The organism is Leeuwenhoekiella sp. CH_XMU1409-2 (genome assembly GCF_037029365.1).
In the GTDB taxonomy this organism is placed as follows: domain Bacteria; phylum Bacteroidota; class Bacteroidia; order Flavobacteriales; family Flavobacteriaceae; genus Leeuwenhoekiella; species Leeuwenhoekiella blandensis.
In genome coordinates, this window is record NZ_JAYMEI010000006.1 from 1 (window position 1) to 57,671 (window position 57,671).

The following is a 57,671-nucleotide window of genomic DNA, read 5'->3' on the forward strand; positions in this document are numbered from 1 at the left end:
TAAAAAGAAAAACCGCTTAAAAGCGGCTTATTTATGTTCATAATATTGCGTTTTACAGTCTTGTGCAACGGTCACCAGTGTTTTAGTGCGTTTTTTTCTTCAATTATAAACCTATATTTTTCCTGTATTTCTTCGTCTGTTAAATTGTTTTCTAATTTTTCTTTATCAACTATTTCGGCGAAAATAGAATTTAAGTAAGAAGCCACACTCACATAATCCTGATATGTAGAATTAGACGAAAACTCCAAAAGAAGAACAAACTTTTCATTAAATTCTGCATATGTTTTCAAATCAGATATCTTATTAGAATTTAAATCTGTCAGTTGAAATTCATTTACACTTACATTTAGATTCAACACTTTATTTTCTAAAAAGTAAGGCTCTAATTCCGAATAATAATTTGGTGCTCCTTTTCCTTTTAATCGGTCCACTATATATTCCGAGTCATTTTGAATATATGGTGGTAATATAATTCTTAAATCTTTTTCCCCTTTCAAGTCAAGCACAAATGATTGCTTAAATGCCTTACGAAATTCCTTTGTTATTTTTTGGAAAGTTTGATATGGCAAATCTTGGTCAAGTGACAAAACAATTTTTGGATAATCATGATGGCGTCTTTTAAATCGAAGGGAATCAATTCTGCTGTGCAAAGTTGAATCTAATTCTGTGGTTAATGTATCATCATCAATAATTCTAAATTCTGATTCGGTAACTTGGTCAACATAGATTAGATAGTCAGATAAGTTTTCTTTTATCGAATAATTTGTATAATCAGATTGAGGAAGATTGATTTGATTTCTATTTTTTGAACAAGAAATAGAAACTAAAATTAGCAATATGAATCTTAAAAGTCTCATTTTTTTCCAAATACACTACAACTGTTTTTAATCGCGTTGTTTTTGTCTGAAATCAGGAAAACCACGCTCATCCCATTTTAGGATACGCGCACGAGTATGTCTGTTGAAGTCGTATAAGGAGTTCCCACGGATCTTCTCGTAAACACGGGCGTGATAGATCATCACATCGGTTTCACCATCTTCTGCTTTGGTAAACGAGTTATGCCCGGGACCAAAACGCCTGGCTTCAGCATTCGTTGCAAAGACAGGAGTTTCTGATTTGTTCCAGGAAGCTTCGTCCATCAGGTCGGCGTTCTCATCTGCCCACAATAAACCTACCGCATAGTTTTTATCGGTAGCACTTGCAGAATAGGTAACAAAGATCTTTCCGTCATGTTTGATCACTGCGGCACCTTCATTTACTTTATAGCCTATACGCTCCCAGTCAAATTCAGGATCGCTGATCACGATCTCCGGACCGGTCAAGGTTGTAGGATTTTCCATTTCAGACATCACCAATGAAGTATTCTCGCCTTCACGCACATTCTGTGCCCAAATGAGATACCTTTTCCCACGGTGTTCAAAAGTGGTGGCATCAAGTGAGAAAGAGTCGCGCTCGGTAGCGATCTGCCCCTCTTCTACCCATTCGCCTTGTGTAGGATCTGCAGCATCGGTAGAAAGCACAAACATTCTAATATTCCATACATTCTCTGCTTCTCCGGCAGCAAAATACACATACCATTTGCCGTCGATCTTATGAAGCTCAGGAGCCCAGATATGATGTCCCATTTTACCAGTTTCGTGTTTCGTCCAGATCACTTGTGGTTCGGCAGTGCCTAGACCGTTAATGCTATCGGACTTTCTGATCTCAATACGGTCATATTCGGGAGCGGTGGCAATAAAATAGTAAGTCCCGTCATCATCTTTATACACCCAGGGATCGGCCCGCTGACCAACAATAGGGTTGTTATAAGGCATTTCTGCACAGGCTTCTGCCTCGGTTTGTGAAGCCTCGCTTGCAACAGACTCCTGAGTTTGTTTACAGGAAACCGCGACAAGCGCAAGTACTCCTAAACTTAGCGTATAAATAGATCTCATAGATTGAAAAATTAAAAGTGTCTAATTCACATTTAACTTACAAGTATACGAAATCCTTTTCTTAAAAAGTAGACAGGCTTTTTGAGTCTTATTCCGATTGAAGCATGTGCACATCGGCAACAGTCCTAAAACCGCTATGATCTGTTGCAGAATCAGGCGCCTGCCCCATTCGTGCAGAAATACGATAACTGGCACAATACGAGTCGTCACATAAAAACGAACCTCCCTTGATCACTTTCTCGGCTTGATAGGGATTTTCAGGATTATAACTCGCTGCAGGCCCTTGCGGATTTACAGTTGTATTCCCTGCTATCTCCTGATAATAGCGCGTAGAAAACCAGTCTTGAGTGAGTTCCCATACATTACCAGACATGTCATAGATCCCAATGGAGTTGGGATCAAAAGAAGCTACAGGAGCCACATAGGCAAAGCCATCTTCGTTGGTGTTTTTGGTAGGAAAAGTTCCTTGCCAAGTATTGGCTTTTGTAGGTAGCGCACGATCATCATCTCCCCAGGTGTAAACCCCTCCGGGCATTTGTCCGTGCGCGGCAGCTTCCCATTCGGTTTCGGTAGGCAGGCGACGCTTGGCCCATTTGCAATAGGCTAAGGCATCTTCATAACTGATGTGTACAACAGGGTAATCGTCTTTCCCTTCAATACTACTTCCCGGTCCTTGCGGATGTTTCCAGTTGGCCCCTATTTTCCACTCCCACCACTGCGTGTAATCATTAAGGTCGCGTACACCTTGTACACTGCGGTCAAAGATCAGTGATCCGGGTTGCAATACACTATCGGCGGGCTTTGGTGTTCCGGGAGGTACGTTCTTTTTCAGTTCTTCCCAGTCTACCGGGCGCTCCGCAAGCGTTACATAACCGGTAGCCTCAACAAAGGCTTTAAACTGCGCATTGGTCACTTCGGTGATATCTATAAAAAAACCATCTACCGCTACCGGATGTGCCGGTTTTTCCCTTGGCAATGCAAAGGAGTCTCCGGGTCGTGCACCTTGTGTAAATTCGATGCCTGAAACCCATACCATTCCTTCCGGGGTCGCAATACTATCGGGCTGCGCTACCAAAAGTTGATGCGCTTCTTGTTGAACTTCTTTTGAGGTAGTCGACGTTTTTATCTTATCGCTTGCCCGCTCTTTACAGGAAAGTACGAGAACTGTTGTGGCCAGCACAATACAAGCGCTTGTTTTGAGGTCTTTCATAGCCATCAAAAATACAAGTTTTTGAAGATTCTGATTCCTCATTTGCATCGGTAAAGGTTTCATTATTGTTTTAAAACAAAGGTATTTTGTCCTTTTTGGCGATCTATGGAAAATAATGTACTGATGAGTCCTAAGTGAGAGAAGCCCTGCGGAAAGTTCCCCAATTGGGCGCCAGACGGACTCAATTCTTCTGCAAACAAGTTGAGATGGTTACTGTAACTCATCAACTTCTGAAAATACCGCTCTGCTTTTTCAACTTCGCCACCCCGGGATAAACATTCGATATACCAGAACGAACCGATGGTAAATGATCCTTCAACAGCTTCGTCTTTATTCGGAATGCTGTCGTGCAGGTTTCGATACACCAGTACATCGTCTACAATGAGTTGGTCTTCGATAACCTTCATCGTTTTGACCCAACGCTTGTCATACGGACTGATGAACTTCATCAGCGGCATCATCAGTAAAGAAGAGTCTACGGTTTTGGCACCTTTAAAGTGTACATAACTTTGCAGTTCCTCATCCCAGAAATTATCATAAATATCCTGAAAGATCAGGTTTCTATTCTTGATCCATTGGCTTACATCTGTTGGTAAGGATCGCTTACGAACGAGTCGTATCGCCCTGTCTAAAGCTACCCAACACATCAATCTTGAAAACAGATAGTGTCGCTTGACTTCACGTACCTCCCAGATCCCGTGATCGGGGTTTTCCCAGTTCTTACATACAAAATCGATCAGTTTCTCTACATTTCTCCAGAAAGAATACATCACGTTCTGTCCGTATTTATCAAAGAGGTAGATGGTATCCATCAATTCGCCAAACACATCCAGTTGCAACTGCCCCGTTGCGGCATTTCCTATACGTACCGGTTGTGATCGTTTATAGCCTTCAAGATCCAGCTCCTCTTCTTCCAGATCGCGACTGCCGTCGATACGGTACATAATCTGCAACTCCACATCTCCATTGATATCGGAATCGATAAGATCATAGATCCACTTCATAAAATGCGAGGCCTCTTCTATAAAACCTAAGCGCATAAAAGCATACATGGTAAAAGCGGCATCCCGTACCCAGGCGTACCGGTAATCCCAATTCTTATCTCCGCCTATCTTCTCGGGCAAAGCGTAGGTGGGCGCAGCTACTGTAGAACCATATTTGGCACTGGTCATCAGTTTTAAGGTGATCGCAGAGCATTTCATATGCTCGGCAAAATCACCGGTGTACTTGCAGGTTTTGATCCATTGATGCCAGAAGTGAATGGTATCCTGCAGTTTGGTATTTAGTTCTTCAAACTGCTCGGCAATAGGAGCTTCAGGCTGTTCCTCTTTTGCCGCTTCAATGATAAAAAAGGCATCTTGTCCTTCTTCCAGACTAAACTGCTCCACCAGCGTTTCCTCTTCAACAATAGCCATGCTACTGCGCACTTTGAGCCCTTCAGGATGCGCTTCATTCTTAAAGATCACCGTGTGCGCGTCTACATATTCGATTTGCGTGTCTACCTTCCCATAATCGATCAAAACTTTCAGGACCAGATCAAAGGAAAGGCTTCCACGTATCAAGCTGATCTTACGCACCAGCTGATTGCGCTCCGGTTTTCCGTCGGACTTCATCGGCATAAAATCGGTAAACTCTACGTTGTAAGCCTCTGATAAAAACCGTGTGGTGAGCACAGCCGTATCTAAAATATATTCCTGAAAACATTTGTCATAAGGCGCTTGCGGACGCGTATGAAAACTTCCTCCTTTATTTTGGTCAAGAAGCGCTGCAAAAACCGAATGGGAATCATACTCCGGGAAACTCATAAAATCAATACTGCCCTCCCGCTGGATCAACGCACAGGTTTGACAATTTCCTATTACACCATAACTTTCTATACCGGGATAACCGCTTGCCTCTTTCATTGAATTTTTAATACGTTTTAATTAGTTGGATGTGTTCTCAATCTGAAAAATTACTGATAAACACAGGGCTTTTTATTAAAATAAAGGTAAAACTTGAGTCTTAGATTCCTTCGAAGCTTTTTTGCCTGTAAAACAGTTCTTTTTAAACCAACTTTAATACAACTTTAGCAGGCTGCATCGGGGTTTAGCGTTTCCTAAAAGCACAAAAAAGGCTACATTTGATATTCACTCCTTTTTTATGACGCACGAATTCCGCACCCTGATCACAACGGCTTTTACCTATAACCAACAGCAACAGGCTTGTGTTATGGCGAGTGTCGTCGCTCTTGACGGCTCCTCCTACCGCAAACCGGGCGTACGTATGTTGATCGCAGCAAACGGAACGATGACCGGAGCGGTAAGCGGCGGCTGCGTAGAAAAGGAAGTGCTTTTTCAGGCGCAGGAGGTCTTCGAAACAGGAAACCCCAAAATGATGACCTACGACGGCAGATACCGTCTGGGCTGTGAAGGTATTCTCTACATCCTGATCGAACCCTTGGTGGTTACCGAAGCGCTGTACAACCAACTCACCACTGCTTTTGAGCAACGTACTCCAATACAAATTTGCGCGTATTACAGCCGCGATATTGAAGCAACCCATCACTATTTGGGTTCACAGGTGCAGCTTGCAGCGGGAGCTCCCCTCCTTTTGAACGGGGAAGAAACGCAAACCACTCCTGCCGAAAATACTTTGGAATTTAAGCAACAGCTACCTCCTATTTTTCAGTTATTCCTTTTTGGTGCGGAACATGATGCTGTGCAATTAGGTATTCAGGCTTCACAACTGGGTTGGGACGTGACAGTGATCGCATCTCCAAAAGACCCCAAGACCGAAGCCAATTTCCCCGGAGTAAAGAGCGTACTGCATCTGTTACCGGAAGAAGCTCACCAACTCGTCATCGACGAAGAATCGGCGGTGGTATTGATGAATCACAATTATGCGACCGACCTTAACTTTCTGGTGAACATCTATGATAAACAGCCACAGTATATTGGGATTTTGGGCAGTTCTAAACGCAGGGAAAAGTTGTTTAACGAACTCATAGACTACAAGCCCGATCTGGATGCTGAAGTGCTTGACCGCATTTACGGACCGGCAGGTATTGATATCGGAGCCATCACGCCGCAGGAAATTGCACTGTCTGTACTTGCGGAACTACTAGCGGTTACCCGCAAACGCGACGTCCCTTCCTTGCGCGATAAGTTGGGAAGTATTCACAAAGAAGCCTGATCTAAGACCTGCACGCGTAAACTAACATAAGTCAAACCTCAGCGTATAATAGCCTTGGGCGCAAGCTTTAAAACTGCTTTAGTGTAAGCCTGTTATACTTGCACTGAAGATTTTTTGGTCATAAGCCAAACCTTAGCAATTTATCGCCTTGGGCGCAGCCCACAAAAAACGTCCTGTAGTTGTATCAACCACAGGACGCTGAATTTATAATGCAGAAGCTGTTACGCCGCGCTTTCTTATTTTAGAATCATTTTCTCAGGGGTGAGCGGCAACTCACGCATACGCTTACCGGTTGCGTTAAAGACTGCATTGGCAATAGAAGCCGCAACACTGGTGATACCCAGTTCGCCAATTCCCTTGATGCCCATTTTGTTGGCGATCTTATCCTCTTCAGGAAGGTAGATCACATCAATATTGGCCATATCCAGATTAACAGGAACGTGGTAGTCTGCAAACGACCGCGTAATAAAGTTTCCGTAGTTGGGTTCTACTTCAGTGCGTTCTGCAATCGCCATCCCGGCTCCCATCGCACACCCCCCAATGATCTGACCAAAAGCGGTCTTTGGGTTCAGGATCTTTCCGCAGCTGGCCACATTAAGCATACGCTTGATGCGAAATACACCCGTATCTTTATCTACCCAAACCTCGGTAAAGTTGGCACCAAACGAAAACACGCTGTGCGCCTTATATTCTTCATCAGGCTCAGCCGTTCCTTCCGCTTCCAGCGTATTCAAGTTACTCGCTTGCATCAGCGCTGCCGTCGAAGTCGCATCTGTAGCACCTGCTACAGCTTTTAGATCCTTCATCGCTTGTTCGCAGGCTGCACGAGCTCCGTTAGCAAAAGAAGCTGCACCCCAGGATCCTCCGGAACCGGGTGTAACCGGATATTCAGAATCACCTAGTTCTACATCTACCTGCGCTACAGGAATGTCTAAATATTCTGAAACCGTCTGTGCCAGAATGGTATAACTTCCTGTACCAATATCGGTCGCATCCATTTGCAAGGTGGCATACACCTCGTTGCTTTTCAATTCTAAAATCACTTTAGCCGAAGTCTTCATAAACGGAGCGCGACGCGATGCACCGCTTACCCCGTAGCCTACCAGCCAATTGCCTTCAGATTTCGTTCCGGGAGTTTTAGGACGATGCTCCCAACCAAATTCTTTAGCGCCCAGCCGCAAACATTCATTCAGCAAACGGGAAGAAAAGGGTTTGTCGTTACTTGGGTCTACCTGCGTATCGTTCTTGATTCTAAATTCTACAGGATCCATATTCAGTTTATACGCCATCTCATCCATCGCCGATTCTAAAGCAAAACTACCGGTAGCTTCCCCGGGAGCACGCATCGCAAAAGGCGTTTGTAGATTCATCGGCATCAAGCGGTGGGTTACGCTGTTGTTGGGTGTTTTGTAAAGCATTTTGGTCACCGTACCACAAGATTCCTGATACTGCTCATAAGTTGAGGTATGCGATAAAGTATCGTGAGATAAAGCAGTAAGGGTACCATCTTTTTTAGCCCCTATTTGAATGCGCTGCTCATTACGCTGACGTAAATTGGTATTGGTAAACATCTGCGTACGCGTTACAGTGAACTGTACGGGACGCCCTACAGCTTTAGAAGCCATCAAGGCCAGAATCACATGCTGTTTTGCAGCCAACTTAGAACCAAAGCCGCCCCCTACATAAGGCGACATCACGCGTACGTTCTTTTTATCGATCTTAAAGGTATCTGCGATCGTCTTTGCCGCGTTGTCTATCATTTGCTGACTCGCATAGGCTTGTACGTTACCGTTGTTCCACGAACCGATAAGCGCGTGCAATTCCATAGGATGATGGTGCTCAATGGGTGTTACGTAGGTCTCATCAAGGGTAACGTCTGCTTCTTCAAGTCCGCTAGCCACATCTCCCCGGGAATAATCTGACTGCTCCGTGGGTTTATAGGCTTTAGGTTTTGATGCTTCAAAATCAATATCCGGTGTGGCTTCTTCGTAGGTATACTTTACAAGTCGGGCTGCATATTGCGCCTGCTCAAAAGTTTCAGCAACCACCATTCCTACATACTCTCCGTAGTAATGCACTTCGTTACTCTGCAATACCGGTTGAATACTGGTGGTAGATAAGGGATGTAAGTCTTTCTCGTACTGCGCGAGCTTTTCAGCATTCTTAAAAGTGATCACGGCGAGCACCCCTTTTTGGGCTTCCGCTTCCGAAGTATCTAACGCAGTAATGCGTCCTCTAGCGATCGTACTGTTGATGCCTTGCGCATAGACCAGATCCTTGACGTTGAACTCGGAGGCATATTTTGCCATTCCGGTCACTTTAAGTTTTCCTTCCACACGGTTGATCGGGTTTCCGGTTCCTTTTGATGTATATGAATTCATAATGTTGTGTATTGATTAGGCCTTTTTAGCATAGGCTTGTTCCAAAGCACGCACGATGGCTTTGCTTCCCATAGGTACTTTGTATTCATTGTGGGCGAGCGTTTGAGCATCTTCTAATGCCAGACGTGCTGCTTCCTCAAAGTGCGCAGCAGTTGGTTTTTTCCCGATGAGATACGCTTCTGCATTGGTAAGCTTCCACGGTTTGTGAGCTACACCTCCCATCGCCAGACCGGCATCGGTGATGATTCCTCCTCGTATTTTCAGCCCTGCTGCTACAGAGATCAAGGCAAAGGCGTAACTACTACGCTCCCGAATTTTCAAATAATGGTAATGCTCGGTAAACTGCGGTTTAGGCAGATCGATCGCAGTGATCAACTCCCCCGGCTCCAGGGTATTGTCTTTTTCAGGAGACGAACCCGGCAGGCGGTGAAAATCGGTAAAATCTATAGTGCGTTCGCTTCCGTCAGGGGCTTGTACCGTTAAGGTAGCCTCGAGTGCAGCCAGCGCCACACACATATCAGAAGGATGGGTCGCCACACAGCTTTTACTCCATCCAAAAATGGCGTGCTTGGCATTAGCGCCTTCCAGCGCGCCACAACCGCTTCCCGGTTCGCGTTTGTTACACGGCATCGAAGTTTCAAAGAAATACGGGCAACGGGTGCGCTGCAACAGGTTACCACCGTTGGTCGCCATATTGCGAATTTGTGCCGTGGCTGCAGAAAGCATCGCCATAGACAGTAAGGGATAGTTTTTACGGATCTCCGGAGCATTGGCTGTAGCCGAATTGCTCTTTGCCGCGCCCAGTGTATATCCACCGGCGGCATTGGCGGTGATGCGATCATTGTCCAGATCGGCCACCTCAATAAGGTGTTCGGGGCGTTCTACATCTTCCTTCATCAGATCAACGAGGTTGGTTCCCCCGCCCAGGTATTTGGCTTCTTCCCGTTCTTGTATCGCCGTCAGGGCTTCTTGGCGTGTTTTGGCTGCTATATAATTAAATGGTCTCATAGTTGGTTTATTGGTTATCGCCTGCTGCTTTAAGTTCGTCTACACTCGCGAAGCGCCATTTCGGTTGCTCCTCAACCCCACTTTGCACTTCTTTCACAGCCTGTACAATGTTGTTATAAGCCCCACAACGGCAGATATTACCAGACATACGCTCTCTGATCTCTTCTTCGCAAAGGTCTAGGTTCGTGGTCACTTTTGTAAAATCTCTGGTAACATAACTGGCCTCTCCTTGTTTAGCCTCATCTAATAAAGCTACAGACGAACACAATTGTCCCGGGGTGCAATACCCGCATTGAAAACCATCGTGTTTTAAAAAGGCTTCCTGCATCGGGTGCAAGCCTGCGCCATCGGCTAGGCCTTCAACGGTGGTGATCTTTTTGTCTTTACAGGTAGCGGCAAGGGTAAGGCAAGAAAGTTTACGTTTCCCATCAATCATCACCGTACACGCACCACATTGCCCGTGATCGCATCCTTTTTTGGTTCCCGTGAGTTGCAGGTGTTCGCGCAAGGCATCAAGCAACGAGGTACGCGAATCTAGTGTTAAAGGTTTAACATTTCCGTTGACGTGAAGCTTGACTTCCACTTCGTTTAAAAGGGCCTCCAGATCGTCTTTTAAGGTGTCTGGAGTCGTTTGTGCTAAGAGTCCGGAAGAGAAATACGGCGATGCCATAACACTCATACTGGCGGCTGAGATCTGTCCCAGGAACTTACGCCGCGAGTCGCCAAAAATCCCCAGACAGTCCAGCACTTTCGCTTCATCCTCAGTGAGTTGCTGTTCCTGAAGCGGTTGCTGATGCTTACTTGTTTTCATGATGTAGTATTGAAGTTTTTTGTTTGTGTTTACCGCTACGCCTGCCCTTTTGTGTGTTGAAATCCGGCAAACCGAAATACAGCATAACACCTGTGGCCTCAAGTTACCCAATCGCAAACCACGAGAAGCCCCGTGAATCCTAAATCTCTCTTAAGAACTTCCCTATGAATTCATAAACTTTTTTCAGAGACGAATCAACAGTTGGCAGTGGCAGTTTTCAGTTTTCGGTTTACAGTTTGCTGTTTGCTGTTTGCTGTTTGCTGTTTGTGGTTTACGGTTTTCAGTGTTGAATACCCATACCCGAAGGGCTATACGAAAAAGCAGTTTTTGAGCGCATTTGTCATTTCGAGCGCAGTCGAGAAATCGCATCTGGTACGCACTTCATCAAAAGCCCTCATCCCCAGCCCTTCTCCTCCCGAAACTTCGGGAGAGAAGGGAGTTAGCTTGTTGTGTGATCTCTCCTAACGTCGAGATGACTGAGCATTTTCATACCCGACGGATTACACGAATCCAAAATTCCCTTGGTTCAGAATAGCTGCGGGAAGCTTTGGATTAAGTCGGTAATAGTAGTTTTCAGTCTTCAGTTTATGGTTTGCGGTTTTCTGTTTGCAGTATTGAATACGCATATCCTGAGGGTTACACGAAAAAGCAGTTTTTGAGCGCATTTGTCATTTCGAGCGCAGTCGAGAAATCGCATCTGGTGCGCACTTCATCAAAAGCCCTCATCTCCAGCCCTTCTCCTCCCGAAGCTTCGGGAGAGAAGGGAGTTAGCTTGTTGTGTGATCTCTCCTAACGTCGAGATGACTGAGCATTTTCATACCCGAAGGGTTACACAAATTCAAAATCCCTTGGTTCAGAATAGCTGCAGGAAGCTCTGGATTAAGTCGGTAGTAGCAGTTTGCGGTTTGCGGTTTGCGGTTTGTGGTTTTCTGTTTGCAGTATTGAATACGCATACCCTAAGGGTTACACGAAAAAGCAGTTTTTGAGCGCATTTGTCATTTCGAGCGCAGTCGAGAAATCGCATCTGGTGCGCACTTCATCAAAAGCCCTCATCCCCAGCCCTTCTCCTCCCGAAACTTCGGAAGAGAAGGGAGCTAGCTTGTTGTGTGATCTCTCCTAACGTCGAGATGACTGAGCATTTTCATACCCGAAGGGTTACACGAATTCAAAATTCCCTTGTTTCAGAATAGCTGCGAGAAGCTCTGGATAAAGTCGGCAGTAGCAGTTTTCAGTCTTCAGTTTACCGTTTTCTGTAATAAATATCCATACCCGAAGGGTTACATGAAAAAGCAGTTTTTGAGCGCATTTGTCATTTCGAGCGCAGTCGAGAAATCGCATCTGGTGCGCCCTTCATCAAAAGCCCTCATCCCCAGCCCTTCTCCTCCCGAAACTTCGGGAGAGAAGGGAGTTAGCTTGTTGTGTGATCTCTCCTAACGTCGAGATGACTGAGCATTTTCATACCCGACGGGTTACACGAATCCAAAATTCCCTTGGTTCAGAATAGCTGCATGACGCTTTGGATTAAGTCGGCAGTAGCAGTTTGCAGTCTTCAGTTTACCATTTTCTGTAATTAATATCCATACCCGAAGGGTTTAGTTCCCTTTTGGTCAGTATAGCAAGGGCATCCCGTTAAGAATTTCTGAAGCCTTGGAAGAAATTTAGGGATGCGCTTGCGGTTTTTGCGATAGCAAAAAATACCTATCCAAAAGGCGTCGTTTCTTTTGGTTCGTTTTCTTTAGACGAGGCAAATCGACGTTAGGAGATTCACGAGCTCCCGTGAAATAAGGATCACGCGAGTAAAGAAAATGAACAAAACATGATTAAAACCTAATACTACTCCATTCTACACTAGGAGATCAACGCAATCTTATAAAACCTCCCCTTTCAAACTTTAACCCGAAACCCCTTACAAAAATCCAAATAATCCTGCATAGAATTGCACGGTGTTGCACACTCCTGCACAAGTTCGCACAGCATTACACATAAATTCGAAATTTCCGGGGGTTTGGTAGGGGTCTCGTTCGGGTCTCCTTCGGGTATGCTTCGCATCGACAAACGGCAGGTTTAGAGTCTTAAAGCAACCTGTTCTTAAAAAATGGGAATTTACCGAAGCAAATACGACCCACACTGCACCCAGACCCGAAGAATGTGCTTATTATAGTATTTACGGAATTCCGTAAGTGAGGTTGGAGATTTATGCGGATATTGTTGAAACTAATAATAGTTCCTTTATCACAAAACTTATATAGGGATAATGGGTATATTTATCTTATTATTAGGAGTTAGGCATAATTAATAAATGGAAGATTCAATTTTTAGATTAACCGAAGAACATGAAAAAGAACTTTTTGAGAAAGGTCATATCGTTTTTGACTCTTCTGCTCTATTGAGTTTTTATGGATATACCGACAGGATTTCTGAAGAATATTTTAATAAAATATTTAAAGCTCTAAAGGGTCGTTTATGGTTACCTGCTCAAGTTTTATATGAATTTGAAAAAAACAGAGAAAAAGTAATCACTAAACCTAAAGGTGAATATCTCAGTTTAATAAAAAGTGTCAAAAAAGATGGAGGATACTTGAATACGATACAAAGTCATCTTGCTTTAATTAGAAAAAACTCAAATTCAATTCAAGGACAGATTAAAACACTATGCGAAAGGACATTAAAAGACGATAAACATCCTCATATAGAACAAAAAAGTATAGGCAAATTCAAAGAAGTACTAAAAGCATTTGAAGCGAACCTTGAAATTCTAAATGAAGGATATGAAAACCTATTAAATACCACACAGAATCAAATAGATGAAAAGATTAAGGAATTAGATGAAAAATCTAAATCTGATAACTTTAGAGAACGACTTGATAAACATTTTACTTATGGAGCATCTTATTCTTATGATAAGATGCTTGAAATAATCAAAGAAGGGAGATTTCGATATGAAAACGAAATCCCACCAGGTTATAAAGATGAAAAGGACAAAATAGGTTTCCAGATGTATGGTGATTTATTACTTTGGTTTCAAATAATCGACTATGCTCAAAACGAGCAAAAACCCATAATTTTTGTCACAAATGATGTTAAAGAGGATTGGTGGCAACAAGATGGTAATGGTCAAAATAGCAATATTCCTCGTCACGAACTTTTATATGAATTTAAGGATAAGAGCGGACAAAAAATTTGGTTCTACACTATTGACAGATTAATTTACAAATCAAACCAGTTCCTAAACACAGAAGTTTCTGAAGAGGTTATTGAGGAAATTAAAAATGTAAATATTAGTAGTATTGACCAAGAATGGCTTGACTTACTTCAAGATGCATTAGATAATGATGAAGATGTAAGGGCAAACCATAGATATAAATATAAAGGAAGATCTTTAGGAACATGGCTTGTTGGAATCGCACAAAGAAATAAGGAAGATAAAAAGCTTGAAATAAGAGCAGAAATCGAAGACCTTGGTTTTGATTACAACTTAAGAGGCAGAACACCTGAAGCGTCAACTAAACGTTTTATAAGACAATTGACAGCTGACAATGAGCCATTAAAAATGAATTATCAGAATTGGTTTAATCAAATCATTGCTCCAAAAAAAGACGATTTGACTGAAGAAACAATCGAACAATTAAATCAAGTTTGGGAACTGAAATTTGAAGAAATCAGATATTGGGAAATTCCTTCCAAAATCAAAGACCGTGTTGATGAATGGAAAGAATTTCGTTACAATTCACAACTAAATCCTAGAAACAAATGGTCTACTAACGACCAACAAATGGGTGATTTATACACATGGGTACTTAAACGAAAAAAAGATCCTGAATTAATGGAGCTTGTTTTTGATAAATTTAGTCAGGACGAACTAGATGAATTAAGGCGAGAAGGATTCCCTATAAAAATAATCAATACCTAAATATGGTAACCGTTGCACAAGTCCATAATTTCTAAGAAATCGATCGATTTAAACCGCTTTTAGGCAGTTTTCTACGTTTACAGCCTTGATACACGGGAAAAAGTTTACATTGGTTAGCACCGCTTATTTCTTTTTAAACTTTAAAACAACCACCATATGCTCGGAATACTACTACTTTACTGGATCGGAAAATACTATTATAAACTCGCAGAAGCGCACGACAAAAGCAAATGGGGATATGCGATTCTGGGAATCGTTACGTATTATGCGAGTGCAGTAGTTTCAGGTTTCTTGATGGGTATCTTTATAGAGCTGATCTGGCCGGGTGCTGTGGACACTATCAATGAGTTTTTATTTGGTTTGATGCTGCTTCCTTTTGGTATTGCCGGCACGTATTTATTGTATTACTATTTTAAACGAAACTGGGAAAGCAAAGCTCCCCAATTGGGTGAAGAATTGGGTGCCGGGGAATAAGGAGAAACTTCTAATAGCCTTATAATTTGGTAATTTTACTCAGACTATGACTAACGAAATACTAAGAACAAACCTTTTAAAAAGAAGGGAAACTTGCTTATCTACTATTCGTGCGATATCTGAACTTGATGCCTATCTAAAAGCTGTCTATGAAACTCTTAATAGGTTTGACTTCAATACCTATAAGCAAAAAATTGAAAGAGAAATTCTTGAAAATTTAAAACAATGGTGGACTAATCCGGAGAAAGGAATAAAGAAAGATGAAGAGCTATATGCCATACTTTTTGAATACGATTATTTCTTTCAAAAGAATGTAGAAGCAGTTGCTTACGGAATCGGAGCATATGAAAATTATCAAATACAAACAGATAAATTTGATATGGGGTATGATTATGACTTTACTACAGCATTTTATTCCAGCCCCGGAATAAGCTTAAACTTTTTTGATAGCCTTGAAGCATTAGATCACGACAGCCTACCTGAAAAGTTTAAGGATACTACTATAGATTTTGACGAACTAAAAATAGGAGAACCTATTGAGGTTGATGGATTGAATGATATTGAGGACCTGTTAGGTTATCAAGAAATAATTGATTTACACAAACTTCAAGGAATGTTAGCTATACAAGAGGTGCTTGTGAAGCTTGATGTTGAAAAAGAGTTTGAACCTCTAAACTACAAGGATAATTTTATGTTTTTAATTGCTGAACACGATTCTGGAGAAGTTTATCCGTTATTAATTAAAAAGAAGTAATATTTATAGGTACCGCTAAGTTGTGACTGGTTATACGCTCTATACACAGAAAGTAGATCACCATACCATCTCCTTTGGCTTCTGCAAAAATTCTTTCTTCTAAATACTTGATGAATTAAGCCGATACTTTACAACAAATGAATAACTTTAAGCAAATAAACAGCTTACCACAAAGTATACAGGAGATGGGGTCATCGTTTAGACTACACCTCAACCTTAATCGGGAGTATAGATCAAAACGCTTTGGTATGAATTACAGACGTATAAAACGCGGGTATCAAGTTTTAGCAGCTATCAAGTGAACCAAAAACACCTGATAATCAGTATTGATAGATAGGGTTCTTATATTTAGATTTATAAAGAAGTAAAATAGAGCAAGATGAAAAAACTAATTACGATAACCCTTACACTTTTAACTTTAGCAACTCAAGCACAAGATTGTACACTAAATGAAAAAGTGCAAACGGCCCGTAAGCATATGAATGAAGGCGATGAAGGGTTAACCTGTGCCAATGCTGCTAAATTTTACACCAAGCTTTGTCAATATAAAACGGAAGCACTCAACGAGGCACAAAGCTTTAGATTAAAAAAAGAATTGATAGCTATTAAAAAAGCTTATAATGCTTACGGAGTATTCTGTAAAGATATCGGCAGAATCAATGACGTGATTCCAGATAGGCCTGGATTAAACTCGAGAGGCGATGAAAAAACTTCTACAGATAATATTATCTTGGAAGCTCTATCAAGCAGCCTAGAGGGTAACAATAGTACAGGAGAAAGCAGTGGTGAGAACTGTAACACGGCTGCCGGTAATAAATTTGGCAATCATTCTTTTTCAAATTCAGGAGCAGAAAATGCGGCCAACCAATATGAAGCCTACCGTTGTCATTGTATAAATGGTACTGCTCAACGGCAATTTGACGGGGCAACGTTTTCAGTGAACCAATTAAAAAATCTAAGAGAAAATTATTATAGCATAAAAAGTTCGGGCGACCCAAGCTTAAGTCCGTTACCAACAAAATGTGCCGACAGTCCAATCGGAGAAAGAAGTACTACTACGATAGCAGCATCAAACTTTAATAAAACCCCTAAAAACCTAAAAGAAAGTTTTATTAAAGCGTTTAATCCACAGGGCTATGGCTATTACCAATATGGAATGTCTATTGTAAACAGGGGAAAAGCAATAGCAGAACAAATAGCCACTAGAGCAGATCATTATAGTTCTATAATCAATAATTCTGATCCCGCAAAGGTGGTTGAAGAATTCGAATCAAAAATGACGCGTCTAGATGATATGGAAGATCAACTAGAAAATGAGCAGTCCAATCTTATTGTAAGCCAATTGGAAGAATTGGGAAATCAAATTAGTGCAAATGATTATCAAGGTATACAGTCTAATGTGTTTGGCTCTTTGAGTGCATTAGCAGAAATGGGGGACGCTAAAGCAGAATTAAAAAAGCGAAAAGCTAAATTAGAAAAAGAAAGGCGACAAAAATACCAACAAGCTTATTTAGCAAAATACAAAGCTACGGAACCATTGATACTTGAGTTCAAAAAAAGAGCAGCCTATGCGGAAAATAAAGTTGACGAAAAATATTATTTGGATAATATTGACCATCTATTAGCAGCTATTACAAATACCGAATCTACTCCACCATCAACAACAAGTACTGGTAATAGCATAGAAAATAAATTTATAAACGAAGATGTACAATGGACAAATAAAGCCAAGTACAAATTTTCAAAATATATCTATGAGACTACACTATCTGGCTTAAATACATTCGTGATTATTGATGGAAACACGATTTCGACAACCGCTGCTTCAAAGTTTATACCTGAAGCCTACTTAGAAGCTGCTATATCTTACGCTTCAAAAGCAGTATCAAAAAACCCTACAGCTAAAAACTATATGTTGCTTGCTGAATTATATACTTTTAAAAAAGATTTTACCGCTCTTATTATGTACCAAACTGCTCAAAAAATCGATAGTAGTTATGTTGAAAATTATTCCACGCAATTAAAGGAAGAACTAAGTATAGCAACAGATATGGTGGCAAATGCATTAAAGCATTCAGACAATCCTGAATATAATTCTGATCAATTGATTAGCTCAATAAAAATTGGGAATAAAGTTGCTTTAGAAATGCATCAGACAAAATTGAAACAGATTCAAAATAATGCGGTAGATCAAATTAAAAATGCGATCAGATTAAACAATGAGAGCGCTATTAATGCTCTTCTGGATTTAAATCTTGACCAATCGATTACCATTGGCAACAAAGACATTTTGACTTATGCAGTTTCGATAGACCAAGCAGATGTTGTGCAGCTAATACTTAATAAGTATATAGACGAATTGTCTGATAAGGAAAAAAGTACTAAACTGAAAAAAACTATTATGCTGGCGATAACTCACGATAGTGCAATAGTATTAAGTCGATTTATGGAACTTGGTGTTTCAATGGATTTTGCCTTAAATAATTACACTCCATTATCCTTAGCCAAAGAGTTAAACGCAGAAAACGCACTAGAAGTTCTTAAAGGTAAGAATATTGATGATGAGGTTACTCAATCAAAACTTCCTGTAACTGAGCAACAAAAACAAGAAGCTTTGGGATATCTTGAAAAAGTGACAGAAGAACGAGCCAAAGGAAAAACAGAAAATGAGTTAAATGAAGAAGCTCTTGAGTACGCTAAGAGTTATTTTCTTCGTTATAGCGGTATGCCCACCTCTCAATTACTTGCATTAAATACAGGAAGTAAAGATATTGGTAAAATTCGCACTAAAAATGGAGGTACCCTACTTCATCTTGCAGTAAACCTAACACTACAAAATAAATTATACTTTTGTCGGACTCTAGTTACTACACTATTAAAAAATGAAGTGGATTTTACTGTGAAAGACAATGATGGTAAAACTGCTTACGATTTATTACTAGAGCATGAAAAAGAATTAAAAAAGATAGCCATTAAAACCCATAACATAAGAAAGGGGGCTGTTAAATACTGCTGGAAGGATCGAATAGGTGATATCAAGCCTTAATCAACGCTTAAAGTAAGTGATCAAAAGTATTCCTTGAGATAATCGAAACTTCACAACAAATAAGTAACTTTAAGCACATCAATTCTTTACAACCCAGTATACAGGAGATGATGTCATCGTTTAGATGGCATCTCAAGCTTGTATCGGAAGTATTGATCAAAACGCTTTGGTATGAATTACAGACGTATAAAACGCGGGTATCAACTTTTAGCAGCTATTGGGATCACGCTTTCCGTACTGGCACTCCTCTTTATAGATACTGTTTTAGCGCATATTTCGGTTAATGTTCTGGTGCTCCTTGCAGCAAGTCTGTGCATCCCCTTTTTTTGTTTTAAGGATCATCTATGAACAAAAGTATCCGGTTGCTAAAATGCGAAAGCGTTTAGGTTGGGCAATCGCGTTCTTGGGTTTTATCTTGAGTATGTTCATAGACAGGCTGATTTAAGTGAAATCAAAATTTTCAATTTCGCCAGTCTAGCTCTTGTAAGCTTACTGAAGATATCGAAAACATCTAAAGCGTACCTTTTGACACAAAGGCTTTTATAAAGCGTATTTAGTATATGTTGGTGCGCGATTGTATCGCGTTCCACGCTAAAAACCCAACAAGCTAATGATACACTTAAACTAAAATCTATGAAATATCCTATTGCACTATGCTTCTATATGCTCACACTACTTTCCGGCTTTGCTCAGGAAGAATCCCTACCTCAGCTCCAAACCATCGACGGGGTCATCAACGAACTGCTTGACCAGATCACTATTGAAAAAGGAGAACAGATGGACACTGCTGCGGTACGTAAGTTATTTCACCCTGCAGCGATCTTTACCGTAGCAGATTCCACGCAAGCGGAAACCGCTTCTCTAAATGACTTTCTGAACTATTTGAAAGATCCGTATTACGAAGAAGGCTATCTTGAACAGGAAATCGCAAAAACCGTAGACACCTATAACGGAATCGCACAGGTGTTCCAGACCTTTTATGGAAAAGATTCTGAAGGCACTGAAGAAAAAGGCATCAACAGCTACCAATTAACCTACTACAACAACCGCTGGTGGATCGTTAGTTTATTATGGACCATAGAAACAGAACAGGCTAAAATACCAGAGCAGTATGGTGGAGAATAGTCAATGCTGAAAATTAAGCGCGCTATTTAAACGGAAACAAGTGAAGGCTTATTCAAGCAGTAGCTTTTATTCGCATATAACCTAAAAACCACTAAATACTTGACAAAAGTCCTGAAATAGATTACATTAGCGTTTACAGATCCTACCTCTTTCCAAAAATAGCGGTAACAGATTTTCCGGTTACTACTATTCAAAAGTTCATCCGTAGTTCACTCGAGGTTGACCCGTGGTTCAGCCGTAGTTTACCCGTGGATAAAGCGTATATACGGCATAGTAAAAGCGTAGTTCCCCCTACTCATCTCCAAACTATATACCTTGAATTGAATACCTTTGGAGTAGTCATCCTCCTTTTAAAGAAATAGCAACCGAAGCTAGTATAACATAGCAGCGCATCCCTCTTTTAAACCTTGCTCAAGGCTACTGCGCGATTGCATCGCGTACCTCTACTAGATTTTGTTCAAACTGGTAAAATATTGTCGTGCCCGCTGCATTACTTTGGGGGCGAGTATAAGCGTAGCCAACATCGTTGGGATCGCCATCAAAGCAAAGAAGGTATCGATCAGGTTGATCATAAGATCTAACGAAGTGGTTGCACCAATTAAAATACTGGCGATATAAACGTAATTGTACCAGTGTTTGTGGCGTGTTCCAAAGAGAAACGCCAGACATTTGGTACCGTAATACGAATAGCTGAACAACGAGCTGATACTGAACACCGCGATACATACCAACAGTACATAAGGGCCATACCCGGGAATACTGTCACTAAAAGCCTTTGCGGTAAGCGTAACACCGCTGGCTTCGGTAGTTTGCCAAACGCCGGTCACCAGAATACACAAAGCTGTAAGCGTACACACGATCACCGTATCTATAAAGGGTCCCAACATGGCTACAAGGCCTTCACGAATGGGTTCTTCAGTCTTTGCGGCACCGTGTGCCATTGGCGCGGTACCAATACCTGCTTCATTAGAAAACGCCCCACGCCTAATGCCTAAGACGATCAAAGCGCCTAACATTCCGCCAAACATAGGGTCACCGGTATAATTGTTTGCTGCAAACGCATCGGTAAAGATCAATTGTAGGTAGCGCGGTACTTCTGCTGCGTTTAGAATTAAAATAGCAAGCACGGCTATAAAATACAGCACTACCATCGCAGGCACCATTTTACTCGCCGTTTTACTGATGCGGTTGAGTCCGCCCAGGATCACGATCCCGGTGATGACTGCCAGTACGATGCCGATGCTCAGATCGGTAGCGAAGCCTTTTTCAATTCCGTTAGGCACCAGTAAAATATCATTAACGGCTTGCGTGAGTTGGTTTACATTAAAAACCGGCAAGGCACCCACGAGTCCGGCGATACTGAAAAACACCGCCAGCGGTTTCCAGGCTTTGCCCAGCCCTTCAGTAATAAAATACATGGGTCCGCCTTGCAGCGTTCCGGAGTCGTCTTTTCCACGGAATAGAACCGCTAAGGTACAGGTAAAGAATTTGGTACTCATTCCCACCAAAGCACTGATCCACATCCAAAACACCGCACCGGGACCACCCACGGCAATGGCTACAGCTACACCTGCAATATTGCCCATCCCCACGGTACTGGACAAAGCCGTCATCAAGGCCTGAAAGTGACTGATCTCCCCCGGATCGTCAGGGTTATCATACTTTCCGCGCAACACCTGTATGGCGTGCTCAAAGTATTTGAAGGGCAAAAAACGGGAATAAACCAGCAGACACAGTCCGCCGCCTATTAATAAAAACAGCAGTGGTAAACCCCATACAAATGAGGCAGCTTCAGCGATCCAATGATTTAAAACATCCATACGGGTGTAAGTTAATTATTTAAACGGAAGTAAGCCTTAGCCAATAATTCTCCTTTGGCGGCGCCAACAAGCTAACTCACGGTAAAACCTTGAGGAACGCGTTAAAAACAAATTCTAGTTTCGAGGCAAGCGATAGTCTTTATTTCCATTGGTAAAACCAATGAACTACCTCGGGCTAAAACTTCAAGGAATTCGTTGAAAATAATCTTTAAATTTCAAGGCAAGCCTTAGCCATTAATTCCCTTTGGCGGCGCCAACAAGCTACCTCACGGCAAAACCTTGAGGAACGCGTTAAAAACAAATTCTAAGTTCGAGGCAAGCTTGGGGCTATTATTCCCATTGGCGGCGCCAAAAAAAACCGAAAAGAGTGATACGTCTTTTCGGTTTGTAACTGTTTAGATGGCTCTCAAGCTTATGCGTTCAGGTAGTTCAACACATTGGTTTCAATACGCTTGTCAATATCCGAAAGGTCTGCCTTTACAAAAGGCTCCCCGGTAATATTCTCATACAACTCGATATAACGCTCAGAAACGGTCTCGATGTATGCATCAGTCATCTCCGGTAAGGTTTGTCCTTCTAAGCCCTGAAAACCGTTGCTTATGAGCCATTGGCGCACAAACTCTTTAGACAATTGCTTTTGCGCCTCCCCTTTTTCCTGACGCTCGGCATAACCGTCTGCATAAAAGTAGCGTGACGAATCTGGCGTATGTATCTCGTCGATAAGTACGATCTCCCCATCAGCCGTTTTACCAAACTCATATTTGGTATCTACAAGAATGAGTCCGCGCTCGGCAGCGATCTCTGACCCACGCTGAAAAAGCTTCCGGGTATAATCTTCTAATACCGCATAGTCTTCCGCAGAGACAATTCCGCGTTTCAAAATATCTTCTTTAGAAATATCCTCATCGTGATCACCCATTTCGGCTTTAGTCGCCGGAGTGATAATAGGCTGCGGAAACTTATCGTTCTCTTTCATTCCTTCCGGTAGCGGTACCCCGCACAGCATACGCTTTCCGGCTTTATATTCGCGCGCCGCGTGCCCGCTCATATAGCCACGAATCACCATCTCCACTTTAAAAGGGTCGCACTTCTTCCCTACCGCCACATTAGGATCTGGCGTCGCTGCCAGCCAGTTGGGCACAAGGTCTTCGGTATCGCGCATCATTTTAGTTGCGATCTGATTGAGGATCTGTCCCTTGTAAGGGATTCCCTTAGGCATCACTACGTCAAACGCGCTCAGGCGGTCTGTTGCGATCATTACGAGTAGGTCGTTGTCAAGGCTGTACACTTCGCGCACTTTACCTTTATAAACATGAGTCTGTCCCGGAAAAGTATAATTGGTATCCGTTATGGTTTTATTTGACATGGTATGTATTCTAGATTTAATCTCTGTTTTCTATGGCTTTATAGGCTGCGATCACTTTCTTCACGAGACGGTGACGTATCACATCTTTATCGTCCAAATAGATCATTCCTACGCCATCTACATCTTTAAGCACTAAGAGCGCTTCTTTGAGTCCGCTGATCACGCGACGCGGAAGATCGATCTGCCCCGGGTCACCGGTGATCAGGAATTTGGCGTGTTTCCCCATACGGGTTAAAAACATCTTCATCTGTGCGTGAGTGGTGTTTTGCGCTTCATCAAGGATCACAAAGGCATTGTCTAAAGTACGCCCGCGCATAAACGCCATAGGGGCGATCTGGATCACGCCTTTCTCGATAAAGCTTTCCAACTTCTCGTGCGGAATCATATCACGCAACGCATCGTACAACGGCTGCATATACGGATCTAATTTTTCCTTCAGGTCTCCGGGTAAAAAGCCCAGGTTCTCGCCTGCTTCTACCGCAGGACGCGTAAGAATGATGCGTTTTACTTGTTTTTCCTTTAAGGCTTTTACAGCAAGGGCAACTCCGGTATAGGTTTTACCGGTTCCCGCAGGACCTATGGCAAAGACCATATCGTTCTTGCGCGCCATATCAACCAGTTTGCGCTGGTTGGCCGTTTGTGCTTTGATGAGCTTTCCGCCAACGCCGTGTACGAGAATCTCTCCACTTTGGGGGGAGGTCTCATAATCTTCGCGGCTGTCACTGGTAAGCACACGCTCGATCATATTCTCATCAAGCTTGTTGTATTTGGCAAAATGCTCGAGCAGCATGGTGATGCGTTTATCAAACTCTTCCAGCAGATCTTCATCTCCGTAGGCCTTAATATGATTGCCCCGGGCGACCAATTTAAGTTTGGGAAAGTACTTCTTAAGAAGTTCTATGTTCACATTGTTTTGACCAAAGAATTCCCTTGGTGTGATCTCTGAAAGTTCGATGATAAGTTCGTTCAAAAGCGGAAGAATTTTATAAAAAAACTAGTTAATTATCTTTAGTTTTGTGCTCTAACAAATGTAACCAAATTTAGTAACTATCCTCCCTAAAAATATCAACAAAACCACCTATGCCAATACTCACCTTAACCACAGATTTCGGCTTAAAAGACCATTTTGCCGGCGCGGTTAAAGGGGCCATTTATAGTGAAATGGCTGATGCAAAGATTGTTGATATCTCGCACAATGTCTCGCCCTTTCACATTACCGAAGCTGCCTACATCATTCAAAATGCGTATAAAAACTTTCCTGATGGAACCATACACATCATCGGGATCGACTCTGAGCAGAACCCCGAGAACAAACACATTGCGGTAAAACTCGAAGGACAGTATTTTATTTGTGCCAACAACGGCATCATGTCTATGATCACACGCACCATCGTACCTGAGGAAGTGGTTGAGATCAACATTCACGACCGTATTAAAACCAATTTTACAGAGCTGGATGTCTTTGTACAGGTAGCTTGTCATATCGCCCGTGGTGGTACGCTGGGGGTGATTGGCAAACCCATCAAAGAGATCAAAGAGCTCACGGGAATTATGCCGGTGGTTCAAAACGATCAAAAAGGCATCAAAGGTAATGTGATCTACGTAGATAATTATGGTAATGTGATCACTAACATCACCAGACGCCTCTTTGAAGATGTGCGTAAAGGCCGCAACTTTACCATTCAGGCGCGGCAAGCGAGCTTTAAAAAGATCTATCAGCGGTACAGCGATGCCATCAATTTTGAGGTAGAAAAACACAAACGGGAAGAAGACGGTAAAAAGATCGCCCTGTTCAATTCTTCGGGCTATCTCGAACTCGCCATCTACAAAAGCAATCCTTCGACGGTGGGAAGTGCCTCTACCCTATTTGGTCTCGATTATCGCGATGCGGTAAGTATCACTTTTGAATAATTTATAAACCGAACATGATGCTGGTACGTTTTGTGAAAATGGAATTTCATCCTGAGCATATAGCAGAATTTATAGCGCTATTTGATGGCGTGAAGGAAAAGATCAGAGCGGTAGAAGGCTGCGCGTTTTTAGAATTATTACAAGGTACCGAAGCTTCTAATATCTTTTTTACGCACAGTTGTTGGGAAGATGCACAGGCCTTAGAAGCCTACCGCCACAGCGCCCTTTTCAAAACGACCTGGGCCAAGACCAAACCGCTTTTTAACGCTAAACCCGAAGCGTGGAGCGTTGAAAAATTCGTAAGTTTACCCTAATCACGGATTTGTTTTCCGAGATAACACGAGTAAACTATCTCAGGGCAAGCCAATGAGGCATGGGGTGAAAACGAATTTTCAATTTCGAGGCAAGCCTCGGAGTACTAAACCCTTTGGCGGCGCCAATAACACGAATTAAATCAATACAAAACAGAGAATACCGCAATTCATTTGGGTATTCCAAAAATACACTCAATGAAAACTATCGCAGTAATTGGTGCCGGAACCATGGGGAACGGCATCGCACATACCTTTGCTCAAAACGGATTTAAAGTAAACCTGATCGATGTATCTGACGCAGCCTTAAAAAAGGGAATCGCAACCGTCACTAAAAACCTTGACCGTCAGGTTGCTAAAGAAGTACTTACCGAAGCTCAGAAAAACGATACCCTCTTAAACATCGCCTTACTCACCGATCTAAAAGAAGGTGTGAGTACTGCCGACCTTGTAGTGGAAGCAGCCAGTGAAAAATTGGCGATCAAACTCGATATCTTTGAAAAGCTAGACAACTTTTGCAAGCCCAACACCATATTGGCGAGTAACACCTCTTCTATCTCGATCACACAGATCGCTGCGGCCACCAAACGCGCAGAACAAGTGATCGGGATGCATTTTATGAATCCGGTGCCGGTGATGAAACTCGTGGAGATCATCAGCGGGTACAGTACCTCGCAAGAAACTTTAGCAACGGTAACCAAACTTGCCGAGCAATTGGGTAAAACTCCGGTTCCTGTGAATGATTATCCGGGCTTTGTAGCCAACCGTATCCTGATGCCCATGCTTAACGAAGCTATTGAAACTTTATACAACGGCGTTGCCGGTGTGCAAGAGATCGATACGGTGATGAAATTAGGAATGGCTCATCCTATGGGGCCTTTACAGTTGGCAGACTTTATTGGTCTGGACGTATGTTTATCTATTCTTGAGGTGATGTATGACGGCTTTAAAAATCCGAAGTATGCTCCGTGTCCGCTACTTGTGAATATGGTTCGTGCCGGAAAACTCGGTATCAAATCAGGCGAAGGATTTTACGATTACAGTGAAAGCAAAAAAGCAGAAACGGTATCCGCTCAATTTCAATAACCTGTGGTTAAATCTAAAATCGCCTGGCTGGGCGTATTTTGTTTTGCAGCCTTTATCTTTTTAATGGCGGTCTGCGTATGGGTACTCACCGAACAATTTAAAGTTCTGGATGGCTTCAGTTTGTTTGGAATGACGGGTTGCTTTCTTTTCTGCCTCTATTTTTTGCTTACCGAATTTAGAAAACGTGCAGATGTGATCCTACTTTCAGAAGCACAAATCGAAAGACGCAGGTATTATGGGATTGGTCGCAGGCAAAAGTTTGATCTAAACGAAGTGGATGGCTTTACTGAAATGGACTATTATTCTAAAAAGCACCTGCATTTAATTCAGCATGGAAAACGCGTTGCATGCTGCAGTAACTTTCATATGCGCAATTATGACGAAGTGAAAAAAGCTTTAGGGAATACATTGGTCTTTTTGGGTGAAGAACCTTATTCTTTAAAAGCTGAAGTTGCGTATTTATTAAAATTATAAAGAACTTTGGGCTGAAGCCTTTCAGCAAAATACGTATTAATGCCAAAGATCATTCCTTTCAGAGCCGTACGGCCTACCCGCGACAAAGTGAGTTTAATCGCTTCGCGCTCGTATGACACCTATACCAAAGCAGAGCGTAAAGCCCGTTTAGACAATAACCCGTATTCGTTTTTACATATTGTAAATCCCGGGTACAAATACCACAAAGAATTGAGCGGGCAAGAGCGCTTTCAATTGGTGCGCAACCGTTATTTAGAGTTTAAAGAAGAAGGTGTTTTTATTGAAGAAGCGCTTCCGGCGTTTTACGTGTATAAAATTGTAAACCGCGACAACGAAACTTTTACAGGGATCATAGGTGCTGCAAGTGTTGCTGACTATAAGAACAATTATATCAAGCGCCACGAAAATACCATACAAGCCCGGGAAGAGGTCTTTAAAGACTATTTAAAGACGACTGGTTTTAATGCTGAAGCCGTGTTGCTCACCCATCCGGACTTTGTTCCTCTGAACGCGATTTTTGAAGAAGTGATGCGTGCCCGTGCAGAGTACGAATTTACCACCACCTATCGCGACACCCATTATTTATGGCCTGTAACCGAAGAACGCCTGGTTGAAAAAATAAAGGCCATCTATGCCGATATGCCCGAGCTGTATATCGCCGACGGACATCATCGGTCGAGTTCGTCTGCATTGCTTTCAGATGATCTCGACGCCGCTGAAACTCCGGGCGAGGCGCATAAGTATTTTATGACCTACATTATTCCGGAGTCGCATTTGCGCATACATTCCTTCAGCAGGATGATCACAGATCTTTGCGGTATGGATAAAGACATGTTCCTGATCAAGTTAGATTCTATATTTAAAATAGAAAACCGTGGCGATGAATATATTCAGCCTTCAAAATTGCATCACTTCAGTATGTATCTCGAAGGGGACTTTTACACTTTAGAATTGCGCAAACAGTACCGCAATTTCAAAAATGCACTCGAAGGTCTGGATGCGCAGATCTTATATGACCTGGTACTCAAACCGCTTTTAAAGATTCAGAATCCGCGACAAGATGCACGTTTGGCTTATGGTAAGGGTAAAAACGATATGCTAGGTGCAAAAGAGAAAGTAGATCGCGGTACGTATGCTGTGGCATTTGGTTTGTTTCCGGCTACGGTTCAACAAATTAAAGACATCTCTGATGAAGGTTTGACAATGCCTCCAAAGTCTACTTTTATCCAACCCAAACTGCGCAGCGGGGTTACGATTTATGAGTTTCTGTAGTTAGCATAGCCCATAACAAATACGTAACTTTACGTCATTGTGAAAGCACAGTAATCTATGGCTGATATAACGCAGAACTTAAAACAATTCAAATCTGAATTACCGGAGGACGTCACTCTCGTAGCGGTTTCTAAAACCAAACCTAACGAAGATCTACAAGAAGCTTACGATGCCGGTCAGCGTATTTTTGGTGAAAACAAAATACAGGAAATGACCGATAAGTGGAAAGCGCTTCCTAAAGATATTCAATGGCATATGATAGGTCACGTACAGACCAACAAGGTCAAATATATGGCGCCTTATGTAAGCTTGATTCACAGTGCAGACCGTCTCAAACTCTTTAAAGAGATCAATAAAGAAGCGAAGAAAAATGAGCGTGTGATCGATGTATTGCTTCAGGTAAAAATCGCCGAAGAAGACAGTAAGTTTGGGATGCCGCCGGAAGAGGCTAAAACTTTTCTAGAAGAAAATAAAGCCGCCAATTATCCTAATGTAAATATTGTGGGACTCATGGGAATGGCTTCTTTTGTTGACGATGAAACACAGATTAAGCGCGAATTTGCCCAACTTGAGAAAATTTACAATACTTTTAAGGAGCAGTATGCGTTTAGCGTGCTTTCTATGGGAATGAGTGGTGATTATAAACTTGCCCTGGAATACGGCAGTACTATGGTACGTGTGGGAAGTGCGATCTTTGGTGCCCGCAATTACAACTAAATACTAATTATAAAACTAGAGCTACACCGCCTATGTATGCAATTCTCGATCTAGAAACTACCGGAGGAAAATATAATGAAGAGGGAGTTACCGAGGTTGCTATCTACAAATTTGACGGACATAAAGTAGTAGATCAATTCATCAGTCTGGTAAATCCTGAGCGGCCTATACAGGCCTTTGTGGTAGGACTTACAGGTATTAATAATGCGATGTTGCGCAATGCCCCTAAGTTTTATGAGGTCGCCAAGCGTATTATTGAGATCACACAAGACTGTATCATTGTTGCTCATAATGCTCAATTTGATTACCGAATACTTCAATTAGAATTTGATCGTCTAGGCTACGACTATCAGCGCAAAAGTTTGTGCACCGTAGAACTCGCTCAAGAGTTACTCCCCGGTCAAGAAAGTTACAGTTTAGGAAAGCTGGTAAGAAACTTAGGGATCCCGATTACCGATCGGCATCGTGCTAATGGTGATGCCTTAGCTACGGTTAAACTCTTTAAATTATTGCTTGCCAAGGACTCTAAGAAAACGATTATTCAGGAAGCGGTTAAGCTTAATCCACGTAAACAAATAGACACCAAACTGCGGGATATTATTGCAGATTTGCCCAGTACGACCGGCGTATATTATATGCACAACGCAAACGGAACTGTGATCTATATTGGCAAAAGTAAAAACATCAAAAAACGCGTCAATCAGCATTTTACAAGTGACCATCGTAAAGCAAAAAAAATTCAGGAAGATGTTGAAACGGTAAGTTATGACGAAACCGGTAGCGAACTTGTGGCTTTGCTCAAGGAAAATGAAGAGATCAAAGGCATCAAGCCCCGTCATAACAGAGCCTTGCGGAGAACGAAGTTCAAAACGCAAATGGTGCAATTTATAGACGATGCCGGTTACATCAATCTAAAATTAGAAAAGGCAAATCCTAATACAGAAAGCATTACTACGTTTGCAACGAGTCATTCTGCTAAACAATATCTAGAGAAAATGCTTGCAGAATATAATCTGTGTCAAAGCAAAATGGGTCTGCATCAAACCAATGGAAATTGTTTCAATTATACGATTAAGGAGTGTGAAGGCGCTTGTGTAGGGGAAGAAGCACCAGAACAATATAATGAGCGGGTGCAGCAGTTTATAAGTAAACATAGTTTTGAAAATAAAAACTTTTTGATCATTGATCGTGGTCGCAGTGTAGACGAGCGCAGTGTGATCTTGATTGAAGAAGGACAGTTTAAAGGCTACGGATTTTATAATTTGAATTTTCAGATCAATAACTTAGAGATCTTAGAACGTATTATCACCCCGATGCACGACAATCGTGATGCTCGGCATTTAATACAAAGTTACTTACGCACACGCAAAGTCATCAAAACCCTAGAATTGGCCGAATTAGAAAAATAATTTAGAAAGTCTGTTGACACAACCTCAAAAACATACCTGGAAAACAAAACTTCACGAAGTAATCTATGAAGCAGATACTCCTGCCGGAAAATCCTTTGATGTGGTTTTGCTTATTCTCATCTTCCTGAGTATAGTGCTGGTTATGCTTGAAAGTGTAGCACCACTTCAGGCAGAATATGGTGACTATTTTTATTTAGGAGAATGGATCATCACCATCTTTTTTACTGTTGAATATATTTTAAGGGTGATTTCCATAAAAAAGCCTTCTTCTTATATTTTTAGTTTTTATGGGTTGATCGATCTCATCTCGACCATCCCTTTATATTTATCGTTTTTTATCGTGGGAACCAACGCCTTGCTTACCATTCGTGCTTTGCGTTTGCTACGGGTTTTTAGAATACTTAAAGTAACGCGCTACATTGGGGAAGGAAATAAACTGGCAAAAGCCCTTAAGGACAGCAGACCTAAAATTCTGGTATTCCTCTTTGCGGTAATGATTTTATCTGTGATTGCAGGAACCCTTATGTATATTGTAGAAGGTCCCGAACACGGTTTTAAAAGTATTCCTGTGAGTGTCTATTGGTGTATCGTAACCCTAACCACAGTTGGTTTTGGAGATATTGCTCCGGTAACAGCGCTGGGTCAATTTATCGCAACCGTAATTATGGTAATGGGGTATGGAATCATTGCGGTTCCTACAGGAATCGTAAGTGCAGAAATGGCCAAAGGGGGACAACCCGAACCAGAGCCCAATAAACTGCACCTTAATACCCAAGTTTGTCATAATTGCGGTGCAAAAAAACATCAAGACCACGCTAAGTATTGTCACAACTGCGGAAATAGTCTTCATTATGAGTAAACTACCTCAGGGCAAGTCCCAGAGTATTAATCCCTCTAGCGGTGCCAATAAACTGCTTATCGCTGTGGTAGGCCCAACGGCCATAGGTAAAACCGCCTTGGGAATCAAACTGGCCAATTATTTCAATACCGAAATCCTATCGGCAGATTCGCGTCAGTTCTTTAAGGAAATGACTATTGGTACCGCTGTTCCTGATGAAGAAGAACTTGCTGCCGCAACCCATCATTTTATTCAGCATATTTCAATTGAAGAAGAGTATAATGTGGGGCTTTTTGAGCAGGAAGCGATTCAAAAGCTAGAGCAACTTTTTAAAAAGCACGATGTTGTGATTATGGTTGGCGGATCCGGACTGTATGTCGATGCCGTCATCAACGGATTGGATAAATTCCCCGATGTAGATCCGGAAATTCGCGCTTCATTACGCGCTCAACTTGAAGCTGATGGCATTGAGGCCTTACAGCAACAGCTACAAAAATTAGATCCTGAACATTATGAAAAGATTGATTTGCATAACAAGCAACGCCTCGTTCGCGCACTTGAGATTTGTATAGGAACCGGTAAACCCTACTCCTCCTTCTTAGCTAAGAATACGGTAAAGCGCCCGTTTCAAACCTTAAAAATTGGTTTGCAAGCTGATCGCCAACTTATTTATGATCGCATCAATAGAAGGGTTGATCTCATGATTAAAAAGGGCTTGATAGCAGAAGCTGAAGCCTTATATCCTAAAAAAGAGTTGAATGCGTTACAGACGGTGGGATACCGGGAATTGTTCAGCTATTTTGCTGAAGATTTTGATCTTGAAACCGCAATTGAAGAGATAAAGAAGAATACCAGAAGGTTTGCAAAACGCCAATTGACCTGGTATCGTAAAGATGAGTCTATCGTCTGGTTTGAATACGATACACCGTTTGAAGAAATTGTAAAAGTGATTAATAACTGAAAGTTAAATCCTTAAATATTGACTAGAAACACTTTTTAATTTCGAGTCAGGCTTCAGAATATTAAAACTTTTAGCGGATTTAGTAAAAGAAAAAGTGCCTCAATAAAGAGGCACTTTTTTTACCACTATTTATTTTTCTTCTTCAGTCTTTACTACAAGACGGAAACCTTCACCGTGAATATTCAGTATTTCTACAGTATCATCACGTTTTAAATATTTACGCAATTTAGCGATGTAAACATCCATACTACGAGAAGTGAAATAGTTATCATCTCGCCATATTTTTGTAAGTGCTAACTCACGAGGCATCAAGTCATTCTCGTGCAACGCTAACAGACGTAATAATTCGTTTTCTTTAGGAGAAAGTTTGTTAGGCTCTTCATCTTTATAAGTTAAAAAGCGCAGTTTAGAATTCAGAAAGAAATTACCGATCTGGAATTCAAATTGCTTACTATCTGCAACTGAATCGGTAGCCTTACGTAACATGATTGCTTTAATTTTCATAAGCAACACCTCACTGTCAAAAGGTTTATTTAGGTAATCATCTGCTCCTACTTTATATCCCTTTAAGACATCTTCTTTCATCGCTTTTGCGGTTAAGAAGATAATAGGCACATCCTCGTTTTTCTCGCGTATTTCTTTAGCCAATGTAAATCCGTCTTTATAAGGCATCATCACATCTAGAATACAAAGATCAAAGTCGTCTTTTTTAAACTTCTCAAAACCTTCCATTCCATTCTTAGCATGAGTTACATCATAATCATTCATTGAAAGGTAGTCCTTGAGGACAGTTCCGAAGTTTGGATCGTCTTCTACGAGTAAGATTTTTTTGTTTTCAGTTTCCATATGTTTAAGATATTAGTGGTAATTTAATTATGAAGGTACTTCCCCGACCCTTGTCGCTTTGTACCCAGATTTGACCTGCATGGTCTTCTACAATTCGTTTTGCATACGCGAGACCTAAACCGTGTCCTTTTACGTTATGTATATCGCCGGTATGCTCGCGAAAAAACTTGTCAAATATTTTCTTTTGAACCTGTTTAGTCATTCCATCTCCTTGATCCCGGATCTTAACCAAAATAAAATTCTTTAGGTTCTCTGTATACACATCAATTTTAGGCGTGTCAGAAGAATACTTCACCGCATTGTCTAAAATATTAACCAACACGTTGGTAAAATGGGATTCATTAGCCAATACCGAAGTTTTAACCGCTCCCAAATGCGTGTTGATATATCCCTGACGGTCTTCTACGATCAGCTCAATATGGGTAATCGCATCCTCGATAATATCGTGTAAACTCAGACGCTCTTTCTTAATATCAAGCTCGTTCTTCTCCAGTTTAGAAATACGCAGTACATTTTCTACCTGAGCGTGCATGCGCTTATTTTCTTCCCTGATCATTCCCATATAGCGCGTTAACGCCTCCGGATTACTACTGATCTTGGGATTTTTAATTGCATCTAAAGCAAGGTTTATCGTTGCAATAGGTGTTTTAAACTCGTGCGTCATATTGTTTATGAAATCGGTCTTGATTTCTGAAATCTGACGCTGCTTTACGAGTTGCTGCAATGCACTACTATACGCGATCACAATGATCAACGTAAACAAAATACTTAAGCCTCCCATTCCTATTACTGAAGAAACAACAAATTTTTTCTCCCCCGGAAAGTTTGCGACCAACTGGTAATCGCTGTTTCCTTCTGCATCTGTAAATAAGGGCACGCTGAAATTCTGATCCGGTGATTCTAGATCAAAATCCTTAGAACGTACACTGGTCACCAGATTGTTGCTGTAGATCGCATATTCAAAATTGGTTTCCATATCGCGCTCTGCGAGTTCCATCGTAAGTAACCGCGACAAGTCTTCTTCGTCAACACGTTTATGTATAGGGATCTTGCGTGTAATATACATTACAGCTTGCTCTATATTATAACGCTCGATCTCACTTAGATCAGACATTCTGGTGAGAACCGTAGTACGGTCTACTTCAGATCGATCTAAATCATTCTTATCAATGATTTGTGTGTATTGGCGTTGTAAATAGCGTTTAAATTTTATGCTATCTACTTCATAATCCAGAACCGGAGCACTCAATTTATAATCCTGCTCCACAATGCTGTTTCTAAATATATACGACTCGTTAGAAAGTGTATCTTCCTGTTTATAGATCAAATCGTATAAACTCACATCGTCAGGAACGCCAAGACTATCACGCATGCGCAATACCGGGTTGTACCAGGTATTTACTTCTTTCATTTGAATATCGTAAGCGACTTCTTTCAAGACCTGTTTTGCACTAAAAGCAAATTGACCACGCTTCGCTTCAATACTATTTGAGATCCAATAGCCCTGCACAAATATGATGCCTATCAGAGACAAGCTCATCAGCACGACAAGGAGTACAAATAGATTTTTATTCATAGCCCAAATGTATGATTTTAACATTTAGCACTTTGCTGGTTTAACCAAATGTTAACAAGAATAAGCTATGTGTTTACGCGGTCTCGCAAGAGTTGAAGATGTATTTCTCCTGCCTTTTTTTTACTGTTTTCAAGATCTATATTCTCAATCACAAAGTCGGCTAACGGGATTTTTTTCGCATCATCCCATTGTTTATTTATGCGCTTTTCAATGTCTTCTGGAGTGGTCTGATCGCGTTTTAAAACACGATCAATTCGCAACTGTTTAGGTGCTGTTATTAATATGATCGCATCAAGAGCATCGGCCGTTCCATTTTCAAAAAGTATCGCGGCTTCTTTTAAAACATAAGGCGCATTTTGCGCTTTGCACCAAGACTTAAAATGGGTTGCTACTGCCGGATGAACAATGCCATTAAGTTGTTCTAACAATTGATCGTCATTAAAAACCTTACTTGCGACATACTTACGGTCAAGTTGCCCTTTTTGGTAAGCCTCATCCCCTAAAAGACCGGTAATGGCTTTTTTTAGAGATTCGGTATTCATTAAAGCTTTTGCCTCTGCATCTGCGTAATATACCGGAATATCAAATTCTGAATTGAAATATGCGGCAATGGTGCTCTTACCACTACCTATTCCGCCTGTGATACCTACGATTTTCATTTTACTAAAAGATATTGCACAGTGCTTTCGCTAAGTCTGATGTCTCTTACATAAGACGGAGCTTCTTTGACTTCAGGAGTTAAGGAAGTTGACAGGCTTTCGACTTGATCAAAATCTACAACTACTTTAAAGTCTGAAGATTTAACCAACTCGTAATTGCTGAGATTCACATTGAAAATTACATTAATACGCTTCGGAAACACCTTTGCCTTAACATTTGAAGGCACGTTGATCAACTGTAAAGGAACCGAAACACTACCCTCTGTAAATTTATCTACCGATAACGAGTACAATACTTTATCAGGTCTAATTTCAACCATAGGTATAGCTGCATTAAAGCTAAGCTGAAGGCTGTCTGAGACAGAATTTCGTACGTTTTCAAAACTGATCGCTTCGGTATACACTCGGGTAATGGTATCTAATTCAGATTGCGGACCTCTTAACGTAATGGTGTCAGGGTCGACTTTAAAACCTTCTAAACTCCCATAACCGGCAGCAAAACTGATAGCATATTCCGGGATCACAGGAACCCGTTTCTCAAAATTTTTATCCAGATCAAAAAAGACCGTATCGGGCTGAAATGAAGTGATATCACTTCCCGTCAAACTTCCTTCTAAAGCATCTTCTTCTGCATTAAAAACATAGTATGCTTTGCCATTTTTCTGCTGAAGTTGTGAGAGATCGATTGGGAATTTTTGAGAGAAGAACCGGTATTTAAAGTAATCGTAACCGCTTGCTTTTCCCTTTACCTTAACCTGATTGGTAGAAGCTGACTTTAAAATCTGGTCATCTCCTAAGTTTTCAAAAGTGAGCGGAACCGTGACTGAAAAATTAAAGTTTCGGTTAAGCTTGATCATCACAGAAATTGCAGCAACCACCAGTAATATGGTTAGAAAAACCCTCAGGTTTGAATTTTTACCGCGTTTTTTAGGATTAGCCATAGCAACTCTTTACGCTAAATTACTCAAAAAATAAGTGAGGATACTGTAAACGCGGGTCCTTTTTAAACCAACCTATCATCAGTTTTGATTTGATAAAAGCTACACCATACCCAACAAATTGAACCAGCACTGCCCATACACTCAAAAGACCAATTACCGCACTTTTATTTTTAAAGCTTGAATCGATTGCGATAATTCCCAAATACGCAAAAAGAAAAAAGGACGGCAAGAAAAAACCAAAAAGTGCGCTCACTGCGACCACAACCAAGCCTAATGTAAAGAAACTTGGAAACCAAAAGGTCAAACGTGCCGTTTGCGGATGCCAACGAGTAAGAATAGGTCGTACGGCACCAAACTTTTTTACCTGCATATAAAACTTAGACCAGGAAATACGCCGTTTATGAAAGACATAAGCTTCAGGAATTAATTGGGAAGTATATCCCATTTGCCACAGTCGAATGCTTAAATCAGGATCCTCTCCCGGATGAATATTTCCAAAACCTTTTGAGGCTTCAAAAGCTTCTTTTGAAATCCCCATATTAAAACTACGTGGTTCAAAATTGGTAGTAGCCTTTTTACGACCTCTGATTCCGCCGGTGGTTAAAAACGAGGTCATCGCGTAATTGATCGCTTTTTGCAAGGTCGTAAAATCTTTGTGCGCCGCATCTGGACCTCCAAAAAAATCGGTATACCTTGCTGTAAGTGCACTTTCTACAGAGCTCAGGTAATTTTCCGGTAGCACACAGTCGCTATCTAAAATAAGATAGTAATTACCCTTGGCGCGTTGCATCCCATAATTTCTGGAAGCACCGGGACCGGAATTTTCTTTGAAGTAGTACGAAATATTTAAATCTGTAAAGGCATTCACCACCTCCTCTGAAGTTTCGGTAGAACCATCTTCAACAATCACAATTTCATAATATTGCTCATAGCGCTGCGCGCGTAAACTCTCCAAAAGTTCTAAAACTTCCTGAGGCCTATTGTACACGGGAACCACGATTGAAAAATGCAAATTCATTGAGATCGTCTTCGTTAGGAAACTGCTGTAAATTTAAAATTTCGATTATAAAAAATGTCCGAAAGTCGTTAGACTGTCGGACATTCTATTTTAAATATGCTTAAACTATTTACTCTTCTTCTTTTTCTACAAAAGCTTCCATAACTGCATCACTCACGCCCATATTGCTAAAGCCTCCATCATGAAATAAGTTCTGTAGCGTTACTTTCTTCGTCAAATCTGAAAATAAGCTTACGGTATAATCTGCACAATCCTGAGCTGTTGCATTTCCTAACGGACTCATTTTATCTGCATAAGCGATAAATCCGTCAAATCCTTTAACGCCTTGACCGGCAGTCGTAGGTGTTGGTGATTGAGAAATAGTGTTTACACGCACTTTCTTATCTCTACCAAAGAAATAACCAAAACTACGCGCAATACTTTCTAAATAGGCTTTATTATCTGCCATATCATTGTAGTCAGGAAAAACACGCTGTGCAGCCATATAAGTCAAGGCTACGATACTTCCCCACTCATTCATAGCATCTTGCTTATACAATACTTGCATGGTTTTATGAAAAGACATCGCGCTTACATCTGTTCCTTTTTGTGTCCAGTCATATTTTTGATCGGTGTAGTGACGACCTTTACGTACGTTGATCGACATCCCAATACTGTGCAAAACAAAATCAATTTTCCCTCCTAATTCTTCAACAGCTCCGGCAACCAGTTTTTCTAGATCTTCAACCGAAGTTGCATCTGCAGGAATAATTTTTGAACCTGTTTTTTCAGCAAGTTTATTAATACTTCCCATACGCATCGCGATCGGCGCATTAGTCAAAACAAAGGTTCCTCCTTCTTCGTGAACACGTTCTGCAGTTTTCCAAGCAATTGAATTTTCATCCAAGGCGCCAAAGATGATTCCTCGTTTTCCTTTTAATAAATTATAGGACATAATAGTGGTTTAATTTAAGTAGTCAAATATACTGTTTTATTCATTGAGAAGTTGCCTTGCATGGTCAAAAGCTGCTTCGGACGAAGCCTTCCCTCCTAACATTTCTGCCAACTCAGCAATGCGCTCTTCTTTGGTAAGTACGCGAATTCCGGTGGTAGTTTTTTGTGCAATATCTTCTTTATACACTTTAAAGTGTTGCGCACCCTTACCTGCAATCTGAGGTAAATGCGTGATGCTGATCAACTGCATACGGGTCCCCATTGCCTTCATAATATTCCCCATTTTAAGTGCGATCTCGCCGCTCACCCCCGTATCGATCTCATCAAAGATCAATGTGGGTAATTGTGCATAAGCACTTAGAACTGCTTTGATCGCAAGCATTATTCGGGAAAGTTCACCACCGGAAGCTGCCTTTTTCAACTCCTGTGCTCGCATACCTTTATTGGCAGTGAATAAAAAGTGAAGTTGGTCTTTACCATTTTCTAAGAATGAAGTACTATCGGTAAGGCTCACCTCAAAATGTGCGTTAGGCATCCCGAGATCGGTTAAGATCTCTTCAAGCTTTTTGGTTAATGGTTTTATTGCTTTTGTTCGGTTTTGCGTAAGTACTTTTGCGCGCTTCTCAAGATCGAGTTTAGCCTCGGCGATCTCACGCTCTAAATTATGAATGGAAGCATCTAGATTATTTAAAGACTGTACTTCATCATCTAATGAATCGCGTATCTCGATGAGTGCTTCTACACTGTCTACATTGTGCTTTTTCTGAAGATCAAAAAGTAATTTTAATCTTTGCTCTAAACGCGTAAGTTCTTCAGGGTCTCCTTCAGTTTCTGAAGCTAAATCATTTATAGCTTCTGCTACATCGTCAAGTTCAATACTCACCGCTTCAAGCCGATCGCTCAATTCTTTAAGTTGCGGACTAAAACCTGAAAGTTTTGACAAGCGCAGTTTTGCGGTAAGTAGCATTTCGTTGACGCCCACTTCTTCTCTACCTAAAACCTGATAAGCTTCAGCAAGACCTTCGGTGATCTGCTCAACATTATTAAGTGCATCGTGAGCTTTTTCTAGGTGTTCTTGTTCGCCTGCTTTTAAGTTTGCAGCAAGCAATTCTTCTAACAAAAAGCTTTTATATTCTTCTTCTTTTTGCGCTTCCTCTTTTTGTTTCTGAAGCTTTTTAAGCTGTGCCTCTTTCTTGCGGAAATCGGTATAAATTCCTTTATAATCTGAAAGCAGACTTTGATTATCTGCAAAAGCATCTAAAACCTGAAACTGAAAATCTACGTCGGTAACCTCTAAGGTTTGATGCTGACTATGAATATCTACCAGACGCGCTCCTAAAGCAGAAAGTTGACTTAAGGTTACGGGCGTGTCATTTACAAAAGCTCTACTTTTTCCGCTTGCTAAAATCTCTCTACGCACAATAGTTTGCGCTTCATAATCCAGATCTTCTTCTTCAAAAAGAGATTTAAGTGCATACGCATTTACGTCAAAAGTAGCTTCGATGACACATTTTTCTTCAGGATTGCCAATGCTGCTCAAATCGGCACGCTTGCCTAAAATCAAGCCCAATGCTCCCAAGAGAATCGATTTACCGGCACCGGTTTCACCGGTGATCACAGTAAAACCGTCTTTAAAATCAAGGTTAACCGCTTCTATTAAAGCGTAGTTTTTAATCTGTAGATTGGTTAGCAACTAGCGAATACTTTAAAAATTGAAAGAAAATACCCAAGTAAAATGGGTTGTTAGCTTAAGCACAAATATAACAGAGTTTAGCGGCACTTTCAAAGATTTTAATGCCGTCTTATAATTTGATTTGCTGCCAGAAAGAAGACTTAGTTGGCGCCACTTTATTCAATACAGAAACAAGACTGCTCACGTTAACCTGTGGGCCACCAGAGAACATATTTGCAATCTCCTCTGCTTTGGTATCAAAAAACACCCGCGTCAAAAAGTTGTTAGGTCTGCTTGCATAGAGCTGGTTAAACAATTCTAAAGTTGCAGCAACACCTTGTTTTGCTTCCCGCGGATTGTCTGCCATATAATCCAATCCGTTTCTGTGATAAGCGTACATGATATCAGAAAAGGTTCTAAAGTTGGGCGAGAGCAAATCGTTGTTTAGTCTGAATCGGGTTTGCGTTCCGCTTTGCGGAGACCAACCTTCGGTCACCTGTTGCTGCGCCGTATTTACAATACGCAATGCCTCTTGAAAATAAGGTTCTCCCCCATTCAATTCATACGTAGCCGCATCCAAGCCAATAATAGTATATGCATAGAACGCGAGCACTGAGATCAAATTGGAATCAAAACTATTTGGATTGTAGTTTAAAGGCTGAAATTCTGTATATCTAAAATTGAATTGTTTATCATTAAAATTGAAAATAGGCGTGTTATACGTGGTATTGAACACGGGTCTGGAAGATTGCACTTGAACCGAAGCCGTAAAATAATCTGAATCGATATTTGAAACAATGATCACCAGACTGCAATCAATTTTTTCTTGCTGCTTCACATTGAGATCAGTCCAAGTGGTATTGTTCATAAACTCGGTAAGTTCGGTTTTCAAAGTTCTAAAAACCTGAAGATTGCTTTGACCGGTTTGCTCAGCGTTAATGATTACCGAACAGTTGAGCTCTTGCGCCTGAATAGGAAGACTCAACAATAAAAGAGCAACAAGCAATCTAAGCATACATCAAGTTTTGAATCATGTGCAATAAATCTTTAGCGACTTCATCTTTAGGCTTCAATTCCTGTGGAACAACAGCACCAGACTTCGAAATGAAAGTTACTTTATTTGTTTCGGTTTTAAAGCCAGCTCCTTGATCATTTAAAGAATTGAGTACTATTAAATCAAGGTGTTTTCGCTCCAATTTGCCTTTAGCGTTAGCAATTTCATTTTCGGTCTCCAGGGCAAAACCTACTAAAAACTGTTTCCCTTTAGTTTTACCCATATGTGCCAAAATATCTGTCGTTGGCTCCAAAGCGATTGACATCGAAGCTTCTTTTTTCTTGATCTTTTGGTTTGCAACTTGTGCCGGTCTATAATCAGCAACAGCTGCTGCTGCAATAGCAATATCAACCTTGTCAAAATTAGCCTGCACAGCATCCAGCATTTGTGCTGCTGAAGTAACGCGAATAACTTCGATTAAATTGTGTTTCAACTGAAGATGCGTAGGTCCTGAAATCAAAATCACGGAGGCACCTAAACCTGCTGCCGCTTCTGCAATGGCGTACCCCATCTTGCCGCTGCTGTGATTTCCTATGAATCGTACGGGATCAATTGCTTCATAAGTTGGACCGGCAGTAATCAACACCTTTTTTCCTTTAAGCGGAAGTTTGTTTAAAATGTCATCTTCTATAAAAGAGACAATAGCTTCAGGTTCTGCCATTCTTCCTTTTCCCTCAAGACCGCTAGCGAGTTCGCCACTTGTGGCCGGAATCATGATATTTCCGTAAGAAATGAGTTTTTCAAAGGATTGATGGGTGCTTGGATGTTTATACATATCCAAATCCATCGCCGGAGCAAAATACACGGGGCACTTTGCCGATAAGTAGGTTGCTAATAATAAGTTGTCTGAAGTACCGGAAGCCATTTTAGCAAGTGTATTGGCCGTAGCCGGAGCTATAACCAAGAAATCGGCCCAAAGGCCGAGTTCTACGTGGTTATTCCAAACAGCATTCTCGTTTTCCTCTTGAGTAAAGGTAGAAAGCACTTCATTTTTTGAAAGCGTAGAAAGCGTTAACGGAGTAACAAAATCCTTGGCATCGGGCGTCATAATAACACGAACCTCTGCTCCTGCTTTGATAAAGCCCCTAACCAAAAAAGCCGCTTTATAAGCAGCTATTCCGGCGGTTACTCCAAGCAATACTTTTTTACCGCTTAGTATAGACATGACTACTCTGTTGCAGTCGTATCGCGGAAGTAAATTTTATCTTCAAGCCATTCTTGAACAGCCATTGCGTGTGGCTTAGGCAAGCGCTCGTAGAATTTAGAAACTTCTATCTGCTCTTTGTTTTCAAAGATTTCTTCAAGACTGTCGCTGTAAGTAGCAAACTCGTCTAGTTTCTCTAAAAGCTCTCTTTTAATTTCTGTATTTATCTGTGTTGCACGCTTAGCGATGATAGAAATCGCTTCGTAGATGTTTCCGGTAGGAGCATCAATCTCACTGCGGTTATGCGTTACTGTATTTACAGGTGCATCTAGATTCTTAACATCCATAATATTCACTTTATTTAATTAGGAATAATTTTCTAAAATTTGATCAATATCTGCTTTAATCTCATCGGCCTGAGCACGATACTCTCCTTCCGGGAAATAACGGATTAAAGTCTCATACATTTCAATAGCTTCTTCTAATCGCGGCTTCACAAGCACATAAATACTTTTTGAGCCGTACTGATACTGCGAATCTAACTTGTAGAAAAACGCAGCTTCGCGAAAAGGAGAGCCCGGGTAATCTGATAAAAAGTCATCAAATGCCGAAATAGCCACTGGATAGTCCATAATTTTATGCCATCCTTTAGCGACCATATATGATTTTTTCTGAAGTTTTATACTCAACTCTTTAATACGCTCACTTGCATCTGCAGCGTATTCAGACTCAGGATATGCGGTAATGAATTGTTGTAAGTAGTCAAGACCTTTTTCAGTTTCAGACTGGTCAAGCTGATAATTAGGTGATAATTCAGCATAACTCACAGCAGCCTTGTACTGTGCTTCTTCTGCTTTATCTGAGTCAGGATAAGCAGAGACAAAACGGTCAAACTGATAACCTGCTAAATAATAATCTTCAACCTGATAGTGCGAATCTGCATAAAGATACATAATACGTTCTGCCTGTGGCTTACCACGGTAGGCAGGAACGATTTGTTCCCATAATTTTACAGACTTGCGGTATTTTCCGGCATCATACAATGAATCTGCAAAAGAATACTTTAAGCCCATATCCTCAGATTTTAGGGCTTCTTGATATTCACTGCAAGAGGCTAGTGAGATTACGGCTAATAGTATTACTAAAGTTTTCTTCATTAAGCTTAAAAACATCGGGCAAAAATAAGGTTTTTCTAGGGATTACAAAACTTAAAGACCAGTCTCGCTCAAGTATGTTGCAATATTTTCTTGTAAAGTGGAGGTTGCAGCCACCAGCGGAAGCCTAAGCACCTCTTTGCAAATGTGTTTTTGAGCAAGTAGAGCCTTGATTCCTGCAGGGTTTCCTTCAGCAAAAATCAAATCGGCAGCTGGCATTAAGGTATAATGTTTTTTATAGGCTTCGGTATAATTCTCGTGCAATCCCTCTTTGATCATCAATGAAAAAATTGCCGGAACACCTTGCGCCAAAACGGAGATCACTCCGTCTCCTCCAGCAGTCACTGTAGGTAACGCCAAAACATCATCACCAGAAATCACTAGAAACCCTTCTGGGCGATCTTTGATCAAACGCATCATCTGAACCATATCTCCGGCCGCTTCTTTAACTCCGATGATATTATCAAAGGTATTTGCAAGCTTTAATACAGTCTCGGGAAGCATGTTGCTGCCTGTTCTCCCGGGCACGTTATATAGAATTATAGGCAAACTTGTAGCCGTGGCTACAGCTTCATAATGCGCAAAAATACCCGCTTGAGTAGGCTTGTTATAATAAGGAGAAACAGAAAGTATTGCCTTAAAAGCACTTAAATCTCTTTCTTTTAATTCATTGATGACTGCAGCGGTATTATTACCCCCTATGCCTAAAACCAAAGGCAATCTACCTGCATTCACTTCGATCGCTTTCTTGATTACAGCGTCTTTCTCTTGGGCGGATAAGGTGGCATTTTCAGCCGTGGTTCCCATTACCACAAGATAATCTACACCACCGTCGATGTTGTAGTCAATTAATTTGGCAAGACCGTCAAAATCTACACTCAAATCTTCATTAAACGGAGTGGCTAATGCTACACCGGTTCCTCTCAATTCCTGCATGTTATTTTATGCGTTTTAATATTTTTAAATAGTTGATCAGCTCCTTTTCAAACACATCTATCTGATTTAATGGAGTTTTAATCGTGAGATCATTAAATTCCATCATATCCTCAGAAACACCTACTCGAAACAAGGCATTGGATTGTGCCGAAACGAAATCCAAAAATACATTTTCTGTACTGTAATAGCTTAACAAGAGGTCAAAAGGTTTCTTTACAAACGCTTCTATCTCTGAATTTTTCAAACCTCCTACAAAATTAAAGTCACCAGCTCTTAGTGCGATTTGATTTTCTGTGGTGTTTACCTCTTTATTTTCAGTATAAAAAACAATCTTATTTTCAACAGATTGCGACAGGTTATCCATCATTTTTTTTAAACCTGACCACTCCTCAAAAAACCTCGCATCAACCAAAACACCAACCGTTTGAATACAAGCTACCTGCCTTGTTTGAACAGGTTTTTGGCGTGTTTTGTTAACCTTAGTTTTAAGCAAATTGTGCTTCAATCCGTTTAAAAACATCTAAATTTGTTTTGGCGCAAATGTAATTAATTATCGCGCAAAGCAAATCTTTTATTTAATCCTTGATGATTCGATTCTTTTCCCTTCTTTTTCTTGCAAGCATCGCAGTTAGCTGCAAAGATTCACAAGCAACACTCACACAAATCAACGGCAAACAAATCGCCATAACCGATAGTTTAAAAGGTGACGAAGCCATTTTAGAATACATCGCTCCTTATCGAAAGCGTATTGACGATGAAATGGGTGCCGTACTTGCATACGCGCCTACGAGCTTATCTAAAAGCGAAGGCCCGTATAATACCGCCATTGGTAATATGATGGCAGATGCTGTTTATGAATTGAGTAATCCTGTATTTAAAAAACGTACCGGAAAGGAGATCGATGCAGTTTTGCTTAATCACGGCGGTATACGATCTACCTTAAATGCGGGCGATGTAACTATGCGTACCGCTTTTGACATTATGCCTTTTGAAAATAGTGTCGTGGTAGTTGAATTGAACAGCGACCAGATCAAAGAAATGTTTTCCTATTTAGAATCGGGCAAAGCACATCCTATCTCAAATATGCAGATCATTCTAGATCAGGATGAAAAGCTTAAATCTACCACCATCAATGGCAAACCTGTTGAAGAGGGTAAAACCTATTTTGTCGCCACCAATGATTATTTACAGCAAGGCGGAGACCGAATGACGTTTTTTAGTAAACCTGTAAGTATGGAAGTTTTAGATTACAAAATCAGAACTATTTTGGTTGACTATTTTAAAGCCAAAGACACAATTGCCCCCGTTAGAGACAACCGATTTATAAAAGAGTAATTATGATAAGAAGAACCTTTATAAAACAAACCGGAATTGCAACCGCAGCAATTTCTGCATTACCCAGCTTTGATCTTTTTGCTGAAACCAAAAAGACAAAAACAATTACCATTTTGCATACTAACGATGTGCATAGTCATATAGATCCTTTTTCTCCGGAGGATGCTTCGCATCCCAATCAAGGAGGTGTTGCCCGCAGACTCACTCTTGTTGAAGCCATTCGAAAAGAAAACCCCAACACACTTTTATTAGATGCTGGAGATATTTTTCAAGGAACCCCTTATTTCAATTTCTATGGAGGTGAGCTGGAATTTAAATTGATGAGTCTACTTAAGTATGATGCGGCAACCATAGGTAATCACGATTTTGACAACGGCGTTGGCGGTTTGGCAGCCCAAATGCCCAATGCAAGCTTTAAAATGCTGAGCGCCAATTATGACTTCACAAATACAGCTATGGAAGGCCTCACCGAGCCTTACGAAGTTTTTATTAAAGACGGAATCAAAATTGGTGTTTTTGGATTAGGAATTCAGCTTGAAGGTTTGGTTACCAAAGCACTAAGCAAAGAAACAGAATATTTGGATCCTGTTGAAATTGCTCAGGATATGAGCAGCATTCTAAAGGAACAAGAACAATGTGATCTGGTTATTTGTTTATCACATCTGGGCTACGATTACAAGTTTGATAAAATCTCAGACCTTAAACTTGCTGAAAAAACGCGTAATATCGATTTGATCATTGGCGGTCATACGCATACATTTTTAGATAAACCGGTTATTGTAAATAACGCAGATGGCGTAGAAGTTCTGGTAAATCAAGTAGGTTGGGCAGGCATAAATTTAGGAAGAATCGATTTTACCTTCAACCTGGACGGAAGCGTTTCAAATAATGCACGAACCATTACGGTTTAATAGCCTTCTCGACTCTCGTCTGAATAAACTTCGTCTATACTCACAAAGTAAAGCGTAACGCAAGTTTTGTGTACGCAAATAGCAATCTTGGTTCCAACAGCAATTATAGGAATCGAGAGACTATAGGTATACAGAAAAGCTAATATCGCTTCAACTAGCAAGCCTCCACCAATTAGATACAGATAAACATTACTCGGATGCCTGTTTCTTAAAGGGATCAAGAAACAAACCATTGTAAAAAATAACAATAAGATTGCTCCTGAAATAAATAAGAATTTATTGGGGACCAACTCGTAATACATGGTCATAAGATAGATAACCGTATACACACAGAAAATAAGACCAATACCCGGTTCAACCAGCATCTCCTTAGTTATTTTGCGAGATTTGAGCTTCAAAATTGGCAAAAAGGTGTACAACATTGCTGCGGCTGCCAAAATGAACATCACTATAATCTCTACAAAATATTTATGAACATCTATTATTAAAAAGACCTCTCCTATATAAGCCGTAATAAGAAATAAGGCAAAAACGATATTATGTCGTTTTAAAGCGGTATAGTAATAGAAGTAGAAAAATAAATAGAAAAAAGGCTGAAAGAAATAACCTAAATCAATAATCAAGCTTGAACCCAAAATAAAAAGCAAGCAACAGAACATACCAGTAATTAAAACTAGAGACGGCTTGATAAATTGGATTCTTCTTTTCATTGGTTCAAAAGTAAGCCATGGATATCTTTAAATGCTCCTTAAATTTAATGAATTATGAATTTTTATACTAGAAAAACTCCTCGCGTGATTTTAAGATATTCTGAAGTTTGATTAGATAATTCACTAAAAAGATCTTTAAGACAATCATAGAAAACAAAGAGAAGTAGAGTACAACAGTATTAGACCATAGAAATTCATAGATAAACATAGAAGGAGCCATTACTCCCATAGCACCGCCCATAATATACAACGCAAAATTATCTGGATGTTTGTTTTTTACAGGGATTAGTGTACAGAAAAACAACCATGACAAAAGCGCCAGCAAGGCTGGAAAAAAAACAAGATTATTCGGAAGGTTGTCAAAAACCATAAAAGTCAATTCCCAAAAGATATACATAACCGCTATAAGCCCTAACATAGGCCGCAAAAGCTCATTAAGTTCTGTTTTAAAGTTGGCCTTGGCGTATAACGGCCATAAATGATGCAGCATAGAAAAAGTTGCCAGACTATAACAAAGCATAACCAAAGTAAAATACTTTGTAAAGTCTATTAAAAAGAACATTTCGTTGACCAATTCACAGGTCAAATAGAACAATAAAAAGAAGTTATTTTTTTTTGTGCTAGTAACGTAATAGCTATAAATGAGGACAACACAAATAGGACGCAAATAAATAGAGAAACTCAAATCGCACCCCAGCAGTATCAATTCAACCACAGCAGTAAGAATATAAGCTAACAGCAAGTAGTTAGATTTCATTTATAATGCTCTTTTGAGTTTTAGATGCTCATCTCAATAGATCAACATACAATTAGTCTCTTTAAAATTTACAGTGTTTACTATAAATAGTTTGGTTAATCTATCATTAAAGAAAACCCGAATAGTAGAAACAAGTTTTTTACAAGTTAAATTAACTAAATCATCGTTAAAAAATCATCCTCAGAAATGATAGGCACACCCAATTTTTCAGCTTTTTGCAATTTGCTAGGCCCCATATTTTCTCCTGCAACAAGATAATTTGTCTTAGATGAAATACTTCCGGAAGCTTTTCCTCCGTTATCTTCTATCAGTTTTTTTAGTTCTGTGCGTGATACTTTTGAAAACACTCCGGAAATCACAAACGTCTGTCCTTGCAATTTTTCGGTTTGATTTTCTAGCACCGAAGCATCAAGCTCCAATTGCAGACCATAATCCTTCAATCTTTTGATAAGATCTTGATTTGCTTCTTCAGAGAAAAATGAAACCACACTTTGTGCAATACGCGCTCCTATCTCATCTACAGCAACTAAAGTTTCTTCTGAAGCTTCAGCTAACGCATCAATGGTTTTAAACTGCTTAGCCAGTTTACGCGCCACTGTTTCGCCCACATATCTAATTCCTAAACCAAACAAAACCCGTTCAAAAGGAATTTGCTTAGAAGCTTCAATCCCCTTGATCAAGTTATCTGCCGACTTTTCTGCCATTCGTTCTAAAGGCAATATTTGCTCTTTTTTAAGCGTGTAGAGATCAGCATAATTTTTGATCAACCCTTCGTTTACTAATAAAGCTACGGTTTCACCTCCCAAGCCTTCAATATCCATCGCTTTACGGGAAATAAAATGTTGAATTCTACCAATGATTTGCGGAGGGCAACCCATATCATTCGGGCAATAATGCTGCGCTTCCCCTTCCTGACGCACGAGCGTTGTACCACACTCAGGACATTCTGAAATATATTCTGTTGCCGTCGAGTCTGGATCGCGTTGCTCAAAATCAACCCCAACAATTTTAGGAATGATTTCGCCTCCTTTTTCAACATACACGTGATCTCCCTCGCGCACATCTAGCTTTTCAATTTGATCTGCATTGTGTAGCGAAGCGCGCTTTACAATGGTTCCAGCTAATTGCACGGGAACGAGATTTGCAACCGGAGTAATTGCTCCCGTACGTCCTACTTGATAGGTTATTTTTTCAAGAACAGTTTCAGCTTGTTCGGTTTTGAATTTATACGCCATTGCCCAACGTGGTGCTTTAGCTGTAAAACCTAATTCCTCTTGTTGTCTAAAGCTATTCACCTTGATCACAACACCATCGGTCTCATAAGGTAAATCGTGACGATGCTCATCCCAATAATTTAAAAACTCAAAGGTTTCTGCAGTTGAAGCGGTTTTTTTTGCCACCTCCGGAACTTTAAATCCCCAAGAACGCGCTTTTTCTAAACTTTCGAACTGCGAAGCAATATCCAGGTTTTCTCCCACAATACTATACAGTAAACATTCCAGCGGTCGCTTAGCCACCTCTGCACTATCCTGAAGTTTTAAACTTCCCGAAGCGGTATTTCTTGGATTGCTATAAGGCTCATCTCCGGCCTCTACACGTTCAGCGTTCATGGCTGCAAAACCCGCAAGCGGAAGTACAATTTCACCGCGTATATCAAATTTAGCAGGAAAATCACCTTTCAACTTTAAAGGCACACTGCGAATGGTTTTAACGTTATTGGTCACATCATCCCCTTGTACACCATCACCACGCGTAACTGCGCGCACCAAAACTCCTTCCTCGTACGTCAAACTAATAGAAGCCCCGTCATATTTAAGTTCGCACACATATTCAACGGCACCATCAACTAATTTTTTTATGCGCTTTTCCCAATCTTCAAGATCCTCTTGCGAGTAACTATTGTCAAGAGAATACATGCGATGCTCGTGCTTTACAGTAGCAAAATTTTTGGTCACCTCTCCTCCTACCCGAAGTGTTGGCGAATTAGCATCATAAAATTCAGGATGCTTTGCCTCCATTTCCTGAAGCTCCTTTAATTTCTGATCAAAGGTATAATCATCAACCTGAGGCTTGTCAAGCACATAATATTCATAATTATACTGTCGCAATTCTTGACGAAGCGCTTCAATTTTTTCTTGGGCAGTCATAGTGTACTAAAAATTAGCAGGATGTAAATTTCGGCTTTGCCAGAATCATAGAATTTGATTTAAGGCAAAAACTGAAATACAACCAGTCGTTTGTGAAAATAATTTTTGGGGTCAAAATTAAACTTTAGCATCCCCGAAGCAAATTGAGCATCATTAATAGGCCCAACCTCTTCTAAAACCCAGAAATACTCTGAGATCAATTCATTATAATAGCTTTGTGAACGCATCATCTTAAAGAAGATGCCATCCTCGTTGATTTTAAGCGGTTGATGATTTTCTTGATGTACATCTGCGTGTAAACCCGATGCTTCGTAAACTTCTTCTAAAGATTCTGGAAGAACCTTAAGCTTTTGATGCGCACTAAAATTGCCAGACTCTAAATCTTTAAACAATGCCAAATATGCCTTTTCTAAAGGCAGTGATGGATAAATACCGTTCAATTGAAGTTCAAAATGAGCTACCAACGCATTCAAGGCTTTTGCTTTTTCCAGTCCTAATTCAATTTGAAATTCACTGATGCGCTCATCACGCGTCAAACAAGATGTACAAACAAAGAAAACAGCCAGCACCAACCACCTCATGTATCTTTAAGTATTTTCGGGCTTTAAAAATTTTGAAGTGTGATCAGGTTCAAAGGCTTTCATTTTCTGAAGCAAACGCTCTACATCAGCATCTTCAATTAAGAGTTCGCGATTGTTTTTATTTAAAAAACCACGTTTTACCATCTCATCCAACATTGCGATCAAGTGATCGTAAAATCCATTGGTATTGAGCAAGCCTATGGGTTTATGATGCAATCCCAACTGACTCCAGGTAATGATCTCAAAGAGCTCTTCAAAGGTTCCAAAGCCACCGGGAAGCGTAATAAAACCGTCACTCATTTCTTGCATTTTAAGCTTGCGCTCGTGCATATTTTGGGTTGTAATAATTTCGTCCAGATCAGGATATACAATTTCTTTGGTCTTTAAAAATTCTGGGATAATCCCAATAGCTTTGCCTCCATTTGCCAAACTCGCCTTAGCCACTTTACCCATAATCCCCAATTGCGAACCACCATAAATCAGTGTGAGTTGATGTGCTGCCAGTTTTTGACCAAGCAGACTTGCTTGTTCTATTATTTTTGGATCTGTGCCTTCACTGCTTCCGCAAAAGACACATATTGATTTTAAATCGTTCATTAACGTTGTGCTTTTATCATTCTTGGCTTTCCTGCAAAATCATCACGTAATTCTACTTGAGAAAAACCAATATTCTTTAAGAGACTTACGGTTTCTGCACTTAAATATTGATTGATTTCAAAATACAAAATTCCGTTAGGTTGGAGAGCTTTGATAGCGAGTTCTGCTATTTTTTTATAAAAAATTAAGGCATTTTGATCTTCTACAAAAAGCGCCAGATGCGGCTCGTAATTCAAAACATTTGCCTTGATCTCTACTTTTTCCAAATCACGCACGTAAGGCGGATTGGAAACAATCACATCATAAGATCGATCGAGCGCCTGACAATCCAAGATATCCTGCTTGATAAATTGAACATTCACCGCATTTGAGGAGGCATTTGCTTCAGCGATTTTTAAAGCATCTTCTGAAACATCTATCGCAGTGACTTTGGCTTCAGGAAGCAATTTTGCAAGACTCACAGCGATCGCTCCGCTTCCGGTACCAATATCGAGAATGGTACAGCTTGTATTTTTAAAATCAGTATAAATCCAGTCGACCAACTCCTCCGTTTCGGGTCTTGGAATCAAAACCGCAGGCGATAACTGAAACGGAAAACCATAAAATTCAGTTGAAGCTACAATGTATTGTAAAGGCTCGTTTTGTTGCAATCGCGACAAAGCCTTGTCAAATAAATTACGTTGTGCTTCATCAAGTTTTAGTTGAAAATTCAACGGAATTTCATATGCTGCGAGTTTTAAATACTCCTGAACCAAAAATTTAAAAAAAGTCTCGTATTCCTCCTGCGGATAAAGCGCTTCTAATTCCTTATAAAAATGGGTTCTATAGGCTTTTAGCGTCATTTAAAAAGTTTTAAGCATATGTACAGGACACGCGCTGTGGCCGGTGCATCCCATGGGTCCGTCGATGTATTCAAAACCAGATTTTTTATAAAGCTTTTGAGCAGCTTCCATATACGGCATCGTCTCAATGTACACTTGTTCAAAGCCAGAAGTTTTAGCAAAATCCAGACAAACATCCATCAGTTGCTTTCCTACACCCTTTCCGCGCAGCGATGCAGAAATATACATTTTCTGAAGTTCACAAACCGGACCGTCATAGCTAGCCAAAGCAGCGATGCCAGCTCCACCTAAAAGTTTTCCATCTTCTTCAATAACAAAATATTCTGCTTGATCTACATCATACGTCTCATACATACAATCGAGTGCTTTATCTGCATACGCCGTTCCTACTTTGGGTACACCCATTTCAATTAAAATCGATCGTAATAAGGCTGCTAACTCCTCATTATCTGATGCTTTAATTGCTCTGATTTGCAACATAGATATTCTTACTTTTAAATGGTATTTTTGAGGCTGTGAAGATACACGAAAAATATATGTCGCGTTGCCTGCAACTGGCCAAAAACGGTCTTGGCAACACCTATCCCAACCCAATGGTAGGCAGTGTTATTGTCTATGAAGACCGCATTATAGGTGAAGGTTGGCACCAACAAGCCGGGCAACCCCACGCCGAAGTAAATGCTGTAAACAGCGTAAATGATCAATCACTACTCGACAAATCTATCATTTATGTAAGTCTTGAACCTTGCAGTCATTATGGAAAAACACCGCCGTGCAGCGATCTGATTATCGCTAAAGGAATTAAAAAAGTGGTCATAGGTACGGTTGATCCTTTTGCTGAAGTTGCGGGCCGCGGAATCAAAAAATTACTCGATGCTGGTTGTGAGGTTTTAGTTGGTGTTCTTGAGCAAGAATGCCAACAGCTTAACAAGCGCTTTTTTACTTTTCATCAACAAAAGCGTCCTTATATAATCCTAAAATGGGCAGAAAGTCTGGATGGTTTTATTGCTCCTGAAGCGAAGAGTAGAAGCACCCGTGAACCGGTTTGGATCACCAACGCCTACAGCAAGCAATTAGTACACAAGTGGCGCGCAGAAGAACAAAGTATTTTGGTAGGAACCAAAACCGTAGAAGCAGATAATCCCAGCCTTACTACTAGAGATTGGAGCGGTAAATCCCCTACGCGAATTGTTCTTGATCGCGAACTCAAAATCTTTGAGGAAAGTAGGGCTTTTGATGAAAGCGCTACAACACTGGTTTTTACTGAAAAAAGCAAAGAAAGTACAAGTTCAACAAAATATATCACCGTTGATTTTGATAAAAACCTGATTACCGAAGTGCTCCAAACGCTTTACAAAGAAGGTTTACAATCGGTGATCATTGAAGGTGGAAGTGCCACTTTACAAAATTTCATTGATCAAAAACTTTGGGATGAAGCCCGTGTGTTTAAAGGGAAACAAAACTTCCATAATGGAATAAGCGCTCCTAAACTATCCAATGCTCAACCTATAAGATCTAGTCAACTAACCGGTGACCATTTGGTCTATTACACTCACGTAAATGATTAAAAACATTGTTTTCGATTTTGGTGATGTCTTCATCAATCTCGATAAAAAAGCTCCCGAGCAAGCTTTAGCCAAAATGGGAATTCGGCATATTGATGAGGAGATGACCACTTGGCATAATATGTATGAAAAAGGCTTGATGAAAAGTAAGCAACTTACAGAAAACTATCTCAAAAAATTTCCTTCACTCACCGCATTATCTTTTAAACAAGCCTGGAACAGTATTATTTTAGATTTCCCGCAACATCGTTTGGATTGGATTATGCAACTGGCAAAAGACAAAACCTACAGACTTTTCCTTTTGAGCAACACCAATGATTTACATATAGAACAGGTGATTAAGAATATGGGTGCACTGCGGTATTCACAATTTCAAAATTGCTTTGAGCGCTTTTACCTTTCTCAAAAGATCAATATGCGCAAACCTGACCTTGAGATTTACGATCACGTGCTTCAAAACGATACTTTGATCGCTGAAGAAACCTTATTTATAGACGACACCCTTTTAAATACTGCGGCAGCCGCATCTATGGGAATTCATACTTGGCATTTGGAACCGGGCGTACAAGACGTAACACAACTATTTGAAGTAAAAAAGGACTTATTTTGATCTATCTTTTACTGAGCATAGTATCCTCAAGTATTATTTTTCTTGTCTTTAAATTATTTGACAAATACCAAGTCAATACATTTCAAGCTATCGTAGTTAATTACCTCATCGCAAGTGTATCTGGTATATTATCTTATGATCAGCCTATAAATTTTACTGCAATCCCATCCTATTCTTGGTTGCCGGGGACATTATTTCTGGGTGTTCTTTTTATAGTGATCTTCAATCTGATGGCGATCACAACACAACGCAGCGGACTTTCTGTAGTTTCTGTAGCGACCAAAATGAGTGTAGTACTACCAATTACATTTGGTTTGATCTACTATAACGAAAGCTCAGGAACACTCAAGATCATAGGAATTTTGCTGGCGCTGATCGCAGTGTATTTGGTTTCGCTGAAAAAATCAAACGATAAATCAACAACAACACAAAGCAGTTTACTATTCCCTATTCTTGTTTTTCTGGGAAGTGGAATTATAGACACGACAATCAAATTTCTTGAAGACAGTTACGTGGCCGAACAAGATGTACCCCTGTTCTCGGCGATGATTTTTGTCACCGCATTTATTTTGGGCATCAGCGTTTTAGGTTACCAACTTTTAAAAGGAAAAGAAAAACTTCATTTTAAAAACCTGCTAGGCGGTATCGCATTGGGAGTTCCTAACTATTATTCCATTTACTTTTTGGTTCAGGCGTTAAGACATCCTTCACTAGAAAGTTCAACGGTTTTTACACTGAACAATGTGGGAATTGTAATGGCTGCAACTTTGATCGGAATTTTATTTTTTAAGGAAAAACTTTCCACAAAAAACTGGATCGGCATTGCGATCGCAGTAATAAGTATTATACTCATCGCTGTTGTAAAATCGAATTAATGGAAGAACAAACAAGCAGAGACACCTATAAAACGATTGCAAAAACCAGCGAAGAATCACTCTTTAAAGACCGAGGCAGTAAGTTTATAGGGCAAGCACATCCGGTAAAATCTGAAGCCCAAGTTGAAGAAGTTTTAGCTGCACTGCATCAACAACACAACAAAGCTTCTCACATCTGCTACGCTTGGCAGTTAGGCAAAAATTACGAGCAGTACAGAGCTAATGATGATGGCGAACCCAACAATTCTGCAGGACAGCCCATTTACGGACAATTGCAATCTTTTGAAGTAACAGACACCTTAGTAACGGTAATTCGATATTACGGCGGAACCAATCTAGGTGTAGGCGGATTGATTCAGGCATACAAAACAGCAGCACAATTTGCATTAGAAAGTTCAAAAATAGTGGTCAAAACCATTACTGAAGAACTTCAGTTGAACTTCGAGTATGCTTTATTGCATACAGTTATGCGCATCATCAAAGAAGAACAACTTGACATCGCACACCAAGAAATGGAGCTCAGTTGTGAAGTAACCGTATCAGTAAGAAAAAATGATCTGGAGCGAATTCAAGAACGTTTTAATGCGGTCTTCGGTATAAAAACTACTGTTTTGTAGCTTCGTCTTCAGCCAAAAGCTCTAAAATATATTCAGGACATCGCGTAGGGCGATTCGTTTTCATATCTACAAAGACCAAAGTCGTCTCTGCTTTTGTTAATAATTCTTGATTTTGATTAGTAATTTCATAGTCAAAAACTATACTGGCGCGAGGTGTTTTTCGCAAGGTAGTTTTAACCGTTAAAAGATCGTCAAAAAAAGCAGGCTTTAAAAAAGAAATTCGCATGTCATAAACAGGAAGCATCACGCCGTTTTCTTCCATTTTTTTGTAGGAAATTCCTAAATTTTCAAGCCATTCAATGCGTGCAACTTCCAGATATTGAGGATAATTACCATGATAAACAACTCCCATTTGATCGGTCTCACCGTACCTAACTTTAACAAAACTATTATGCGATTTCATACAGTTATTAACAAATAAATTTATACTTTCAAAAGCGAAAAGAGTATGCGATAAAAATTCTAAAAAAGCAATCTTATTTTCTTTTTTTATTACAATTTTTGTTCACATATTTGCCCCGCACTGAATGAAACGAAGATCTCTTTATTTTCTCACTTTTCAGTCGTCCGAAACCAAAAATAACTAAAAACTTCACCACAAGAATGAGTATGACTGCGCAAACAGTATGGGATAATTGTCTCTCATTTATACAGGACAATATAACCCCGCAGGCTTACAAAACCTGGTTTGAACCTATACGAGCGGTTAAACTTACAGACAATGCGCTAAGCATACAGGTACCCAGTAAATTCTTCTATGAATGGCTAGAAGAACATTACGTTAAATTACTTAAGGTATCGCTCACTAAAGAACTAGGTGAACATGCAAAATTGGTTTATGTGATCCGTATGGAAAACACCTACGGAAACAAGCAACCCTTTACCGAAAAAATTCCGAGTACCAACCGTCCTAATACAATGAAATCTCAAGAGGTTGATGCTCCCTTAAAAAATAAAAATCCCGAGCTTAAGAATCCGTTTGTGATTCCCGGCATTCGTAATCTGGAAATTGAGTCTCAACTTAATCCTAATTACAACTTTGACAACTTCTTAGAAGGAGATTCTAACCGTTTGGCACGTTCTGCCGGTATGGCTGTAGCCAATAAACCAGGCGGAACTTCATTCAACCCACTTTTAATCTTTGGTGGCGTTGGTTTGGGTAAAACGCATTTGGCACATGCGATCGGTGTTCAAATTAAAGACCGCTATCCTGATAAAACTGTCTTATATATTTCAGCTGAAAAATTCACCCAGCAATATATAGAGTCGGTTAAAAAGAATAATAGAAATGACTTTATACATTTCTATCAAGTGATCGATGTTCTAATTGTAGATGATATTCAATTACTTTCTGGAAAAGCGGGTACACAGGATGTGTTTTTCCACATTTTTAACCACTTGCATCAAAACGGAAAACAGGTTGTCTTAACCAGTGATAAAGCACCTGTTGATATGCAAGATATTGAGCAGCGTCTCTTGTCTCGTTTTAAATGGGGACTTTCAGCCGAATTGCAATCACCAGGTTTTGAAACGCGCGTTTCTATCATCAAAAACAAACTGTATCAAGACGGTGTAGAAATGCCTGAAGATATTGTGGAGTTTTTGGCTAACAATATCAAGACAAACATTCGTGAGTTAGAAGGTGCTATAATTTCGCTTATAGCCCACTCTTCTTTCAATAGAAAAGAGATCAATCTGGAGCTTGCTAAAAAGATTGTCGACAACTACGTTAAACATACCAAACGTGAAGTTTCTATAGATTATATCCAAAAGGTTGTAAGCGATTATTTCCAGATGGATGTTGACACCCTGCAATCTAAAACACGTAAGCGTCATATTGTTCAGGCACGTCAACTCGCTATGTTCTTTGCTAAGAAGTTGACTAAAGCTTCGCTGGCAAGTATCGGTTCTCAAATAGGAAAAAGAGACCACGCCACCGTATTGCACGCTTGTAAAACAGTAGATAATTTATCTTCTACAGACAAGCAGTTTAGAAAATATGTTGAAGATCTCAACAAAAAGCTTACGATGTAAATCGCAGCGTATATTTAAGACTGAATATACCTCCTAAAATATACAGAAGATGAAAACGCATATTTTAATGGTTTGCTTAGGTAATATTTGCAGATCACCACTCGCCGAAGGTCTTCTAAAATCAAAACTTGATGCTGAAAGATTTCAAGTTGATTCTGCCGGAAC

General features: G+C 40.4%; 55 protein-coding genes (1 of these 55 running past the window's edge). 24 read left to right on the plus strand and 31 right to left on the minus strand.

The features are described 5' to 3' along the window. Positions 1-71: 71 nt before the first annotated feature. The 4 genes from WA338_RS07895 to WA338_RS07910 all read right to left on the minus strand — a co-directional run bounded on the left by WA338_RS07895 (position 72) and on the right by WA338_RS07910 (position 5,048). Positions 72-857: a hypothetical protein gene (locus tag WA338_RS07895; protein WP_272985162.1), complete on the minus strand. Its 786-nt coding sequence runs from the start codon at positions 855-857 to the stop codon at positions 72-74. A 27-nt stretch (positions 858-884) separates the two neighbouring features. Then, the gene (locus WA338_RS07900; RefSeq protein WP_272985163.1) at positions 885-1,934 is read right to left on the minus strand and encodes a glycoside hydrolase family 43 protein; all 1,050 of its coding nucleotides are present in this window, start codon (positions 1,932-1,934) and stop codon (positions 885-887) included. A gap of 88 nt (positions 1,935-2,022) precedes the next feature. After that, positions 2,023-3,186 carry a formylglycine-generating enzyme family protein gene (locus tag WA338_RS07905; protein ID WP_336092863.1) on the minus strand — a complete coding sequence of 388 codons (1,164 nt, stop codon included), beginning with the start codon at positions 3,184-3,186 and terminating at the stop codon, positions 2,023-2,025. Between the two features lie 20 nt (positions 3,187-3,206). Beyond that, a complete protein-coding gene (locus tag WA338_RS07910; protein WP_336092865.1) occupies positions 3,207-5,048 on the minus strand; it encodes a glycoside hydrolase family 15 protein in 1,842 nt (613 codons plus the stop codon). 238 nt (positions 5,049-5,286) lie between these two features. Here WA338_RS07910 and WA338_RS07915 point away from each other — a divergent pair, with 238 nt between their 5' ends. Beyond that, positions 5,287-6,318: an XdhC family protein gene (locus tag WA338_RS07915; RefSeq protein WP_009780042.1), complete on the plus strand. Its 1,032-nt coding sequence runs from the start codon at positions 5,287-5,289 to the stop codon at positions 6,316-6,318. Between the two features lie 236 nt (positions 6,319-6,554). Here the strand turns inward: WA338_RS07915 and WA338_RS07920 are convergent, their stop codons facing one another. The 3 genes from WA338_RS07920 to WA338_RS07930 are packed head-to-tail and all read right to left on the minus strand — an operon-like array spanning position 6,555 to position 10,518. Next, complete coding sequence (locus WA338_RS07920) at positions 6,555-8,699, minus strand: xanthine dehydrogenase family protein molybdopterin-binding subunit (RefSeq protein WP_336092868.1); 2,145 nt, start codon at positions 8,697-8,699, stop codon at positions 6,555-6,557. A gap of 15 nt (positions 8,700-8,714) precedes the next feature. Then, a complete protein-coding gene (locus WA338_RS07925; RefSeq protein ID WP_336092870.1) occupies positions 8,715-9,707 on the minus strand; it encodes an FAD binding domain-containing protein in 993 nt (330 codons plus the stop codon). A gap of 7 nt (positions 9,708-9,714) precedes the next feature. Further along, positions 9,715-10,518 carry a 2Fe-2S iron-sulfur cluster-binding protein gene (locus tag WA338_RS07930; protein ID WP_336092872.1) on the minus strand — a complete coding sequence of 268 codons (804 nt, stop codon included), beginning with the start codon at positions 10,516-10,518 and terminating at the stop codon, positions 9,715-9,717. A 2,299-nt stretch (positions 10,519-12,817) separates the two neighbouring features. Between WA338_RS07930 and WA338_RS07935 the strand changes: the two genes are divergently transcribed. The 6 genes from WA338_RS07935 to WA338_RS07960 all read left to right on the plus strand — a co-directional run bounded on the left by WA338_RS07935 (position 12,818) and on the right by WA338_RS07960 (position 19,827). Continuing rightward, positions 12,818-14,428, plus strand: coding sequence for a PIN-like domain-containing protein (locus tag WA338_RS07935; RefSeq protein ID WP_336092874.1), 1,611 nt, complete (start codon positions 12,818-12,820; stop codon positions 14,426-14,428). Between the two features lie 156 nt (positions 14,429-14,584). Then, positions 14,585-14,902, plus strand: a complete 318-nt coding sequence (locus WA338_RS07940; protein ID WP_336092876.1) for a hypothetical protein — start codon at positions 14,585-14,587, stop codon at positions 14,900-14,902. A 46-nt stretch (positions 14,903-14,948) separates the two neighbouring features. After that, positions 14,949-15,656: a hypothetical protein gene (locus WA338_RS07945; RefSeq protein WP_336092878.1), complete on the plus strand. Its 708-nt coding sequence runs from the start codon at positions 14,949-14,951 to the stop codon at positions 15,654-15,656. A 379-nt stretch (positions 15,657-16,035) separates the two neighbouring features. Beyond that, complete coding sequence (locus tag WA338_RS07950) at positions 16,036-18,702, plus strand: hypothetical protein (protein ID WP_336092880.1); 2,667 nt, start codon at positions 16,036-16,038, stop codon at positions 18,700-18,702. A 171-nt stretch (positions 18,703-18,873) separates the two neighbouring features. Beyond that, positions 18,874-19,050: a hypothetical protein gene (locus WA338_RS07955; protein WP_336092882.1), complete on the plus strand. Its 177-nt coding sequence runs from the start codon at positions 18,874-18,876 to the stop codon at positions 19,048-19,050. A 285-nt stretch (positions 19,051-19,335) separates the two neighbouring features. Then, positions 19,336-19,827: a hypothetical protein gene (locus WA338_RS07960; RefSeq protein ID WP_336092884.1), complete on the plus strand. Its 492-nt coding sequence runs from the start codon at positions 19,336-19,338 to the stop codon at positions 19,825-19,827. A gap of 446 nt (positions 19,828-20,273) precedes the next feature. On the opposite strand, the gene WA338_RS07965 is transcribed toward WA338_RS07960, so the two are convergent. The 3 genes from WA338_RS07965 to WA338_RS07975 all read right to left on the minus strand — a co-directional run bounded on the left by WA338_RS07965 (position 20,274) and on the right by WA338_RS07975 (position 23,983). Then, entirely contained in the window at positions 20,274-21,647 is a 1,374-nt protein-coding gene (locus tag WA338_RS07965) for an alanine/glycine:cation symporter family protein (RefSeq protein ID WP_336092886.1), read from the minus strand. A 412-nt stretch (positions 21,648-22,059) separates the two neighbouring features. Then, complete coding sequence (locus WA338_RS07970) at positions 22,060-23,013, minus strand: phosphoribosylaminoimidazolesuccinocarboxamide synthase (RefSeq protein WP_009780022.1); 954 nt, start codon at positions 23,011-23,013, stop codon at positions 22,060-22,062. Positions 23,014-23,029: 16 nt separating this feature from the next. After that, a complete protein-coding gene (locus WA338_RS07975) occupies positions 23,030-23,983 on the minus strand; it encodes a PhoH family protein (protein ID WP_009780021.1) in 954 nt (317 codons plus the stop codon). Positions 23,984-24,093: 110 nt separating this feature from the next. Between WA338_RS07975 and WA338_RS07980 the strand changes: the two genes are divergently transcribed. The 9 genes from WA338_RS07980 (at position 24,094) to miaA (ending at position 31,992) form a co-directional block, all read left to right on the plus strand. Beyond that, positions 24,094-24,924, plus strand: coding sequence for an SAM hydrolase/SAM-dependent halogenase family protein (locus WA338_RS07980; RefSeq protein WP_272985191.1), 831 nt, complete (start codon positions 24,094-24,096; stop codon positions 24,922-24,924). Between the two features lie 17 nt (positions 24,925-24,941). After that, complete coding sequence (locus WA338_RS07985) at positions 24,942-25,238, plus strand: putative quinol monooxygenase (RefSeq protein WP_272985324.1); 297 nt, start codon at positions 24,942-24,944, stop codon at positions 25,236-25,238. A 195-nt stretch (positions 25,239-25,433) separates the two neighbouring features. Continuing rightward, positions 25,434-26,321, plus strand: a complete 888-nt coding sequence (locus WA338_RS07990) for a 3-hydroxyacyl-CoA dehydrogenase family protein (protein ID WP_273016103.1) — start codon at positions 25,434-25,436, stop codon at positions 26,319-26,321. A gap of 3 nt (positions 26,322-26,324) precedes the next feature. Continuing rightward, a complete protein-coding gene (locus tag WA338_RS07995) occupies positions 26,325-26,795 on the plus strand; it encodes a hypothetical protein (RefSeq protein ID WP_273016102.1) in 471 nt (156 codons plus the stop codon). 39 nt (positions 26,796-26,834) lie between these two features. Next, positions 26,835-28,067, plus strand: a complete 1,233-nt coding sequence (locus WA338_RS08000) for a DUF1015 domain-containing protein (protein ID WP_273016101.1) — start codon at positions 26,835-26,837, stop codon at positions 28,065-28,067. A gap of 57 nt (positions 28,068-28,124) precedes the next feature. Continuing rightward, entirely contained in the window at positions 28,125-28,784 is a 660-nt protein-coding gene (locus WA338_RS08005; protein WP_009780015.1) for a YggS family pyridoxal phosphate-dependent enzyme, read from the plus strand. A gap of 32 nt (positions 28,785-28,816) precedes the next feature. Beyond that, on the plus strand, positions 28,817-30,193 hold the full coding sequence (locus WA338_RS08010; protein ID WP_009780014.1) for an exonuclease domain-containing protein: 1,377 nt from the start codon (positions 28,817-28,819) through the stop codon (positions 30,191-30,193). A 13-nt stretch (positions 30,194-30,206) separates the two neighbouring features. Next, a complete protein-coding gene (locus WA338_RS08015; RefSeq protein ID WP_009780013.1) occupies positions 30,207-31,052 on the plus strand; it encodes an ion transporter in 846 nt (281 codons plus the stop codon). After that, positions 31,045-31,992, plus strand: a complete 948-nt coding sequence (gene miaA, locus WA338_RS08020; RefSeq protein ID WP_273016096.1) for a tRNA (adenosine(37)-N6)-dimethylallyltransferase MiaA — start codon at positions 31,045-31,047, stop codon at positions 31,990-31,992. Before WA338_RS08015 ends, miaA begins: the two co-directional genes overlap by 8 nt. Positions 31,993-32,121: 129 nt before the next feature. Here the strand turns inward: miaA and WA338_RS08025 are convergent, their stop codons facing one another. The 13 genes from WA338_RS08025 to WA338_RS08085 form a co-directional block, all read right to left on the minus strand. After that, entirely contained in the window at positions 32,122-32,838 is a 717-nt protein-coding gene (locus WA338_RS08025; protein WP_009780011.1) for a response regulator transcription factor, read from the minus strand. Positions 32,839-32,842: 4 nt separating this feature from the next. Further along, a complete protein-coding gene (locus tag WA338_RS08030; protein ID WP_040532674.1) occupies positions 32,843-34,414 on the minus strand; it encodes a sensor histidine kinase in 1,572 nt (523 codons plus the stop codon). 65 nt (positions 34,415-34,479) lie between these two features. After that, positions 34,480-35,073: a dephospho-CoA kinase gene (gene coaE / locus WA338_RS08035; protein WP_336092896.1), complete on the minus strand. Its 594-nt coding sequence runs from the start codon at positions 35,071-35,073 to the stop codon at positions 34,480-34,482. Then, the gene (locus WA338_RS08040) at positions 35,070-36,014 is read right to left on the minus strand and encodes a YbbR-like domain-containing protein (RefSeq protein ID WP_336092898.1); all 945 of its coding nucleotides are present in this window, start codon (positions 36,012-36,014) and stop codon (positions 35,070-35,072) included. Before WA338_RS08040 ends, coaE begins: the two co-directional genes overlap by 4 nt. Positions 36,015-36,033: 19 nt before the next feature. Further along, positions 36,034-37,032 (minus strand): glycosyltransferase, encoded by a 999-nt coding sequence (locus WA338_RS08045; protein WP_336092900.1) that lies wholly within the window; start codon positions 37,030-37,032, stop codon positions 36,034-36,036. 109 nt (positions 37,033-37,141) lie between these two features. Next, complete coding sequence (locus WA338_RS08050; RefSeq protein WP_009780006.1) at positions 37,142-37,966, minus strand: enoyl-ACP reductase FabI; 825 nt, start codon at positions 37,964-37,966, stop codon at positions 37,142-37,144. Positions 37,967-38,002: 36 nt separating this feature from the next. After that, on the minus strand, positions 38,003-39,658 hold the full coding sequence (gene recN, locus WA338_RS08055) for a DNA repair protein RecN (protein ID WP_336092902.1): 1,656 nt from the start codon (positions 39,656-39,658) through the stop codon (positions 38,003-38,005). Positions 39,659-39,767: 109 nt separating this feature from the next. Continuing rightward, positions 39,768-40,652, minus strand: a complete 885-nt coding sequence (gene porD, locus WA338_RS08060) for a type IX secretion system protein PorD (RefSeq protein ID WP_336092904.1) — start codon at positions 40,650-40,652, stop codon at positions 39,768-39,770. Continuing rightward, a complete protein-coding gene (coaBC, locus tag WA338_RS08065) occupies positions 40,645-41,856 on the minus strand; it encodes a bifunctional phosphopantothenoylcysteine decarboxylase/phosphopantothenate--cysteine ligase CoaBC (protein WP_336092906.1) in 1,212 nt (403 codons plus the stop codon). The genes porD and coaBC overlap by 8 nt, the downstream gene beginning before the upstream one ends. A gap of 2 nt (positions 41,857-41,858) precedes the next feature. Further along, complete coding sequence (locus WA338_RS08070) at positions 41,859-42,182, minus strand: DNA-directed RNA polymerase subunit omega (protein WP_009780002.1); 324 nt, start codon at positions 42,180-42,182, stop codon at positions 41,859-41,861. An 18-nt stretch (positions 42,183-42,200) separates the two neighbouring features. Next, entirely contained in the window at positions 42,201-42,992 is a 792-nt protein-coding gene (locus WA338_RS08075) for an outer membrane protein assembly factor BamD (RefSeq protein WP_336092910.1), read from the minus strand. A gap of 51 nt (positions 42,993-43,043) precedes the next feature. Continuing rightward, complete coding sequence (dapA, locus tag WA338_RS08080; RefSeq protein WP_336092912.1) at positions 43,044-43,925, minus strand: 4-hydroxy-tetrahydrodipicolinate synthase; 882 nt, start codon at positions 43,923-43,925, stop codon at positions 43,044-43,046. A gap of 1 nt (position 43,926) precedes the next feature. Beyond that, positions 43,927-44,445, minus strand: coding sequence for a DUF6913 domain-containing protein (locus tag WA338_RS08085; protein ID WP_336092914.1), 519 nt, complete (start codon positions 44,443-44,445; stop codon positions 43,927-43,929). Positions 44,446-44,510: 65 nt separating this feature from the next. Here WA338_RS08085 and WA338_RS08090 point away from each other — a divergent pair, with 65 nt between their 5' ends. Together WA338_RS08090 and WA338_RS08095 are read left to right on the plus strand one after the other, a co-directional pair. Next, positions 44,511-45,260 (plus strand): 5'-nucleotidase, encoded by a 750-nt coding sequence (locus WA338_RS08090; protein WP_336092916.1) that lies wholly within the window; start codon positions 44,511-44,513, stop codon positions 45,258-45,260. 2 nt (positions 45,261-45,262) lie between these two features. Further along, on the plus strand, positions 45,263-46,171 hold the full coding sequence (locus tag WA338_RS08095) for a bifunctional metallophosphatase/5'-nucleotidase (protein ID WP_336092919.1): 909 nt from the start codon (positions 45,263-45,265) through the stop codon (positions 46,169-46,171). Here the strand turns inward: WA338_RS08095 and WA338_RS08100 are convergent. From WA338_RS08100 to WA338_RS08130, 7 genes are all read right to left on the minus strand, one after another. Continuing rightward, on the minus strand, positions 46,168-46,881 hold the full coding sequence (locus WA338_RS08100) for a hypothetical protein (protein ID WP_336092921.1): 714 nt from the start codon (positions 46,879-46,881) through the stop codon (positions 46,168-46,170). The genes WA338_RS08095 and WA338_RS08100 overlap by 4 nt on opposite strands. Positions 46,882-46,948: 67 nt before the next feature. Continuing rightward, on the minus strand, positions 46,949-47,638 hold the full coding sequence (locus WA338_RS08105; protein ID WP_336092923.1) for a hypothetical protein: 690 nt from the start codon (positions 47,636-47,638) through the stop codon (positions 46,949-46,951). 155 nt (positions 47,639-47,793) lie between these two features. Next, complete coding sequence (gene ligA, locus WA338_RS08110) at positions 47,794-49,785, minus strand: NAD-dependent DNA ligase LigA (protein WP_273016243.1); 1,992 nt, start codon at positions 49,783-49,785, stop codon at positions 47,794-47,796. Between the two features lie 59 nt (positions 49,786-49,844). Continuing rightward, positions 49,845-50,366 (minus strand): hypothetical protein, encoded by a 522-nt coding sequence (locus tag WA338_RS08115; RefSeq protein ID WP_009779992.1) that lies wholly within the window; start codon positions 50,364-50,366, stop codon positions 49,845-49,847. A gap of 6 nt (positions 50,367-50,372) precedes the next feature. Then, complete coding sequence (locus tag WA338_RS08120) at positions 50,373-50,963, minus strand: TIGR00730 family Rossman fold protein (protein WP_009779991.1); 591 nt, start codon at positions 50,961-50,963, stop codon at positions 50,373-50,375. Then, complete coding sequence (gene prmC, locus WA338_RS08125) at positions 50,963-51,805, minus strand: peptide chain release factor N(5)-glutamine methyltransferase (RefSeq protein ID WP_273016240.1); 843 nt, start codon at positions 51,803-51,805, stop codon at positions 50,963-50,965. The genes WA338_RS08120 and prmC overlap by 1 nt, the downstream gene beginning before the upstream one ends. After that, positions 51,806-52,285 carry a GNAT family N-acetyltransferase gene (locus WA338_RS08130; protein ID WP_336092928.1) on the minus strand — a complete coding sequence of 160 codons (480 nt, stop codon included), beginning with the start codon at positions 52,283-52,285 and terminating at the stop codon, positions 51,806-51,808. It abuts the gene before it with no gap. Between the two features lie 35 nt (positions 52,286-52,320). Between WA338_RS08130 and ribD the strand changes: the two genes are divergently transcribed. Genes ribD through WA338_RS08150 form a run of 4 tightly spaced genes read left to right on the plus strand, consistent with a single transcriptional unit; the run spans position 52,321 to position 55,472 of the window. Next, a complete protein-coding gene (gene ribD / locus WA338_RS08135; RefSeq protein ID WP_336092930.1) occupies positions 52,321-53,373 on the plus strand; it encodes a bifunctional diaminohydroxyphosphoribosylaminopyrimidine deaminase/5-amino-6-(5-phosphoribosylamino)uracil reductase RibD in 1,053 nt (350 codons plus the stop codon). Beyond that, complete coding sequence (locus WA338_RS08140; protein ID WP_336092932.1) at positions 53,366-53,980, plus strand: HAD family hydrolase; 615 nt, start codon at positions 53,366-53,368, stop codon at positions 53,978-53,980. The genes ribD and WA338_RS08140 overlap by 8 nt, the downstream gene beginning before the upstream one ends. Continuing rightward, positions 53,977-54,855, plus strand: a complete 879-nt coding sequence (locus tag WA338_RS08145; RefSeq protein WP_336092935.1) for a GRP family sugar transporter — start codon at positions 53,977-53,979, stop codon at positions 54,853-54,855. Before WA338_RS08140 ends, WA338_RS08145 begins: the two co-directional genes overlap by 4 nt. Next, complete coding sequence (locus WA338_RS08150) at positions 54,855-55,472, plus strand: IMPACT family protein (protein WP_336092937.1); 618 nt, start codon at positions 54,855-54,857, stop codon at positions 55,470-55,472. The genes WA338_RS08145 and WA338_RS08150 overlap by 1 nt, the downstream gene beginning before the upstream one ends. Here WA338_RS08150 and WA338_RS08155 read toward each other — a convergent pair. Continuing rightward, positions 55,459-55,875 carry an acyl-CoA thioesterase gene (locus tag WA338_RS08155; protein ID WP_336092939.1) on the minus strand — a complete coding sequence of 139 codons (417 nt, stop codon included), beginning with the start codon at positions 55,873-55,875 and terminating at the stop codon, positions 55,459-55,461. The two genes, WA338_RS08150 and WA338_RS08155, sit on opposite strands and share 14 nt — an antisense overlap. A gap of 200 nt (positions 55,876-56,075) precedes the next feature. Between WA338_RS08155 and dnaA the strand changes: the two genes are divergently transcribed. Both dnaA and WA338_RS08165 read left to right on the plus strand, forming a co-directional pair. After that, entirely contained in the window at positions 56,076-57,506 is a 1,431-nt protein-coding gene (dnaA, locus tag WA338_RS08160; protein WP_336092941.1) for a chromosomal replication initiator protein DnaA, read from the plus strand. A 49-nt stretch (positions 57,507-57,555) separates the two neighbouring features. Beyond that, on the plus strand, positions 57,556-57,671 hold the start of the coding sequence (locus WA338_RS08165; protein WP_009779982.1) for a low molecular weight protein-tyrosine-phosphatase. The gene runs 340 nt beyond the window's last position; only the first 116 of its 456 coding nucleotides appear in the window; the start codon lies at positions 57,556-57,558; its stop codon lies beyond the right edge, outside the window.

Coding starts and splice junctions, on each gene's coding strand:
- WA338_RS07895 (WP_272985162.1), bottom strand. CDS start 857: ATGAGACTTTTAAGATTCATATTGCTAATTTTAGTTTCTATTTCTTGT.
- WA338_RS07900 (WP_272985163.1), bottom strand. CDS start 1,934: ATGAGATCTATTTATACGCTAAGTTTAGGAGTACTTGCGCTTGTCGCG.
- WA338_RS07905 (WP_336092863.1), bottom strand. CDS start 3,186: ATGAGGAATCAGAATCTTCAAAAACTTGTATTTTTGATGGCTATGAAA.
- WA338_RS07910 (WP_336092865.1), bottom strand. CDS start 5,048: ATGAAAGAGGCAAGCGGTTATCCCGGTATAGAAAGTTATGGTGTAATA.
- WA338_RS07915 (WP_009780042.1), top strand. CDS start 5,287: ATGACGCACGAATTCCGCACCCTGATCACAACGGCTTTTACCTATAAC.
- WA338_RS07920 (WP_336092868.1), bottom strand. CDS start 8,699: ATGAATTCATATACATCAAAAGGAACCGGAAACCCGATCAACCGTGTG.
- WA338_RS07925 (WP_336092870.1), bottom strand. CDS start 9,707: ATGAGACCATTTAATTATATAGCAGCCAAAACACGCCAAGAAGCCCTG.
- WA338_RS07930 (WP_336092872.1), bottom strand. CDS start 10,518: ATGAAAACAAGTAAGCATCAGCAACCGCTTCAGGAACAGCAACTCACT.
- WA338_RS07935 (WP_336092874.1), top strand. CDS start 12,818: ATGGAAGATTCAATTTTTAGATTAACCGAAGAACATGAAAAAGAACTT.
- WA338_RS07940 (WP_336092876.1), top strand. CDS start 14,585: ATGCTCGGAATACTACTACTTTACTGGATCGGAAAATACTATTATAAA.
- WA338_RS07945 (WP_336092878.1), top strand. CDS start 14,949: ATGACTAACGAAATACTAAGAACAAACCTTTTAAAAAGAAGGGAAACT.
- WA338_RS07950 (WP_336092880.1), top strand. CDS start 16,036: ATGAAAAAACTAATTACGATAACCCTTACACTTTTAACTTTAGCAACT.
- WA338_RS07955 (WP_336092882.1), top strand. CDS start 18,874: ATGAATTACAGACGTATAAAACGCGGGTATCAACTTTTAGCAGCTATT.
- WA338_RS07960 (WP_336092884.1), top strand. CDS start 19,336: ATGAAATATCCTATTGCACTATGCTTCTATATGCTCACACTACTTTCC.
- WA338_RS07965 (WP_336092886.1), bottom strand. CDS start 21,647: ATGGATGTTTTAAATCATTGGATCGCTGAAGCTGCCTCATTTGTATGG.
- WA338_RS07970 (WP_009780022.1), bottom strand. CDS start 23,013: ATGTCAAATAAAACCATAACGGATACCAATTATACTTTTCCGGGACAG.
- WA338_RS07980 (WP_272985191.1), top strand. CDS start 24,094: ATGCCAATACTCACCTTAACCACAGATTTCGGCTTAAAAGACCATTTT.
- WA338_RS07985 (WP_272985324.1), top strand. CDS start 24,942: ATGCTGGTACGTTTTGTGAAAATGGAATTTCATCCTGAGCATATAGCA.
- WA338_RS07990 (WP_273016103.1), top strand. CDS start 25,434: ATGAAAACTATCGCAGTAATTGGTGCCGGAACCATGGGGAACGGCATC.
- WA338_RS08000 (WP_273016101.1), top strand. CDS start 26,835: ATGCCAAAGATCATTCCTTTCAGAGCCGTACGGCCTACCCGCGACAAA.
- WA338_RS08005 (WP_009780015.1), top strand. CDS start 28,125: ATGGCTGATATAACGCAGAACTTAAAACAATTCAAATCTGAATTACCG.
- WA338_RS08010 (WP_009780014.1), top strand. CDS start 28,817: ATGTATGCAATTCTCGATCTAGAAACTACCGGAGGAAAATATAATGAA.
- miaA (WP_273016096.1), top strand. CDS start 31,045: ATGAGTAAACTACCTCAGGGCAAGTCCCAGAGTATTAATCCCTCTAGC.
- WA338_RS08025 (WP_009780011.1), bottom strand. CDS start 32,838: ATGGAAACTGAAAACAAAAAAATCTTACTCGTAGAAGACGATCCAAAC.
- WA338_RS08030 (WP_040532674.1), bottom strand. CDS start 34,414: ATGAATAAAAATCTATTTGTACTCCTTGTCGTGCTGATGAGCTTGTCT.
- coaE (WP_336092896.1), bottom strand. CDS start 35,073: ATGAAAATCGTAGGTATCACAGGCGGAATAGGTAGTGGTAAGAGCACC.
- WA338_RS08040 (WP_336092898.1), bottom strand. CDS start 36,014: ATGGCTAATCCTAAAAAACGCGGTAAAAATTCAAACCTGAGGGTTTTT.
- WA338_RS08045 (WP_336092900.1), bottom strand. CDS start 37,032: ATGAATTTGCATTTTTCAATCGTGGTTCCCGTGTACAATAGGCCTCAG.
- WA338_RS08050 (WP_009780006.1), bottom strand. CDS start 37,966: ATGTCCTATAATTTATTAAAAGGAAAACGAGGAATCATCTTTGGCGCC.
- porD (WP_336092904.1), bottom strand. CDS start 40,652: ATGCTTAGATTGCTTGTTGCTCTTTTATTGTTGAGTCTTCCTATTCAG.
- coaBC (WP_336092906.1), bottom strand. CDS start 41,856: ATGTCTATACTAAGCGGTAAAAAAGTATTGCTTGGAGTAACCGCCGGA.
- WA338_RS08070 (WP_009780002.1), bottom strand. CDS start 42,182: ATGGATGTTAAGAATCTAGATGCACCTGTAAATACAGTAACGCATAAC.
- WA338_RS08075 (WP_336092910.1), bottom strand. CDS start 42,992: ATGAAGAAAACTTTAGTAATACTATTAGCCGTAATCTCACTAGCCTCT.
- dapA (WP_336092912.1), bottom strand. CDS start 43,925: ATGCAGGAATTGAGAGGAACCGGTGTAGCATTAGCCACTCCGTTTAAT.
- WA338_RS08085 (WP_336092914.1), bottom strand. CDS start 44,445: ATGTTTTTAAACGGATTGAAGCACAATTTGCTTAAAACTAAGGTTAAC.
- WA338_RS08090 (WP_336092916.1), top strand. CDS start 44,511: ATGATTCGATTCTTTTCCCTTCTTTTTCTTGCAAGCATCGCAGTTAGC.
- WA338_RS08095 (WP_336092919.1), top strand. CDS start 45,263: ATGATAAGAAGAACCTTTATAAAACAAACCGGAATTGCAACCGCAGCA.
- WA338_RS08100 (WP_336092921.1), bottom strand. CDS start 46,881: ATGAAAAGAAGAATCCAATTTATCAAGCCGTCTCTAGTTTTAATTACT.
- WA338_RS08105 (WP_336092923.1), bottom strand. CDS start 47,638: ATGAAATCTAACTACTTGCTGTTAGCTTATATTCTTACTGCTGTGGTT.
- ligA (WP_273016243.1), bottom strand. CDS start 49,785: ATGACTGCCCAAGAAAAAATTGAAGCGCTTCGTCAAGAATTGCGACAG.
- WA338_RS08115 (WP_009779992.1), bottom strand. CDS start 50,366: ATGAGGTGGTTGGTGCTGGCTGTTTTCTTTGTTTGTACATCTTGTTTG.
- WA338_RS08120 (WP_009779991.1), bottom strand. CDS start 50,963: ATGAACGATTTAAAATCAATATGTGTCTTTTGCGGAAGCAGTGAAGGC.
- prmC (WP_273016240.1), bottom strand. CDS start 51,805: ATGACGCTAAAAGCCTATAGAACCCATTTTTATAAGGAATTAGAAGCG.
- WA338_RS08130 (WP_336092928.1), bottom strand. CDS start 52,285: ATGTTGCAAATCAGAGCAATTAAAGCATCAGATAATGAGGAGTTAGCA.
- WA338_RS08140 (WP_336092932.1), top strand. CDS start 53,366: ATGATTAAAAACATTGTTTTCGATTTTGGTGATGTCTTCATCAATCTC.
- WA338_RS08150 (WP_336092937.1), top strand. CDS start 54,855: ATGGAAGAACAAACAAGCAGAGACACCTATAAAACGATTGCAAAAACC.
- WA338_RS08155 (WP_336092939.1), bottom strand. CDS start 55,875: ATGAAATCGCATAATAGTTTTGTTAAAGTTAGGTACGGTGAGACCGAT.
- dnaA (WP_336092941.1), top strand. CDS start 56,076: ATGAGTATGACTGCGCAAACAGTATGGGATAATTGTCTCTCATTTATA.